Here is a 55,916-nt window from a genome sequence, read left to right as displayed (position 1 = left end):
CCGACGCCCCGACCGCCGGCGCGGCCTCGACGCTGTGCGACGGCACCGTCGGCAGCACCGCATGCACCGGCAGCGCCGCAAAGGCCATCGCCGCGGTCAGAAACCGCGCGCTCAGCCCAAGGAAGTCCAGAAATCCCGCGGAACCGGCTTTGCCGGGCCGCCGGGATTGCCCCCTGAAAGGGGGTGTCCGAGCCACACGAAGTGGGCGAGGCTGGGGGTGAGTCATTGCCGAGCTAGCTTCTGCATGCGCTCGGAGGGCGTGATGATGTCCGTCAGGCGAATGCCGTACTTCTCGTTCACCACCACCACTTCGCCCTGCGCAATCAGGTAGCCGTTGATCAGCACGTCCAGGGGCTGGCCGGCCAGGCCGTCGAGTTCGACCACCGATCCTTGCGACAACTGGAGCAGGCTCTTGATGGTGATGCGCGTGCGGCCGATCTCGGCCGTGAGCTGCACCGGCACGTCCATCACGCGCGCGATATCGACGCCCGAGGCGTCGGCGGCGGCCGCGGCTTTTTCCTGGATCTGCTGGAAGACCTGCATCGTGGCGGGCGCCGGAGCGGGCTCGAATGCCGATGCCGATGCCGATGCCGATGCCGATGCGGGTGGCGAGGAGGCGGTCTGCTCGGCGAGCGCCGCGGCCCAGTCGTCGGTGTCGCTGACGGAAGAAGTGTTGTCAGTCATGGTCGTTCTTCAAATCGCTGTCTTGGTGAGTGATCATGTTTTTCACGCGCAGTGCGTAGCGGTCGTTCGCGATGCCGTAGCCGCACTCCATCACCGGAACGCCATCGACCTTGGCCATGACGGTGGTCGGCAGCTCGATGGGCAGTACGTCGCCGACCTGCAGCTTCAGGACTTCGCCAATGGTCGACGACATCGACACGAAGTCGGCGACGAGTTCGACGTCGGCCTCCTGCATCTGCCGGGACATCTGCTTGACCCAGCGCTTGTCGACTTCGACTTCGTCCTGGATCGGATTCGACAGAAGGTCGCGGATCGGCTCGATCATCGAATAGGGAATGCACACGTGCAGGAAGCCGCCGATGGGGCCGAACTCGATCTGCAAGGTGGTGTTGATCACCACCTCGTTGGGAGCGACGATGTTGGCCAGCTTGCCGTGCATTTCCGCGCGCTGGTAGTCGAAGTCGAGCGGATACACCGGCTTCCACGCCTCGCCGTAGCACTGCAGCGAAAGGTCCAGAAGGCGCTTGATGATGCGCTGCTCGGTGCGCGTGAAGTCGCGGCCTTCCACGCGCACGTGATAGCGGCCGTCGCTGCCGAAGAGGTTGTCCACCACGAGGAACACCAGCTTCGGGTCGAACACGAAAAGCGCCGTGCCGCGTAACGGCTTCATGTGCAGCATGTTGATGTTCGCGGGCACCGGAAGGTGGCGCACGAATTCGCCGTACTGCTGGATCTGCACCGGGCCGACGCTGATGTCGGGGCTGCGGCGCATGAAGTTCAGCAGTGCGGCGCGCAGGCCACGCGCAAAGCGGTCGTTGATGACCTCCAGCGTGTGCATGCGGCTGCGCACCACGCGGTCGGGCGCGCCGAGGTCGTAGGCCGGAAGGCCATCGGCCGGCGGAGGGGGCGATGCAGTCTGGTCGACGCTGCCGCCAGTGACGCCTTGCAGCAGGGCATCGACCTCGTCCTGCGAGAGGACTTGTTCATAGGCCATGTGTCGCTTGCCTGGAGGAGGTCACTGCACCACGAAGGTGTTGAACGAGACGCCGGCGATGCCCTGCTCGGGCAACTTGTCGTTCAGCGGGCGATTCAGCTCGGTGCGGATCTCGTCGGCGAGCTTGGTCTTGTCATCGGTCGTCATCAGTGAATCCGGCGCCCGGTTGGACAGCAGCAAGAGCGCGCGGCTGCGCAGCTCGGGCATGAACTCGGTGACTTGCGCCTTCGACGGTTCGTCGCGCATCTTGAGAGCGATGCCCACGTGCAGGAACTTGCCGCGGCCTTCGCTCTGGAGGTTGACGGTCAGTGGCTCCATGGGCACGAAGATGGGTTTTTCGACGACCACCTTGGCGGATTCCGCGGGTGCGTCCCGGTGGCCGAGGAAGACGTAGGCGGCCGCACAGGCGGCGAGGACGCCGACGCCGACCAGAAGCACGATCAGCAGCTTCGAGGAACGGGGCGCGGCGGGAATTGCGGTTGCGGCAGGAGTGGAGGTAGCCATATGGAGCTGGATTTCTTGTTCGGTCTATTCTTTGCGAACTGCCCGGGAGGCGAACGGCTGATCAAGCGTGGAAAAGCGCTTCAGATCCGTCCATTGCCTGGACGTGCGGCAAGCCGTGGACGGCGCGTTCAGGCGAAGGTGTCGAGGCCCGCACCCGCGCGCACGGCGGTTGCCGGTGCGGGCGCAAGGCGCGTGGCCGTGGCGGCGCTGTCGGCGCGGCTGGCGCCCGAATAGTCGGGCGAGCCCTGCTGGCGCCGGGAGGGGTTCTGGTCCGCGAAGGCGCTGCCCTGGCCGAAGGGTTGGCGGGTCTCGGCGCCGACCGAGGTCTGGCCGAGGCTGATGCCCTGTTCGGCGAGCGTCGTGCGCAACTGCGGCAGGGCCGCTTCCACGGCCTTGCGGACGCTTTCGTGCGCGGACATGAACATCGCCTGCGCCTGGTTGTCACCCATCGTCAGCGTGACCTTGAGCGGGCCGAGGCCGGTCGGATTGAGGTTGAGCTCCGCGACGTGGTGGCCGCTGGCGCTCATGCGGATCATCTGCTGGCCGATGGCCGGACCCCATTGGTCGCTGCCGACGGGCGGTGCCACTGACAGTACAGGCGTCGAGCCTGCCGGCGCGGCGGCGCGGTCGCTGGCGGCGGCGATCGTCTGCATTTGCGGCAGCGGCTGCGGCGCGGCGGTGTCGACGTCGAGGACGCTGCCGTCGGTGGAATCAGTGGTTGCGGGCGACGCGGATGTGGTGGATGCCTTTGTGCTTTCAAGCGCGATGGGCGCCGGCGTGGACGACGTGCTGTTCGAGGCGGCCCCAGCCGCTGCATCCTTGGTGGATGCTGTCTTCGCCGGCGATGCGGCGCTCGCTGCCGCCATGGCGGTCGGCTGCTGCGGCATCAGCGCGTCAGCCGTCTGCGAGACGGCGGCATCGGCGTGCGCACCAGCTCCTGATGTGGATGTGGCCGAAGCCGCGGTTGCTTGAAGCTTGGCGTCGGCGGTGGAGGCCTGTGCGCCGGTGCGTGCCGTCGCGTCAACAGCACCTTCGGGCACGGCATCGTCGCTGGCGTCGGCGTCCTCAGTGACGGCCGGTGTGGTCGACGCGGAGTCAGCGCCGGCTTTCTCTGCCGCTGCTCCAACGATCGAAGCGTCTGCCGGCGCTGCGCGGTGGGCGGCGCCGGCGGCTGTTGCGCCGCTCGCACTTCCAACGGCATCGGACTTCGCACCGGCTGCGGCGCGTGCAATGTGTGCCGGCAGCGGCGCAAGCATCGCCATCACGTCCGCCGCGCTGAGTTCGCTCTTTCTCTCGCCGGCGCGCCCTGGCTTGCGACCCGCGCCGGGCGTGGCTGAGGCGGTGCTGGCTGCATCGTCCGCGGTAGGACGGCTCGCCGCGCGCGAACGATCGAGAACCGCGCCGAAGCTCCGGCCCTCAGGTTGCTCGGTGCTGCGTCCACGTGCGCCTGAAGCGCTCGCCGAAGATGCCGAGGATGCCGATGGGGCCGGCAAATTGATGGATGGCGGTGTGACTGTAGGCATGGCGGGCTCCGGGAGCTTCAAAGGGTCGGATTGGCGGCGCGGTCGAAGTACTTCCGGGCCGATCGTTCATCGCTGTCGCGCTGCTCGCGCTTGGCCTGCGCAAGCAGTTCCTGGCGGCGCACGCGCTCGGCAAGGGTGTCGAAGGAATTGAGTCGGCGCTTCTGGTGCTGCCAGTCGCTGCGGCCGTGGTCGAGGCGCTTGTCGGCCTGCACGACGATGGCGCGCTGCTGTTCGATGGCGCCATCCAGCGTGCCGAGGAAGGCCTGGTAGTTGCGCCACTTCGCGGTGGGCAGCCCCTGGCTCATCAGCGCCTGCAACTGCAGGTCGTAGTCCCTGCGGTATTGCACCAGCATGTCCAGCTTCTGGGCCGCGCTGAGCTGGGCGCTCTGCAATGCGCCGAGCCGCCGCGCGGCGTCGTCAGTCTGTGTGCGTGCGAGATCGGTCAGCGTTTCGAGGGGGAGTCGCTGGGGCATGGTGTTCCTTGCTGTGATTGCACTGGATGCGGTGATTCAAGGCTGTTCAGGCGGTCTCGAAGAGCTTGCTCATGCGCTCGATCGATGCGGTGTAGTCGGTGCGCTCTTCCATGGCCTGCTGCAGGAAGGCTTCGATGCGCGGGTACATCGCGATCGCCTGATCCAGTTGCGCGTCATGGCCGGGCGCATAGGCGCCGACGCTGATCAGGTCGCGATTGCGCTGGTAGCGCGACAGCATCTGCTTGAAGCGCCGCACCACCTCGAACTGGGACGGCGGGATGAGCGCGGTCATCGCACGGCTGATGGACGCCTCGATGTCGATGGCGGGATAGTGCCCCGCCTCCGCCAAGGTGCGCGACAGCACGACGTGGCCATCGAGGATGGCGCGGGCCGAATCGGCGATGGGGTCCTGCTGGTCGTCCCCCTCGGAGAGCACCGTGTAGAAGGCGGTGATCGATCCTCCGCGTCCTTCGGCGTCGCGTGCGCCGTTGCCGGCGCGTTCCACCAGCGCGGGCAGTTTCGCGAACACCGAAGGCGGATAGCCCTTGGTGGCCGGCGGCTCGCCCACTGCCAGCGCGATCTCTCGTTGCGCCATGGCGTAGCGGGTCAGCGAATCCATGATGAGCAGCACGTTCCTGCCCTGGTCGCGGAAATACTCCGCCAGACAGGTGGCATAGGCGGCGCCCTGCAGGCGCAGCAATGGTGAGTTGTCCGCAGGCGCGGCAACGACCACCGCGCGCGCGAGGCCTTCTTCGCCCAGCGTGTTCTCGATGAAGTCCTTGACTTCGCGTCCGCGCTCCCCGATCAGGCCCACCACGATGACGTCGGCGCTGGTGTAGCGCGCCATCATTCCCAGCAGCACGCTCTTGCCCACGCCGGAGCCTGCGAAGAGGCCCATGCGTTGGCCGCGGCCGACGGTGAGCATTGCATTGATGGCGCGCACGCCGACGTCGAGCACCGAGTCGATCGGCGCGCGCGACAGCGGGTTCATCGGCGGCGAAGAGAGCGGCACCTTGCGGCTGATGTCCAGCGGCCCGAGGCCGTCGAGCGGCCGGCCGGCAGCGTCGACCACGCGGCCGAGCATGCCTTCGCCCACGGGCAGGCGCTTGGTATGGGCATCGCCGGTGAGGGGAGAGCCGGCTGTTCCAGGTCGCGCAATGACGCGCGCCCCTGGCAGCAGTCCGGCGACTTCGCTTTGCGGCATCAGGAACAATCGATCGCCCGCGAAGCCGACCACTTCGGCCTCCGCATGGCGCTGCGGATGACCCGGCGGCAATTCGATCAGGCAGTCGCTGCCCACCGGCAGTTGCAGGCCCACGGCTTCGAGCACGAGGCCGACGGCGCGCGTCAGGCGGCCCGATTGGGTGGTCATGGCGCATCGGCTCACGTCGGAGCGCGCCTTGCCTAGCGTCGCCAGCCAGGACTGAAGGTGCGGATTGGCGACGGTCGTCATCGGCTCAGACTCCCTGCGCATCGGCATCGCGTTGCAGCGCGGCCGTCACGCTTTTCCAGCGCATCTCCAGGCTGGCGTCGACTTCGCCGTTCGCTGATTGCACACGGCAGCCGCCGCGCGTGATGGTCTCGTCGGCGCGCACCTGCCAGCCCGCAGCCTGAAGCTCGTTGCCGAGGCTGTTCTTCACCAGTGCGACGTCGTCAGCGTGGAGCAGCAGGCGCGGCTCGCCTTGCAGTGCAGGTTCGGCATGCAGAAGGTCTTGCACCATGGGCAGCACCCATTCGGGCTCGGCGCGGAAGGTGCGGTGCACGACCTGCCGTGCCACGTCCAGGGCGAGCGTCAGCAGCGCATCGGCCATCTCGGATTCGGCGCGGCGAATGGCTTCAGGCAGGCTCGTGGCAAGTGCACGCAACTGTTCGGCGTGCGCGCTGGCGGCGGCGAGCCCGGCGGCCATGCCCTCCGTGCGCCCTTCGGCAAAGCCTTCGGCGCGGCCCTTCACCAAGCCTTCGCGGTGGCCTTCGGCCTCGCCCGCGGTGCGCGCTTCACGGCGAAGCCGTGCAAGCTCGGCGGCATGAATCAGCGCCAGCGAGGGCGGCGCTTCGGCGGACGCAAGTCTCGGCCGCGCCGGCGAGGCGGGCGGCGCGGGATCGTTGAGCGTGTCCATCTCCCATCGTTGCCAAGCCGACAACACGGGCTTGGGATGCTTCGGCGCGGGCGTTGGACTGGCCGCTGCGGCGGGCGCCGCATAGGCCGACGCCAGCCGGCCGCGCGCGCCCGGGGCAAAGTTGTGCTTAGACAAAGTCATCGGTACCTGGCGCGGCAATCACGATTTCGCCCATCTCTGCGAGGCGTCGTGCGACTTGCAGGATGGCCTTCTGTTCGGTCTCGACCTGCGACACACGGACTGGCCCGCGAAGCTCCATGTCTTCGCGAAGCGTTTCGGCTGCGCGTTGCGACATGTTGTTGAGGAACTTGTCGCGCAGCGCTTGCGGCGCAGCCTTGAGCGCGATGATGAGCGAGTCGGACTCGATGTCCTTGAGCAGACGCTGGATGCTCCGGTCTTCCAGGCTGAGCAGGTTCTCGAACACGAACATCTCGTCGACGATGCGCTGGGCGAGGGCCTCGTCGGCCTCCCGCACGTGGGCAATGGCCTCTTCTTCCTGCGCGCTCGTCATGAGGTTGACGATCTCCGCCGCGGTCCTCACGCCGCCCAGCCTGCTGCGCTTGAGCCCTTGGCCCGAGAGCATCTCGGTGAGCACGTCGGTGAGCTCGTTGAGCGCCGACGGCTGCACGCCGCCGAAGGTGGCGATGCGCATGATGACGTCGTGCCGCAGGCGTGTCGGCAGCTTCTCGAGCACTTCCGATGCTTTCATGCGGTCCAGGTGGATGAGCACCGTTGCGAGGATCTGCGGATGCTCGTCGCGGATGAGCTCGGCCACTTCGCCGGCTTCGAGTTGGTTGAGGCGCTCGATGCCGCTGTGCGGCTCTTCGGCCTGCAGGATGTCTTCGAGCAAATTGCTGGCGCGGTCTTCGCCGAGCGCCTTCCTGAGCACCGCCCGGATGTAGCTGCTTGATCCGAGGTGCAGCGCCGACAGCTGCTCGGTCTCGTGCCGGAACTCGGCCAGCACGGTGTTGAGTTCATCCTTGGAGACTGACGCGAGCTTGGCCATGGCGAGGCCCAGCGTCTGCACTTCGGCCGTGGGCAGATGGTGCAGGGCGGCGGCCGCACGGTCTTCGCCCAGTGCCATCAGGAGGATGGCGCTCTTGCGGGTTCCGATTTCACTGATCATTGCTGTTCATCCAGTGCTGGATCAGCGTCGCCACCAGCTTGGGATCCTGGTCGGCGGTCTGATGGGCGTAGTCCATGTCGGCCTTCTGGCGCGCTGCTTCTCGCACGCGAAGGGCGTCTTCCTGCGAGATCGGCGCTTCGAGCTCGACCAGCGGTTCGAGTGCCTGTTCTTGGGTCGCGTCCGTGGTTACCAATGGCAGCGGGGGCGCTGGCGGCGGCGCAAGATGCTTGCGCAGGATTGGCCGCAGCACAGCGAACCAGGCGAAGAGGGCGAGCGCTGCGAGCAGCAGGTACTGGCCGGCGGTCTTGGCGAGTTCGATGTTCTCGGGGTCGCGCCAGACTGGAAGTTCGGGTGCCGGCGGCTCGCGGTCTTCGGCGAATGCGCTGTTGACCACGTTCAGCGAATCGCCGCGATCCTGGCTGAAGCCCATGGCTTCCTTGGTGAGATTCCTGATCTGGTCGATCTCCACCGGCGTCAATGCGCGCGCCGCGGTCTTGCCGCCATTCGCCGCTTCCTTGTAGTTCACGACCACCGCGACGGACAGCCGCTTGATGGCGCCTGCGCCTTGCTGGACGTGGCGGATCGAGCGGTCGAGTTCGTAGTTGGTCGTGACGTCCTTGCGCGAACTTCCGGGTCCTGTGGGCGCAGGAGTCGTGACCGAGGAAGCGGCGGCGGCCGTCGCATTGGGTGCGCCCGGCTTGCCCGGCGCAGCGGGAGCCGGCGGCTTCGGCGTCGTGATCGGCGCTGTCGGATTCACCGGCGGCTGGTTCGTCAGCGCGCCGGGTATGCCTCCTGGCGGAGGGGAGCCGTGCTGGCTCGATTCGCTCGACTGCTGGCTCCGAATCGCAGCGGAGGTCGGGTTCTGGTTCGGCTGGTACTTCTCGTCCGTGTGCTCGACGACCGAGAAATCGATGTCCGCGGCGACTTGCGCGCGAACGTTGCTCGCGCCGACGATCGGCTGCAGGATCGCCTCGATGCGGCGGATGTAGCCTTGCTCGATCTCCTGCACATATTTGAGCTGGCTCACGTCCAGGCCGCGCGCCTCGCTGTTGGCCGCCGAGAGCAGGTTGCCGCGCTGGTCGACCACCGTGACGCTTTTCGCGTCCAGTTCCGGCACGCTGCTGGAGATCATGTGCACGATCGCGCTGACCTGGCCTTCGTCGATGCTGCGTCCGCGGTGGAGCGTCAGCACGACCGAGGCCGAGGGCTTCTTCTGTTCGCGCACGAAGAGCGACGGCTTGGGCAGCGCCAGATGCACGCGCGCCGAATCGACCGTGCCGATCGATTCGATGGACCGGGCAAGTTCGCCTTCGAGCGCGCGCTGGTAGTTGACCTGTTCGGCGAACTGGCTCGTGCCGAACTTCTGGTTGTCCATCAGCTCGAAGCCGACGCCGCCCGCCTTGGGCAGGCCTTGCGCCGCGAGCCGAAGCCGCACTTCGGGCAGCTTGTCCCCGGCCACCAGGATCGCGCCGCCGCCTTCGGCAAACTTGTAGGGCACGTTCATCTGCTGGAGCGACGCGATGATCGCGCCGCCGTCGCGGTCCGACACGTTGGTGTAGAGCACCTTGTAGTCGGGCCCGCGATTCCAGAGCGTGAACGCTGCCGCGGCAGCCACCAGCGCAGCTCCGGCGAGGATCATCGGCAGCTTTGGTTGCGCTCGCATTCTTTCCAGGATCGGAGGGAGCGATGGCGCCGCAGGCACCATGCTGCTCGCCGGGGCCAGGGCGCTCATGCGCGAGCCCTCGCCATGGCCGGGGCGCTGGCGCCGTCCGTCTTCATGTTGAAGGTGGAGATTGGTTGTTCAGGGTTCATGCCGGAGGTCGCTGATCGGGTCAACGGACTTGTCGTTTCGCGATCGATTGTCAGCAGGCGTAACAAATTCGATGGGCTGAACAGCGGTGGTTTTTCCCGTCTGTTGACCGCTTGCATAGGGACCTTCCCTTGTTACGCTGAAAGGACGGGGGAGCGCCAAGGCGCTTCCATATCCAGCTCAAAGCTCTCCAGAGAAAGTCCTTCCATGTCGATCTCCGCCATCGAATCCGTCTTGCAACAGATGCGGGTCACAGCGCTGCAAGCCGGCTTTGCGCCCACCACGCCCGCAGCTCCCGCGGAGGCGGGCGGTTTTGCTGCCGAACTCAAGCGTTCGCTCGACAACATCAGCGGTGCGCAGACGCGGGCCTACGGCCAGGCGGAAGCTTTCGAACTTGGCAAGCCGGGCGTCGCGCTCAATGACGTGATGGTCGACCTGCAGAAGGCGAACGTCGCGTTCCAGACTGGGTTGCAAGTGCGCAATCGCCTCGTGTCTGCCTATCAGGAGGTCATGAACCTCCCCGCGTAGTTGGCTCGTCCAGGGTTTTCTCCGACACGTCCCTAAAGGTTTGGAAACTGCTGCCGATAACAACACCAACGATGGCTTGAGTCTCACGGTGAGTTCAGGTCCAGCGTTACGGCCAGAGGCCGGAAGTAGTCCACAACCTTTGTCAACAGGAGTCGAGCATGGCGCAAGTCATCAACACCAACAGTCTCTCGCTGCTCACGCAGAACAATCTCAACAAGTCGCAGTCGTCGCTGAACACGGCCATCGAGCGTCTGTCTTCCGGCATGCGCATCAACAGCGCCAAGGATGACGCCGCCGGCCAGGCCATCGCAAACCGCTTCACGGCCAACATCAAGGGCCTGACGCAAGCATCGCGCAACGCCAACGACGGCATCTCGATCGCTCAAACGACCGAAGGCGCGCTGACCGAAGTCAACAACAACCTGCAACGCGTTCGCGAACTGTCGGTGCAAGCCGCCACCGGCACGAACTCGCAGAGCGACCTGGATTCGATCCAGGGTGAAATCACGCAGCGCCTGGACGAAATCAACCGCGTCTCGCAACAGACCCAGTTCAACGGCGTGAAGGTCCTCTCGGCCGACGCCGGCAAGCTGACCGTGCAAGTCGGTGCGAACGATGGCGAAACCATCGACATCGACCTGCAAGAAATCAGCGCCAAGACGCTGGGCCTGGAGAGCTTCAACGTCAACGGTATCGGGACGGTGAACAAGGCGACCACCAAGGACGACCTGGTGTTGGCTGGCGCTACCAAGGGTTCTCTCGTCAACGGCACTCAGCAGTGGGATGTGGTTACCCCCAACAAGGCGGCGACCTCGGCCAATGTGATGTCCAAGCTGGCTACGGGCGATTCCGTTGCCTACACCGGTACGGACACGGGTTTCGGCAAGGCAGCTACCGCGAGCTACACCTACAGCGCGGCCAACAGCTCGTTCTCCTTCGATGTTGCCGATGTCTCTACGGCCAACAGCAGCAGCTTCCTGACGCCCGCCGCAGGCGGGAGCAAGGCCGCCACGATCACCATCGGCGGCACGTCGCAGGACGTTTTGATCGACAGCGCCGGCAAACTCACCGCGGCTGACGACGGCACGGCACTGTACCTGGACACAACCGGCAATCTGACCAAGAACGGCGGCGGTACCCTGACGCAAGCCAACGTCAACGGCGCGGGCAGTGCCGACTTGGCCACCGCAGCTGCTGCTGGTGACCTTCTGGCCGCCCTGTCCAACGGTACTGACGGTGTGGGTGGCACGATCAAAGTGGGCAGCACGACTTTGACTGCTGACTCGGCGACTGGCGACGTCTTCGACGTGACCGGCGCGACGATTTCTGCCGCAGCGCTCACGAACCTCGGCAATGCGGCTGGCTATTCCGCCACCGTTGCCGCCGGTGGCCCGACCACCTATGACGTGGCAGCCAACGGTGCTGTCACGGTCGGTGGCGCAGCGGCATTCACCGATGCAGCGGGTGCCTTGACCACCGCAACGACCACCACGACCTCGTACTTCGAGCACGCCAATGGCGCAGTGACGGACGGCGCAGGCAATGCGGTCTACGACGACTCGGCCAAGGCTGGCGCGTTCACCCTGAACGCTCGCAGTGGCAACACGTCGACAGCCGATCCGCTCAAGGCCATCGACGCCGCCCTGTCGAAGGTCGACAAGCTGCGCTCTTCGCTGGGTGCCGTGCAGAACCGTTTCGACTCGACGATCGCCAACCTCGGCACCACGATCACCAACCTGTCGTCGTCGCGCTCGCGCATCGAAGACGCGGACTATGCGGTGGAAGTGTCGAACATGACGCGCGCCCAGATCCTGCAACAAGCCGGTACCTCGGTCCTGGCGCAGGCCAACCAGACCACGCAAGGCGTGCTGTCCCTCCTGCGTTAATCGCGAAAGGGAGAACAGGAGCAAGCCCCGGGTCCTTCCCGCAAGGGAAGGTCCTGGTGGCCGCAGGCCTCGGCCTGCGCTTTCCTCTGTGGCCACACCGGTGGCGAGGCTCCAGAGGAAAGCGAAATTGTTCATAGCAATCCAGGAACAACAACATGACCATCAGCAGCGTCGGCGTCGGCTCCAATCTTGACCTGAGCAGCCTCCTCACCCAACTCCAGACGGCTGAAAGCCAGCCGCTGGTGGCGCTCGATGCGACTGCAAAAAGCTATACGAGCAAGCTGTCGGCCTACGGCACGGTGCAGAGCGCGCTCGGCACGCTTCAAGCCGCGGCAAAGAAGCTGGCCGATCCGGCGTTGTTCCAGACCGTGACCGGTACGCCCACGGTGAGCGGAATCCTGTCCGCTTCGTCCACCGACGCGAGTTCGGCGGGCAACTACAACATCACGGTCTCGCAACTGGCGCAGGCCCAATCGGCAATTGCAGCGGGACAGTCGAGCACCACCACGGCCATCGGCAAGGGCAAGATCACGATCGATTTCGGCACTATCACCGGCGGCACCCTGGACGCGGCGACTGGCAAGTACAGCGGTGCCGGCTTCACTGCGGATGCCACGCGCCCCGCAAAGTCGATCACCATCGATTCGAGCAACAACACGTTGAGCGGCATCCGCGACGCCATCAACGCGGCCGATGCGGGCGTCACTGCCAGCATCATCAATGACGGCAGCGGCACACCCTTTCGGCTGGTGCTGGTCTCCTCGCAGACCGGAGAGTCCTCGAGCATGCGGATTTCAGTCGCCGGCGATGCTCCGCTCCAGAACCTCCTGAACAACGACCCGGCAGGCACCCAGAACCTGCAGCAGACGCTCGCGGCACAGAACGCGAAGCTGAACGTCAATGGCATTGCAATCACCAGCGCCACCAACTCCGTCAAGGAAGCCATTCAAGGCACCACGATCAATCTGGTGCAGACCGGTACGACAGGCCTTTCGATGAAGGCGAACACGACATCGGTGACATCCGCAATCAACGACTTCGTCAAGGCCTACAACAGCCTGCAAAGCACCGCGACCAGTTTGACCAGCTACGACGCGGACACCAAGACCGCCGCCGCGCTCGTCGGCGACTCGACCTTGCGCAATCTCCAGACCCGTATTCGCCAGGCGCTCACCGCCCCCCAGAGTGGTGGCCCCAATGACATGAAGGTGCTGACGGAGATCGGTGTGTCGTTCCAGAAGGATGGAACGCTTGCGGTGGACTCGACCAAGCTCTCGAAGGCACTCGACACCAACCTGGAGGGCGTCTCGAAGCTCTTCGCAAGCGATGCCACCAGCACAGCTGGCTATGGCAAGCAGATCTCGTCGATCGTTGACGACCTCAACAAGACGGGCGGCAGCCTTAAGGTGGCGACCGACGGCGTGACTGCCACGATCAAGCAACTCGATGTGCAATACGCCGCGATGCAGACGCGGGTCGACGCCACGATGGACCGCTACCGCACGCAGTTCACGGCCCTCGACGTTCTGGTCAGCAGCATGAACAGCACCATGAACTACCTGACCCAGCAGTTCAACGCCATGAACAACGTGAGCAAGAAGTAAGCAGATCGCGGAGGCTCGTATGTACACATCACACCAATTCAGGTCCGGCGCTGGCGCGTATGCGCGCCTGGGCGTGGAAACGAGCGCGATGAGCGCTTCGCCGCACCAGCTCATCTGCATGCTGTTCGATGGCGCCAAGACGGCGATCGGCATGGCGCGCCACCACATGGTGGCCGGCGAAATCGTCGCCAAGGGCACTGCGATCTCCAAGGCCATCGGCATCGTCGACAACGGCCTCAAGGCGAGCCTCGATGCGAATGCGGCAGGGCCTGCCGGAGAGGCGCTGGTGGCGAACCTGTCTGCGCTTTACGACTATGTCATCCAGCGGCTCATGTTCGCCAACCTGCGCAACGACGTGCAAGCGCTGGGCGAAGCCGAGCAACTTCTCGAGAGCATCGGCTCGGCATGGCGCGAGATTGACGCCGGTGCTGCACGCGGTTGAAGCGGCTGATGCGGCAATGAAAGACACAAGGGACAACATGTCAATCAGGAGTGAAGTCGTGCATTGCTACGACCAACTGGCTTCGCGCGTCGCGCTCATGGCGGACCTCGCGCGGTCAAAGGAATGGGGCCGGCTTCCCGAACTCGAAGCGCAATGCTCGGCAGTGGTCGACCGGCTCAAGGTGCTGGAGCCGCTCGAGACGCTGGAGCCGGCTCAGCTCGATGAAATCGGGCGGCTCATCGGGCGCATTCGCGCCGACCAGGAAGAAGTGTGCCAACTCGTCAAGCCGCAGATCGTGCAGCTTATCGAACGCATGAGCTTCCTGAGCCAGCAGCGAAGCCTCGGCAAGGCCTACGGCCCTTCGCACTGAATAGCTCGACATCGCCATGATCGGACTGTCCGGATTGATCGACACCCTGCTGACGGCAAAGGCTTTGCCGCGGCTGGATGTGCTCGCGATCAAGGGTGAGGCGGAGATCGGCGCACCCGGCCCGGTGCTCGGTGTGGGCAAAGTCGGCAACGACGTGCGGCTGCCTTCCAATGCCGCGCTCGATCGGCTGATTGCTGCGGGAGCCCCGGGCACGCCGCATCCCGAAGGCGCTCCGCGCTCCGTGCAGGCGGAGCTCTCCGTCACCGCCCGTCTTATCAGCGCGTTGCTGGCGGACCTCCATGGCGACGCAGGTCCTGTGCGCGGCCCGGCGCCGGCATGGCCTTCGGCGCAGAGGCCGTCAGCGGCGGCGGTGGCTGGAGCGCTCTCGCAGACAGTGGCGGAAAGCGGGCTCTTCTACGAATCGCACCTCGCCGAGTTCGCGGCAGGCAGCCGCACGCTGGCGCAAATCGCACGCGAGCCGCAAGCGCAGTGGCCTGGCGCCATGCCGACGAGCACAACGACATCGACGTCGACGGCCCCCGCCGCGGGCGCCTGGAGCGATGTTTCTCAGCAGACCGTCGCATCAACGGGCACTTCGGTGGACACGATCCTCCAGGATGCGTCATCCAGGCAGAGCCCAGCGGACAGTGCCCGCCCCACGCACGCCGATGCGAAGCCGCCGGCCGCCGCGCACTTGCCGAGCGACCATGCGGCTGTTGCGGAGGCGGATGCTGCTCATCCCGACGTTGCTCGCGTGCAGGCGGCTTACCGCTGGAGCGAAGCGGCACCCATCATCGACCGCGATGCCACACCCACAGCCAGAGCGGCCGAAGCGACGGCCTCGCGCCATGTGGCAGTTGCCTCCATCGCTAGCTCGCCGGCTGCGGCCGAGATGATTCATCCTCAGGCAGTGACGCTGGTGCACCAGCAACTCGATTTGCTCGCCACGTCCGTCTTCAGGTGGAACGGCCAGGCTTGGCCCGGTGTGCCGATGGATTGGTCGGTGCATCAAGAGACCGAAGAGCGCGAAGACCGTGGATACAACGAAGGGCGTGGCGCCGGCGAGGAAGAAGCGCCGCGGCCATGGTCGACCACCGTAGCGCTCGACCTGCCGCGCCTCGGCGCCGTGGATCTTCGCTTGAGCCTCAGTGGCGACAGCGTGCAAGCACGACTGAAAGCGCGCGACGCATCGACGGTCGAGCGCATGCGCGCCGATGGCGGCGAACTCTCGCGGCGCATGAAGACCGCGGGACTGCGCCTGCAGGAGCTTCACGTCGAGGCCATGGAGCCGCAGCCATGAACGCATTGGCCGACGATCGCCAGGGCGCCGTGGCGCTGTCTCATGCGGATTCCTCCAAGGCGCCGGTCGTGGTGGCGAAGGGCTACGGGGTGGTTGCGGAATCGATCATGCGAGAGGCCAGGGCGAACGGGCTCTACGTCCATTCCTCACCGGAGCTGGTCAAGCTCTTGATGCAAGTGAACCTCGATCGCCAGATCCCGCCGGCGCTGTACCTCGCCGTCGCCGAGGTCATGGTTTGGATTCACGGTCTCGAAGGTGACGCTCAAGCGTCACGGGCGCGTGCGGCATGAAATATTTCACGGTCCTCATATAAAGCCATGTCGTCCAACATGAATGAAATTTCATTGAGAAGGCCTTTGAATTAAGCCGGCATTCAGGAAAACAAATCTGTGCTTAATACTTTTTTAATACTCTAATTGAACGCGGCCGAATGTTTAGATGTATGCCTTCGTCTTACATTCAGAATACAAAAGGCTTTGCATGCAGTCCGAGGCTGACTGGCTTGTAAGAAAAGTCTCACTTTTCGGGATAGTGTTTGCAGAGTGTTAACGATTGTAAATTTTGTGTTTAGACTAGATACCGAACCAAACGGAGTGCAGAGTGGAATTGGAAAATGACAGCGGCGTGAACAATGGCGAAATCTCGAAAGAGATAGGCGACATTAATCTCGCTTATATGCTGCTTGCACAGAAGCTTGCCAAACAAGATCGTGCCGCGGCGATGTACAGATTGGGTGTTGGTCGTGAATTGGCCGATTTGCTGGCAAATATGTCGCTCACGCAGATCGTCAAATTGGCAGCTTCGAATTTTCTGCTTTGCAGTTTTCGGCTCGACGATCACCCCATGTTCGCCGTCTTTGGCGAAGGCAAGGACTCGACCCTGCAGCAGGCGCACATGGCCATCCTGATGGCGGCCCGGCAAATGCAGGCGCGCGAAACGGGCGCAATGGCATGACCAAGAAAAGCGTTCTCGGCGAAGTTCGCCAGGTTCAATTGGCAATTGAGCTCATCGAGCTCGGGGCCCGTCTTCAATTCCTGGAGGCGGAAGTCGGGCTCAGTCGCGAGCGCTTGATCAGGCTCTACAAGGAATTGAAGGGTGTTTCGCCGCCCAAGGGCCTTTTGCCGTTTTCAACGGACTGGTACATGACCTGGCTGGCGAATATCCACTCGTCGATGTTCTACAACATGTACCGCTTCATGCTGGTGGAAGCCAATGAAAGCGAACTCCAGGCGTTGATCAAGAGCTATCGGCTCTATATGGAGCAAATCGAGGCGCACGGGGGCGAAGTCGTGCTGGATTTCACACGTGCCTACACGATGGTCCGCTTTTTCGACAGCGACATGCTCCAGTTGAGCGCCTGCAGCCGTTGCGGCGGGCAATTCGTCGCGCATGCGCACGACAACAAGCGCGGCTATGTGTGTGTTCTCTGCCGGCCGCCTTCGCGTGCGGGCAAGGCGCGCGGCCCCAAGCGCATCGACCTCGACCTGGAGGCGCAAGCCGCTTCCGACGCCTCGCTTCCGCCGCTGGCGGAACCCGTCCTGTCTGCCACAGGGGACGCCGCCCGCTGAACAGGTCTGGTCGAAATCCAGGCTTTCAGGCTTTTTGAATTGACGCCTCAGGGCGAAGGGGACTCGTGTGCTCGTGCTGGTTGGATATCTGGTGGTCCTCGGGGCCGTGTTCGGGGGTTACGCCATCATGGGCGGGCATTTTGGCGTCCTGTTCCAGCCGGTCGAGTTGCTGATGATCGGCGGCTCCGCACTCGGTGCCTTCATCGCCGGCAACAACGGCAAAGTCATCAAGGCGACGATGAAGGAACTGCCGTTGCTGCTGCGTACGTCCAAGCACAACCGGCAGCTCTATATGGACCTACTCGCGCTGCTGTATGAGTTGCTCGCCAAGGCACGCAAGGAAGGAATGATGCGGCTGGAGAACGACGTCGAGTCGCCGGCCGAAAGCGAGATCTTCAACCGCTACCCGTCGATCATGGCGGACGCGGGCGTGATGGAGTTCCTCTGCGACTACCTGCGCCTGCTCATCAGCGGCAACACCGACGCTTTCGAGATCGAGGCGCTGATGGACCACGAAATCGAGACCATCCGCCACGAGGCCGAAGTGCCTTCGCACAGCCTCGCGCGCGTGGCCGATGCACTGCCTGCGCTGGGCATCGTCGCGGCAGTGCTGGGCGTTGTGCATGCACTGGGTTCGGCCAACCTGCCGCCGTCGGAGATGGGCGCGCTGATTGCGCACGCGATGGTCGGTACCTTTCTCGGCGTGCTGCTGGCCTATGGCTTCGTGACGCCGCTGGCGACCGTGATCGACCAGAAGGTGGAAGAGGGCATGAAGGTCTACCAGTGCGCCAAGGTCACGCTGCTCGCCAGCCTGAATGGCTACGCACCGCAGTTGGCCGTGGAGTTCGGCCGCAAGGTGCTCTTCTCGACAGAGCGCCCGTCATTCACCGAGCTGGACGACCACGTCCGCGAAGTCAAGGCGCGTTGACGTGTCCGCAGACAAGAACCGCATCATCGTCAAGCGGGTTGCCGCGGGCGACGGCGGCGGCCATCACGGCGGCGGCTGGAAGATCGCCTATGCCGACTTCATGACGGCCATGATGGCCTTCTTTCTCGTCATGTGGCTCTTGTCGATTTCGTCGCCCAAGCAGCGCGAGGGCATTGCCGAGCACTTCCGCATGCCATTGAAAGTCGCGCTGGCCGGCGGCGAGAAGAGCAGCCTGAGCACCAGCATGATTCCTGGCGGCGGCGCCGACGTCATGCAGACCGAAGGTGAAGTGAAGCTCTCCGACGCCGAACGCGAGGAGATGGAGGACGCCACACGGTTGGCCGACATGAAGAAGCGGCTGGATTCCCTCATCGAGAACAGCCCCGTCTTCAAGCAATTCCGCTCGCAGATCCTGATCGACATCACCACGGAGGGCCTTCGCCTGCAGATCGTGGACAGCGACAAGCGCCCCATGTTCGATCTCGCCAGCGCGCGCGTGGTGCCGCACATGCGCGCGATCCTGCGCGAACTCGGCCCGACGCTGAACGACCTGCCGAACAAGATCACGCTGTCGGGACACACCGATGCGATCGTCTACTCCAATGGAGACAAGGCCTACGGCAATTGGGAGCTGTCGGCGGACCGCGCGAACGCGTCGCGGCGCGAGCTCGTCACCGGCGGCATGACCGAAGGCAAGGTCCTGCGCGTGGTCGGCCTGGCCGACAGCATGCATCTGGACAACGCGAACCCGCGCAATCCGATCAACCGACGCATCAGCATCATCCTGCTCAACCGGCAGACGCAGGATCGCATCGAACGCGAGAACAGCGGCGAAGTCGCCACCACCAGGGCCGGCACGTCGCTGTCCACCGACGCAGGCGGCGACATCGTGAAGTCGTCGTCTCTCAAGCCTTCAGCAGCGACGCAATAACAGCGGAACATCAAGATGGACCTCAGCCAGTTTTCCCAAGCATTCTTTGTCGAAGCCATCGAGCTTCTGGCGCAGATGGAGCAACTGCTCCTCGAAATCGACGTGGCCTCGCCGGACAGCGAGCAACTCAACGCCATCTTTCGCGCGGCCCATTCGATCAAGGGCGGCGCGGCCACCTTCGGCTTCACTGCGTTGACCGAAACGACGCACCTGCTGGAGAACCTCCTGGACCGGGCACGCCACGGGCAGCTTCGCCTGAGCGGTCCGATGATCGATGCCTTTTTGGAAACGAAGGACGCCTTGCTAGAACAACTCAACGCCTATCAGGCGGGCAAAGAGCCCGAGCCCGCGCGAGTCGCGCAGATCTGCGCGGTGCTTCAGCAACTCGCACTTGAAAACAGCGGCGGGGACAAGCCCGGCGCCGCTCCAGTGGCCGCTCCGGCGCCCGCGCCCGTTGCAGCGCCTGCCGCAGCCCCGGGCACGTTGTGCATCCGCCTGTCGGGCCTGTCGGACAGCGAATGCGATCTGCTGGCGGACGAACTGGGCAACCTCGGCAAGGTCGCATCGCGCACGCGCACCAACGATCAGCTGACCGTGATGCTCGAGACCACCTGCGAGCCGGACGACATCATTGCCGTTTGCTGCTTCGTCATCGATGAATCGCAGATCGACATTGCGCGGGGCGCTGCCGCAGAAGCTGCACCGGCTCCAGCATTGCCAGCGGCTGAACCAGCCGTGGCGCAGCCCGCCGAGAGCGCAAAGCCGCAGGCAGCGGCGGTTGCATCACCGGTCGCATCACCGGTCGCACAGGCAGCACAGCCGGCGGCGCAGGGCGGCAAGGAATCCAGCTCCATCCGCGTGGACGTCGAGAAGGTCGACCAGCTCATCAACCTCGTCGGCGAACTCGTCATCACGCAATCGATGCTGACGCAGGCGGCCACCATGCTCGACCCTGTGGCGTACGAGCGCTTCCTGAGCGGCCTCGGCCATCTGGAGCGCAACGCGCGCGACCTGCAGGAATCGGTCATGTCGATTCGCATGATGCCGATGGACTACGTCTTCAGCCGCTTCCCGCGCGTGATCCGCGACGTCAGCGCCAAGCTGGGCAAGCAGGTCCGGCTGGACACCTTCGGCAAGGAGACGGAGCTCGACAAGGGCTTGATCGAACGCATCGTCGACCCGCTCACGCACCTCGTGCGCAACAGCCTCGACCATGGCATCGAGACGCCAGACGTCCGGCTCGCGAAAGGCAAGGACGCTACAGGCCAACTGCTACTGTCCGCGCAGCATCACGGCGGCAACATCGTGATCGAAGTGAGCGACGACGGCGCCGGGCTCAATCGCGAGAAGATCCTTGCCAAGGCCATTCAACAGGGCCTGCCGGTCAACGAGTCGATGCCCGACGAAGAAGTCTGGCAGCTGATTTTTGCGCCGGGCTTTTCGACGGCCGAGCAGATCACCGACATCTCGGGACGCGGCGTCGGAATGGATGTGGTCAAGCGCAACATCCAGGAGATGGGCGGCCACGTGGAAATCCACTCGCGCGGCGGACACGGCACCACCACGCGCATCGTGCTGCCGCTGACGCTGGCGATCCTCAACGGCATGTCCGTCAAGGTCGGCAATGAAGCCTACATCCTGCCCTTGAGCTACGTCATCGAGTCGCTGCAGCCGCTGCCGGACCATCTGCATTCGATCACGAGCGACGGCCACGTCATCAAGGTGCGCGGCGAATACCTGCCGCTGATCGAACTGCATCGCGTCTTCGACGTCGCCGCCGCGCAGGTGAATCCGACACAGGGCATTCTCGTCATCGTGCAGGCCGACGACACACGCTTTGCGTTGATGGTCGACGAACTCCTCGGTCAGCACCAGGTGGTGGTGAAGAACCTGGAGACCAACTACCGCAAGGTCCCCGGAATTTCCGCGGCAACCATTCTTGGCGACGGCAGCGTGGCTTTCATCATCGACGTCGCAGCCATGCCCCGTATCCAGCGCGCGCAGGCCGCAGGTGCCGCGGCACTGGCCGGTGCTTCGAGGATGACGGCGATCGCTGCCTAATCCTTTCCATGCATTGCCCCGGCCATCCTGTTGAGACGGGGTGCTTGATTCAAGTTTCTGACGGAGACCCCCGCAATGCGCTTTGACTTTTTCCGCCGCCCGGTATCGACGGATGGCACGATTGTTCCCGGGGCCGCGCCGGGCCAGACTGATGAGAACGCCGGCCGGAGTGTCGAAGACGCGCTGCTGTCATCCGAGTCCAACGGCTACATCAGCTATGCGCTGCAGCTCGACGCACAAATGCGCGTCAAGGGCTACCGCTTCGGCTGGCGTGCCGTCGGCGACGATTCGACTTTGCCGGATGCTTCGGCCCAGTTCAGGGCGCTGCTGTCGTGCATCTCCAAACACCTTGTCGCTGCCAACGGTGGCTGGCGGCTTGGGCAGCTTGTCGCGTTTCTGGACGTGACGGTCGACGCGCTCTTTCTCAACGAGTTGCAGAGCCTCCCATCCGGCAACGTGGTCCTCTGCATGGGAATGGAAGACATGGCGGATGCGGACACGCGTTCGATGCTGCTCTTCCTGCGTGAGCAGGGTTTCAGCTTCATGCTGCGGGGCGCCAAGGAACTGCCGCTCGAGCCTGAGTTACTGGAGATCGTCACGCACCTGGACGTCGGCGAGGGCGATCCGGAGCTGATCGCGCAAATCCGGCTCAACGAAGAGCCCGGCCGCCCGCCCATGCAGTTGATCGCAACTCGCATGAAGGCTTGGAGCGACTTCGAGGCACTGGCCGGTCGGCGCGTGGATGTCTTCGTCGACGGAACACAGGGCCGTCCGCTGGTGGAGCTCACCGGCGACTCGCTGCAGCCCGAATCAGTGCTCATCGTGCGGCTGATGCACATGCTCCAGCGTAACGAGAACGTGCGCTCCATCGAATCGGCTCTGAAGCGCGATGCGGCACTGACTTACCGCCTGCTGCGCCACATCAACTCACCGGCCATCGGAGCGGGCGTGGAGATCACCTCCTTGCGCCATGCGGTCGCCATGCTGGGCTATTCGCCGCTTTTTCGCTGGCTGTCGATACTGCTTGCCACCAGCAACAGGGCGAGCTCGCCGTTCATGATGAAGCAGGCGATCTTGCGCGGACGCTTCGTCGAGCTGATGGGGCAGGGCATGCTGCCTCCGAGCGAATCCGACAACCTGTTCGTCGTTGGGATGCTCTCGCTCATCGATCAACTGCTGGGCATTCCGATGGCGGAAGTGCTCGCCAAGGTGCAACTCGCCGATTCGGTGCAACAGGCGATCCTCGAACGCAAGGGCGTCTATGCGCCGTTCCTTGCGCTGGTGGAGGCCTGCGAGACCGACGGCGCGGAAGCCGCGCGCCGCGCAGAGGCGCTCTTCGTGAGTGCCGGCCAGGTGAACGCGGTTCATCTTGCCGCGATGGTCTGGTCGCACGAGGCCAGCGCACTCGACCGCACGGACTGAGCCCCCCGCATGTTGCGATATGCGCCGCAAATGCCCCCTTGATCGACCCATTGCGACGAGAGCCTGCTATGTACATTGAAAGCCATGCACAGACATCGGCCGTGAACACTGAATTCCATTTCACCGACAGCGACTTCTCGAAGATCAGGACGCTCATTCATCGTCGCGCGGGCATCGCGCTCGGCGAGCAGAAGCGGCAGATGGTCTACAGCCGGCTTTCGCGTCGGCTTCGGGAACTGCAGCTCTCGGGCTTCTCGTCATACCTCGACCTGCTTGAATCTCGTCAGGACGGCGAGGAGTGGCAGTCGTTCATCAATTCGCTGACGACCAATCTGACCTCGTTCTTTCGTGAGGCCCATCACTTTCCGGTGTTGGCCGAGCATGCGCGCAAGCTGCAGCAGCCGATCACCATCTGGTGCTCGGCCGCGTCGACCGGCGAGGAGCCCTATTCGATTGCCATCACCCTGATTGAGGCGCTCGGGGAGCGCGCGGCTTCGGCGAAGGTGATCGCGACGGACATCGACACGGCGGTGCTTGCCAAGGCGGCGGCCGGCGTCTTCACGAGCGAGCAGGTCGCGCGGCTCTCGCCGGAACGCCTTCGGCGCTTCTTCAACAAGGGCACAGGTTGCAACGCCGGCAAGGTGCGCATCCGCCCCGAGGTGGCCGCCATGGTGAAGTTCTCGCGGCTCAACCTGCTCGACCCGTCGTGGTCGGTCAAGGACCCGGTGGACGCGATCTTCTGCCGCAACGTGATGATCTATTTCGACAAGCCGACGCAGAAGAAGGTGCTGGACCGCTTCGCGCCGTTGCTGAAGCCCGGCGGCCTGCTGTTTGCCGGCCATTCGGAAAACGCTTCGCTCGTGAACCAGACCTTCAAGCCGCTGGGCCACACGGTGTACGAACTCGCACGAGGCGGGGCCAAGGTGTCCCCATGACCGCCGTGCCGGGCGCGGTCGCGACCCACCACTACTTCGATCGCGACGTCGGCGAGATGGCAGTGAAGCTGTTGCCTTCGGAGTACTACGTGACGACGACCGATACGGTGCTGACGACGGTGCTGGGCTCATGCGTGGCGGCGTGCATTGTGGACATCGACAACGGAGTGGCGGGCATGAACCACTTCATGCTGCCCGAGGAAGGCGATTCGACCGCGCGCGACCAGACCGAATCCATGCGCTATGGCGCCTATGCAATGGACGTGCTCATTCGCGAACTGATCCGCTCGGGTGCGCGCCGCGATCGCCTGCAGGCCAAGGTGTTCGGCGGCGCGGCGGTGCTCGCGAACATGACCACGCTCAACATCGGCGATCGCAATGCGGACTTCGTGCTGCGCTACCTGAACGCCGAGCGAATCAGCGTCGCCGCACAGGATCTGCGGGGGCAGCACGCGCGACGCGTGTGCTTCATGCCGGCCAGTGGAAAGGCCGTGGTGCGAAAGCTCCGCGCAAGCGCCGATGTGCAGTTGATTCAAAAAGAAGAGGGCGAGCTTTTTCGCAAGCTGGCCGCGCCTCGCGCAGGCCTCAGCCCTTACAAGTCCAACAATTCCGCGGCCGAGACGATGTCCGTGGCCAAGAACAAAGGCAACTGGTGAGCGCGAACAAGATCAAGGTGCTGTGCGTCGACGATTCGGCGCTGATACGCAGCGTGATGACCGAAATCATCAACAGCCAGCCCGATATGGTGGTGGTTGGCACCGCGGCCGATCCGCTGGTGGCGCGCGACCTCATCAAGGTTACGAACCCCGACGTGCTGACACTCGACGTCGAGATGCCGCGCATGGACGGGCTCGAATTCCTCGACAAGCTCATGCGCCTGCGGCCGATGCCGGTGGTGATGGTGTCTTCGTTGACCGAACGCGGCTCGGAGATCGCGCTGCGTGCCCTGGAGCTCGGTGCCATCGACTTCGTCACCAAGCCGAGGCTCGGCGTGCGCGACGGCCTGCTCAACTACACGGAGCTGATCACGGGGAAGATCCGTACTGCCTTCAGCGCGCGCCTGCTGCCTTCACGCCATGGCGGACCGGCGAAGTCGACGGGCGATGCTCCGCCGGAAGCGCTGCTGCGCAGCCCTCTGCTGAGTACCGAAAAGCTCATCATCATCGGCGCGTCGACCGGTGGCACCGAAGCCATTCGCGAGGTGCTGCAGCCATTGCCGCCGGATTGTCCGGCGGTGCTCATCGCGCAGCACATGCCGGCGGGATTCACGCGCTCTTTCGCGCAGCGCCTGGACGGGCTCTGCCGCATCACCGTCAAGGAGGCCGAGCACGGCGAGCGTGTGCTGCCTGGCTATGCCTACATCGCGCCCGGCGCATTCCATCTGTCCTTGGGCCGCAGCGGCGCGAACTACGTTGCGCATCTCGATCAGGAGCCGCCGGTGAACCGCCATCGCCCCTCCATCGACGTGCTGTTCGACTCGGCGGCCAAGCACGCCGGCAAGAACGCCATCGGGATGATCCTCACCGGCATGGGCAGGGACGGCGCCGAAGGCTTGCTGCGCATGAAACGGGCCGGAGCCTACACGCTGGCGCAGGACGAGGCGAGCTGCGTCGTCTTCGGCATGCCGAAGGAGGCGATTGCATTGGGTGCGGCTGATGAAGTCGCACCACTGGGAGAAATGAGCCGGCGCGTGCTGGCGCATTTGCGCACTTTCGGTGCGCGTACGAATCGGGTTTGAAACGAACTGTTGGAGTGAGAGAAATCGTGATCGACAAGAGCATCAAAATTTTGGTTGTGGATGACTTCCCCACCATGCGGCGCATCGTGCGCAATCTTCTGAAAGAACTCGACTTCCTCAATGTCGACGAAGCGGAAGACGGCGCCGCCGGCATCGAGAAGCTGCGCGGCGGCAATTTCGGTTTCGTGGTGTCGGACTGGAACATGCCGAACATGGACGGCCTCACGATGCTGCAGACCATTCGTGCCGACCCCGAGTTGGGCAAGCTGCCCGTGCTGATGGTGACCGCCGAAGCCAAGAAGGAAAACATCGTCGCTGCGGCCCAGGCCGGTGCAAACGGCTATGTGGTCAAGCCATTCACGGCCGCAACGCTCGAAGAGAAGATCACCAAGATCTTCGAGAAATTGAACAAGTAAGGGGCAAGCCATGAACCCAAACCCCTCCGAACGAGAACAGGGGAACACCGCCGAGCAACTGCTGGGGCGCATCGGGCAGTTGACGCGCCAATTGCGCGAAGGCATGCGCGAGCTGGGCCTGGACAAGCAGGTGGAAAAGGCCGCTCAGGCCATCCCCGGCGCAAGGGACCGGCTCAACTATGTCGCCGAGACCACCGAGCGCGCGGCGCACCGGGCGCTCAATGCCATCGACGTGGCGCAGCCGCTTCAGGAAGGCCTCGCGACCGATGCAAAGGGATTGAGCAAACGGTGGGACGAATGGTTTGCCAACCCGATCGAGCTTGACCACGCGCGGGAGCTGGTGATGGACACGCGCGGCTACCTGCTGGACGTGCCGCAGAAGGCGAGCGCGATCAACTCCCAGCTGATGGAAATCCTCATGGCGCAGGATTTTCAGGATCTGACCGGCCAGGTCATCAAGAAGATGATGGAAGTGGTCAACGAGGTCGAGACGCAACTGTTGCAGGTGTTGATCGACAATTCGCCCGCCGAGAAGCGACAGGAAATCAGCAGCAACAACCTGATGAACGGGCCGCAGATCGTGCCGGGGAATCCCGACGCGGTGACGGACCAGTCGCAGGTCGACGACCTGCTGGAGAGCCTCGGCTTCTGATCACTTGATTCGCAGAGAAGGAGGGCGATAGCACGCTTGATCGGGCGATTGTTCGGGGCCCACGAATCGAATAATCAGCCATGGCTGAGGAAAGCGATCTCGAAAAAACCGAACCGGCTTCTGCGCGGCGCCTGGAGAAGGCGCGCGAAGAAGGCAACGTGGCCCGCTCGCGGGAACTGACCACGTTCGTGATGCTGGGCACGGCCATCGCAGGCCTGTGGTTCACGGCAGCGTCCCTCGGCGGCACCATGGACGCTGCGCTCCGCAAGGGCTTGCACTTCGAACGCGACGCGGTGTTCGATCCGTCGCAGATGATGCTGCGTACCGGAGCGATGGCACTGCAGACGTTGCTGGCCCTCGCCCCTCTTTTCGCGATGATGGTAGTGGCCGCCGTCGTCGCACCGATGCTGCTTGGCGGTTGGCTGTTCTCGGGCAAGGCGGTCTCGCCCAACTTCGGCAAGCTCAATCCCTTGGCCGGCGTGGCGCGCATGTTCTCCACGCAATCGCTGGTGGAGCTGACCAAGGCACTGGCCAAGTCGATGCTGATCGGCGGCGTGGCGTACCTGGTCATCTCACGCAACATTGCCGGGGTGATCCAGCTGACGGCGCTTCCGGCCAGCGCCGCGCTGCCGCAAACCATGATGTTCGTCGGACGCAACTGCGCGTTGATTGCAGGCGCACTGCTTCTGGTTGCGCTGATCGACGTGCCCTGGCAGCTGTGGACCTACTACCGCAAGCTGCGCATGTCGCGCGAAGACCTTCGCCAGGAGCACAAGGAAAGCGAAGGCGACCCGCACATCAAGGCGCAGATCCGCCGCCAGCAACAGGCGGTTGCCCGGCGCCGGATGATGTCCGAAGTGCCCAAGGCGGACATCATCGTGACGAACCCCACGCACTTTGCCGTGGCACTGAAATACGTCGACAGCGACATGCGCGCCCCTCGCGTGGTGGCCAAGGGCACCGATCAGGTGGCCCTGCGCATCCGTGAGATCGCTGCAGCCAACAAGGTTGCGATCCTCGAAGCGCCGCCTCTTACGCGGGCGCTCTACAAGCACACCAAGCTGGGCGACGAGATCCCGTCGGGCCTCTATACGGCCGTGGCCGAGGTGCTCGCATGGGTCTACCAGCTCAAGCGCTGGAAGGACGAAGGCGGCGAAGCGCCGCGAACGCCGCGCGACCTGCCGATCCCTGAATCACTCGAATACACCGTGAAGGCCGCATGAACTCGATGGCAAACCTGATGCGTCTGCCGACGCAAATGTTCTCCGGCAGCCAATTCAAGGGGCTGGCCGGGCCGATCCTCATCATCATGATCCTGAGCATGATGGTGCTGCCGCTGCCGGCCTTCCTGCTGGACCTGCTGTTCACCTTCAACATCGCGATGTCGGTGATGGTGCTGCTGGTGAGCATGTACACCATGAAGGCGCTGGACTTCGCCGCCTTTCCCGCAGTGCTGCTGTTCTCCACGCTTCTGCGGCTGTCGCTCAACGTGGCGTCGACCCGCGTGGTGCTGATGCACGGGCACACCGGGCCCGACGCGGCAGGCAAGGTGATCGAGGCCTTCGGGCACTTCCTGGTCGGCGGCAACTTCGCTGTGGGCGTGATGGTGTTCATCATCCTGGTGCTTATCAACTTCATGGTGATCACCAAGGGTGCGGGCCGCATCGCGGAAGTCGGCGCGCGCTTCATGCTGGATGCGATGCCGGGCAAGCAGATGGCGATCGACGCCGACCTGAATGCCGGCCTGATCGGCGAAGACGTCGCACGCAAGCGCCGTACCGAAGTCGCGCAGGAAGCGGACTTCTATGGCTCGATGGACGGTGCGAGCAAGTTCGTGCGTGGCGATGCGGTTGCCGGCTTGTTGATCATGGTCATCAACATCATCGGCGGGCTCGTCGTTGGCGTCGTGCAGCATGGCCTCGACTTTTCGACGGCCGGAACGACCTACACGCTGCTCGCGATCGGCGACGGCCTGGTCGCGCAGATTCCGGCGCTGGTGATCTCGACCGCGGCCGGCGTGATCGTGTCGCGCGTCGCGACGGACGAGGACGTGGGCCGGCAACTGACGGGCCAGCTCTTCTCGAACCCGCAAGTGCTGTTTCTGACCGCCGGGATCATCGGCCTGATGGGCATGATCCCGGGCATGCCGAACCTGGCCTTCCTGCTGATCGCGGGCGGCCTGGCCTGGACCGGCCGGCGTGTGTTCCTCCGCAAGCCGGTCGTCACCGCGGAGCAGACGGCTGCGGCGCAGGCTGCGGTGATGCCGTCGCCCGAAGCCGCGGAGGCCACCTGGGACGACGTCGCGTTGGTCGATCCGCTGGGCATGGAAGTCGGCTATCGCCTGATCCCGCTCGTGGACCAGTCGCAGCAAGGCGAACTGCTCGGCCGCATCAAGAGTATCCGCAAGAAGATTGCGCAGGAGATCGGCTTCCTCGTCCCGGTGGTCCACATTCGGGACAACCTGGAGATCAAGCCGAACAGCTACGTCATCAGCCTCAAGGGTGTGGAGATTGGGCGCGGCGAGGCTTTCCCCAACCAGTGGATGGCGATCAACCCCGGTCAGGTCACCGGCACCTTGACGGGAACCGTGACGCAGGACCCGGCCTTCGGCCTGCCGGCAGTGTGGATCGACGGCAACCTGCGCCAGCAAGCACAGATCTACGGCTACACGGTGGTCGATGCCTGTACGGTGATGGCGACGCACCTGAACCACCTGATCCAGACGCATGCTGCCGAACTGCTCGGCCGCCAGGAAGTTCAGCAACTGATCGACCAGATCGCCAAGACAGCGCCCAAGCTCACCGAGGACCTCGTGCCGAAGGTCGTCTCGCTGAGCACGCTGCACAAGGTGCTGCAGAACCTGCTCGACGAGGAAGTCTCGATCCGCGACATGCGCACGATCCTCGACGTGATGGCCGAGCACGCGCCGGCCGTGAAGGACGCGACCGAACTCACGACGCTGGCGCGCCTCGCGCTGGGCCGCGCGATCGTTCAGCACCTGTTCCCCGGCGACACGGAATTGCAGGTCATCGGGCTCGACGGTTCGCTCGACGGCGTGCTGCAGCAGGCAATGACCAGCAGCAGCGGCATCGAGCCCGGACTCGCCGACAACCTGCTGCGCCAGACACAGGCAGCCATCGCACGACAGGAGCAGATGGGCCTTGCACCGGTGCTCGTCGTTCAGCACGGCTTGCGCGTCCTGCTTTCCCGTTTCCTGCGGCGCAGCCTGCCGCAACTCAAGGTGCTCTCCCATGCGGAGATCCCTGACGCTCGCAACATCAAAGTCACCGCCACCATTGGAGGAAGAGGTTGAGTATTTCTACAGACGTGCGGGCCACGGCCCGCAAATTCGTTGCCACGACCAGTCGTGAAGCACTGCGCCTGGTGCGCGAAGCCCTCGGCGCCGAGGCCATCGTGTTGAGCAATCGGGCGCTGCCCGACGGCGTCGAGATCGTGGCGATGGTCGAAGGCGACGTTACGCAGGCGCTTCAAAGCGCAGTGCCGATGGTGTCCGCGAAGGCCGCTGAGCCGATTGCTTCGCCGACGCCGCCGACGCCGCTGGCGCCGGTTGCGCCGATGGCGCCGGTCCGGCCAACTGTGCCGCCGGTTGCAGTGGCGGCAAAGGCCGAGCCAGAGGCCGCGCCTGTTCACGCCGACGTTGTTCTCAACGAACTGCATTCGATGCGCGGCATGCTCGAAGAGCAACTCGCAAGCGTCGTGTGGAACGACAAGCAGCGGCAGGATCCCGTGCGTGGCCGCCTGCTGCGAACGCTGCTCGGTGCCGGCTTCAGCGCGCGCCTGTCGAAGGCCATGCTGGAAAAGCTGCCCACAGGCCAGACCTACGCGCAAGGCATGGCCTTCGCCCGGGCCGAGTTGATTCGCGCCGTGCCCGTGTTTGAAGACGAAGATGCCCTGCTGGCGCAAGGCGGGGTGTATGCGCTGATGGGACCCACTGGTGTCGGCAAGACCACCACGACCGCCAAGCTGGCCGCGCGCTGCGTGATGCGCTTCGGCGCCGACAAGCTGGCGCTGGTGACCACCGACAGCTACCGCATCGGCGCCTACGAGCAATTGCGCATCTACGGACAAATCCTCAATGTGCCGGTATACGGCGTGAAGGACGCTGCCGATCTGCACCTCGTGCTGCAGGACCTGCGTGATAAGCACATGGTGCTCATCGACACCGTCGGCATGAGCCAGCGCGATCGTGCGGTCTCGGATCAGATCGCGATGCTGTGCAACAGCCATCGGCCCGTCAAGCGGCTGCTGCTCTTGAATGCAACGAGCCACGGCGACACGCTCAATGAAGTCGTACACGCCTATCGCCATGGCGGCGGCAACGAGCTGGCCGGCTGTATCTTCACCAAGGTTGACGAGGCCACGCATCCGGGTGCGCTCATCGACACCGTGATCCGCCACCGGCTCCCGGTGCACTACATCTCCAGCGGCCAGAAGGTGCCGGAGAATCTGATGCAGGCCGATCGCGCACAGTTGGTGGACAGTGTGTTCCAGCCTCGCCGGCATAACCCGCTCTTCGTGCCCGCGGAGATCGACATGCAGGACGAGCCTTCGGGCGCGGCGCCTTCGGCGCAAGTCGTCCAGGCACGCGCGGAAGCCGACCGGCTTCGCACGCAATACCAGAACCTCATCCGCGCCATGGCGCACGACGCGCAGGAGCTGGCGACCGCCGCCGGTGCGCTCGCTGGCGCGCCGATCGGCTTCGAGACCGCACGCCGCCTTTGGCGCAATGCGGCTGACGAAAGCATCGGCCAGAAGACCGTGCTGCAGGACCTCATGACGCACGCTCGCGGCGAGATCGCTGGCGGTTGCGACCAGCATGTGTTGGCGTTGAGCGGACAAGTCGGCCTGCGGTCGAACGAAGGCGGCGATGCCTATGAATGCCAGGGCAGCCTTCTGATGTCGGATCGCACCGGCCAACCGCTTTCCGCTCCCAACCAGTGGCTGTCGACAGCGGCTGTGGGTGGCGGCGCCGATGCGCGACGCAAGCCCGGCGCGCGACAGGTGCAATGGCTCCGGCAGCAGGATTTCGGCAAAGCGCTCGTGCATGTGCTGCCGCGCCTGCCCGCCTTCGAGTTCATGGCTGAATGGCAGGCGCAAGGGCAGAAGTGGTTTGCGCGCGCGCCGGGCTCGACGGGCGTGATCGATCCGCAGAACGGCGCATCGAGCAAGCTGTCGCGCCTCGAATATGCATTCGGTGAGGCGAGGGTGGTGATGTTCCGCGGCAAGGCGGCGATGCAGTGCGAAGCCCATGTCGAAGTGCAACTTCGCGGCATCCCTGACCAATGCACTGTGCCGACGTTGCGCTGCGTGGTGACGCGCGTGACCGATGCGCGGGGCAACAAGATCATCGCGCAGACGTATCTGCTGTCGAACATCGGCATGCATGTATCGGCCCGGCAGCTCGCGCAGTGGCAGTCATGGGCTGCTGAAGCGGAGCCGTGCTTCCGGCTGATCCGCCAGGGCGTGCAACTCGTCGGCGGCATCGGTGAACTGGGTGACCCCGACATGATGAAGCGGCTGTTGATCGCCGGACAAGTCGGCACGACCGTCTGGCGTCTGCTGCATGCAGACGGCGAGTGGGCCGAGCGCACGCGAATGCTGCTCAACCAGTTGACGGGGCGTCCTGTGCGGTCGAGCCGGCCTTTGACCGGAAACGCGCTGTATGTCGGCGTGAGCAAGCTCTTCCTGTTGCTGGAGGCGCTCGGGACCGAATCGACCGCGCCTACGCAGCAGCCGAAGCCGATGGAGAAGCAAGATTGAGGAGCGCTGTATGACCAAGCTGGTGACCGACCAGGCGGACGGACTGCGCCGCCTCCTGTCGCACACGCCCACGCGGGTGATTGCCGTTGCGGGCATGCGCCGCGGCGACGGTGCGACGACCGCCGCCATGAACCTGGGTGCGGCCCTCGTGCATCAGGGGAAGGACGTCCTGCTGCTTGACGAGCATCATCCCGCCGCCGATTCCGCGGCCGCGCTGTGGGCGGTCGAGCCGCCAGGCTTGCTCGCCGACGTGGCCGATCGCCGCTTGACGTGCGCTGGTGCGGCAGCCCGCGCCGGTTGCGGTGTCGACGTGCTGCCAGCGCCGATCGGCATGGTGCATGCGAAAGCGGATGTGCGTTCGCTGTGCCGCGGTGGCGTCGTCCTGATCGATGCCGCGCTCGATGCCGAGGGGCGGTTGTCAGTGCTCGCGCAGGGTGCGGACGAACTGGTGCTCGTGCTGCAACCCAATGCCGCTTCAGTGACCACCGCGTACTCGGGCATCAAGAGGCTGCACTACGCACACGGATTGAAGCAGTTGCGCTTCCTGGTAAACAAGGCTTCGAACGCCGAAGAGGCGCACACGGTCATGGGCAACCTCGCCAACACCGGCAGCCGCTACCTCGCTGTCTCGCTGGAGCCCGCCGGCTGGGTTCGCGCAGATGCACACCTTGCGGACGCACGGCGATTGAGCCAGACGATGGTGGAGGCCTTTCCGGCCAGCCCCGTCGCGGTGGACTTCCGCCGCGTCGCCAGCGACATGGGCCAATGGCCGTGGCGCATGCCCGCGCAAGCCACGCGCGAACGCCGCATTGCAACTTCGATTGCTGGTGCGACCCGCGCGTCGCGCGCAGTCGCCGCCTGAACAGCAAAACCTGAACATCGGAACAAGGACCGGACGTGTACACCGCTCAGGGAACCATCGAGAAGTCCCATCTTCTGGAGCAGCATCAGCCGCTCGTGCGGCGCATCGCACTGCAGATGATCGCCAAGCTGCCCGCCAGCGTCGAACTCGACGACCTCATTCAGGCCGGCATGATCGGCCTGCTCGATGCATCGTCGCGCTATCAGGACAACAAGGGCGCGCAGTTCGAGACCTTCGTCAGCCAGCGCATCCGCGGCGCGATGCTCGACGAACTGCGCGCCAGCGACTGGGGGTCGAGAGGCTTGCGCCAATCGGCGCGCGGCGTCGAGAAGGCCATCCAGAAGCTGGAGCACCGCCTTGGACGCTCCCCGACTGAAGGCGAGATCGCCAAGGAGCTGAAGATGGACCTGGAGGGCTATCAGTCGCTGCTGCAGGAGATCCAGGGTTGCCAATTGCTCTACGTCGAAGATTTTGCGAAGGGAGACGCGGAGAATCCGTTCCTCGATTTGCACGCGCAGGATGCACGGCGGGGCCAGCGCGACAGCGACGATCCGCTGGAGCAACTGCTGGAAAGCGGCTTTCGGCATCAGCTCGTCGACGCGATATCAGCGCTGCCGGAGCGCGACCAGTTGCTGCTGAATCTCTACTACGAGGAAGAACTCAACCTGCGCGAGATCGGCGCGATCCTCGAGGTGAGCCAGAGTCGCGTCTGCCAACTGCACAGCCAGGCGATCAGTCGCCTGAGAGCTCGGCTCAAGGAGCTGCTCTGAAGGGGTGCGCTATGTGCGCGAGGGGGACGGAGCCCTGAGGCCTGCGAACTCCGTTCTCGGAAATTCTTCTTCTTGCAGGGATGACGACTGCGCGGGCCGCTCGCCTGGCAGCCCGGAGAATTCCGTTCGAGCGAATAGCTCGGGAGCGTGGAGCGCGGCATCACTGGCGCTTGGTGCTGCCGATGCGTGCGACGGCGCCTCGAGGAAGTTTGGCGGTGCAACGCTGACAGGTGTCGCAGCCTGCCGCATCCGGGCGTTCTCCCGAAGGCGCGCGAGCTCTGCGCGCAGATCATCCATTTGCCGCATTCCGGAGGCGGGCGTTGTCGGCGCGGGCGGCGCTTCGACTGCGGGGGGCTCGAACAGAGTGGCCAGTTCCGGCTCGAGCGGTGTTTCCTCGATGACCGTGATTCCTGCATCGGGCGCTTGCTCCTCGCCATGCGCCTGCTCGGGCTCGCGTGGGGCAGGACGGTGCTCGCTCGGACCTTGCACAGCGGCACGCAATGCAGCCAGCCTGGCCGCGAGCTCCGCCTCCTCATCGTCATCGTCATCGTCGTCATTGACCTGATCGTCAACTTCGCCGCGCTGACGGGGGGCGATCGGCGCGCGCACTGACTCGCGCTTGGCTTCCGGGATCGGAGTGGAGGGAGCATCCGGCAACAGCCGACGAAGCGCTGCCAACTTGCTGAAGCTGAGCATCGCCAGGAACACCGACGCGGTCGCGCCGACAAAGCTGAAGCCGCCCAATAAAGGCGCCCAGCCGACGCAGGCGATGCCGAAAGCGAGAGAGACGAGTCCGAGGATGGCGAAGCGATAGCCGACGCGGTTGTTGTTCATGGAGTTCCAAGCGTTTCAACCGGATTCTCCGAACGGCGAGTGGTTTTCGCTCGCGGGGCGCTGGATTTAGTACTGAAGTATGCCTATTACTTCACGTAGGCGCGGGGGAAAGAGGCGCAGGTTTCAATGCTGAGAGGTGGTCGGGCCGGTCAACAAGCCGGCGACGGGTACAAGCGCGGCCCTGAACGTTCATGGGGCTGCCGAGCCACGAGCAACTGAACACGAACTGGGTCCCGTCACCGGCCAATGCTCAGGACGAAGTCGAAGGTTGGCCAACGGCTGCCTCCTTTTTGGTCCGTAGCCAGTGCTCATAGTCGGCAAGGTACTCCGCAAATGCGCTGCGATCGACTTCAGCGAGTGCTTTGAACATGCGTCGTTGTTCATCGACGCTGGGGAGTGCCTTCAATATGTCTGCGAAGCTGCTGCCGAGAGTATTTCGAACCTCTTCTGACAGGTCCGCTTCAGAGTACGTATATAGCGGTGTATTCAGCCATTTTTCAATCTCTTCCCTCGGATAGGCGAGTGGAACAAGGTGACGATCCAGGATTCGAACAAGAGGTGGATCGTTGTCTTCTCTTTTTCCGAACTGCTCTACGTATTGCGGAAATCTTGAAAGAGCCCCCGAGTAGTTGAAACTCAGCGGCTCCTGTGTTGCTCCAGGTTGTCCGCTTTGCAGGAAGAAGATCCAGGAGCGAGTGCAACGGACTGCTTCCGTCAGCTCCGCACGGATTACCAGCACCGCGGTGAACTCGGTGGGTTCGAGCTTGTCGGAGAAATACGATGTCTGCGCAAGTGTGCGGGTCACTGCCGCTTCGAAGTCTTCGAGCCACCTAATCGCCTCCTTTCGATATTTATCGAATTGATCGATCTGCTGTTTGACCACGGCTCGGGAAAACTTTAGATCCTCCAACTTCGCGATGTCCCATTCGATCGCTTTAGCGTGGGATTTGTGCGCGATCGCAAGCAGAGTGGGGGCGAAGGCGTTGTCTCGTTCCATCGCTTGAAAATTGATCCAGCTCATCAGCAACGGCCTGGCAAGGGCGCGGAAGTCTTCCAACAGCACCGAAAGCGTGACTTGACGAAGGTCTCGCAGCTTGTTTCGGCGTCGGCGTTCGATCAAAGTCGCGGTAAGCGGCGCCACGATAAGGACGCTGACGACGCCCGAAACAAGGCTTGATCCAAACACAAGCTTCAAGAGACTCCAGGTGTCTTCGAGCATGCTGCGTCCTCCGTCCTAGTCGCAGACTGTAGACGATCCGGTTGCCATTCGCTATTGACGCAGGTGTGGTCGCCGGGTTCTGAATTCAAGTTCATGGCGCCAGCAGCCGCCAGACATCGGCCCATCCCCGAGTGCGGAACCAGAGGCCTTTCGCCACTGTGTTCCATAGGCAGGCCCGAAGCTCGTCTTCCAAGACCTCGAGTTGCAGAGCTTTCTGCATCGGCTTGTGTCCCATGCGTTGGAGAAAAGATGCGAGGCGCCCATGCCGCTTGAACTTGCCTGCAGTTGCCTAAGGAAGCCCACAAACAAAAGAAGTCCGCTATCGATTTGATAGCGGACTTTTTTACCTGCGATTGGTGCCGGAGAGATGAATCGAACACCCGACCTTCTCATTACGAATGAGCTGCTCTACCGACTGAGCTACACCGGCTAAGCTCGCGATTATAGCGTCTCGTGATAGCCAGTCACTCGCTCGACTTCATTCTTTGACCCCAACACAACAGCAACGCGTTCGTGCAGTTTCGAAGGCTCCAGATCGAGGATGCGTGTGCGCCCGTTGGTGGCCGCGCCGCCGGCCTGTTCGACGAGCCAGCTCATCGGATTGGCCTCGTACATCAAGCGCAGCTTGCCTGCCTTTTCAGGCTCGCGCTTGTCCCACGGGTACATGAAGATGCCGCCGCGCATCAGGATGCGATGCACGTCGGTCACCATGCTGGCGATCCAGCGCATGTTGAAGTCCTTGCCGCGCGGGCCTTCCTTGCCGGCGAGGCATTCGTCGATGTAGCGCTTCACCGGGGCGTCCCAGTGGCGCATGTTGCTCATGTTGATCGCGAATTCCTTGGTGTCGGCCGGGATCTGGATGTCTTCCTGCGTGAGCATGAAGGAGCCTTGCTCGCGATCGAGCGTGAACATCGCGACGCCCGCGCCGACTGTCAGCACCAGCGTGGTCTGCGGGCCGTAGATGCAGTAGCCCGCAGCAACCTGTTTGCTGCCCGCCTGGAGGAAATCGCTTTCCTGAACACCGGGCGTGTCGTCCGCCTTCTTGAGCACGCTGAAGATGGTGCCGATGCTCACGTTCACATCGATGTTGCTCGATCCGTCGAGGGGATCGAAGAGGAGCAAGTATTCGCCTTGCGGATAGCGGTTGGGCACGACGTAGATGCTGTCCATCTCCTCGCTCGCCATCGCGGCGAGATGGCCGCCCCATTCGTTGGCTTCGATGAGCACTTCGTTGGCGATGATGTCGAGCTTCTTCTGTACTTCGCCTTGCACGTTCTCGCTGCCGGCCGAGCCGAGTACGCCGCCGAGCGCGCCTTTGTTGACGGCTTGGCTGATGCTCTTGCAGGCGCGGGCGACCACTTCGAGAAGCAGGCGCAACTGGCCGGGGATCAACCCGTCGGCGCGCTGTTGTTCGACGAGGTAGCGGGTGAGTGAAATCTTGTGTTGAGCCATGTAGGGAGGTCCTTGATCGGTCAGGCGGCCAATGCGCGTGTGACGACTTCGTGAGTGTCCTTGCTGAGGTCGGGGCGGGCGGCGACGCGGGCGATGGCTTCGCGTGCGGCGCTGCGGTAGGGTTCGGCGAGCTTGCTCCAGCGGTCGAGCGCGCGCGCGAGACGTGCGGCCACTTGCGGGTTGATCGCGTCTAGTTCGATCACTCGGTCGCTCCAGAACACATAGCCCGCGGCGTCTGGACGGTGCAGGCCGCCGGGGTTGCCGCTGCAGTAGCTGAAGATCACGCTGCGTGCGCGATTCGGGTTCTTGATGGAGAAGTCCGGGTGCTTCATCAGTTGCTTGACCAGCGGCAGGATGTCGCCGCCGCGGTCGGGTGCACCTGCTTGCAGCGAGAACCACTTGTCGATCACCAGCGCTTCATCCTTGAAGATCTCGTGGAAGCGCGCCAATGCCTGTGCAGCGAGCGCATGGCCGGAGGAGACCAGCGCGTTCAGGGCGTTGAATCGATCGGTCATGTTGCCCGCGTCCTTGAACCGCTGAAGCGTCTTGCAGGGCCACACGGTGTCGCCGGATGCACGCGCGGCAAGGCACAGGTGCGTGAGCGCGATGCCCGCCAAGGCGCGGCGGCCAGACGAAACCGGGTCTGCCGTATAGGCGCCGGTGTCGCGGTTCTGCTCGTAGACCTGTTCCCAGTCGGCGAAGAGTGCGGTGGCGATTTGCGCCCGCATGGCTTCGCGCACTGCGTGCACGCGCTGGGGGTCGACCACCTCGAGCTGTTCGGCGATATAGGTCTCCGACGGCAGCGTCAGGACGAGTTCCTTGAAGGCCGCATCGAGCTGGGGATGGCGCAGCACACTGCGCATCGCGTCGATGAACGCGTCGTTCAGCGGCAGTTCGCCCGGACTTGCCGGCGACGCAATGGCTCGCAGAGCGGCACGCAGGGCCAGGCGCTGTCCGGCTTCCCAGCGGTTGAACGGATCGGGATCGTTGGCGAGCAGCGTCAGCAGCTGCGCGTCGGCGTAGTCGTAGTCGAGGATCACCGGTGCGCTGAACCCGCGCAGGATCGAAGGCACCGGCTCCGCGTCGACATTGACGAAAGTGATTTGCTCGCCGGCACGCGTGAGCACGAGGGTGCGCGTGCCTTGCGTCGCCTCGGCTTCGCCTTCGAGTTGCAGCGGCAGTTCGCGCCCGTCGGCACTCAGCAAGCCGATGTTCACCGGAATCACGAATGGGTCCTTGACAGGCTGGCCCGGTGTGGGCGGGCAGCTTTGAACAAAGCTCAGCGTGTAGCTGCGGCTGGCTGCGTCATAGACGCCGTGTGCGGCGACGCGCGGCGTGCCTGCCTGGCTGTACCAGCGCTTGAACTGGGGCAGCAGGCGCGCCAGATCGGACTCGGGATTCGCATCGGCGATGGCTTGCGCGAAGTCGTCGCAAGTCACGGCCTGGCCGTCGTGGCGTTCGAAATAGAGCGTGATTCCGCGCTCGAAACCCTTGCGGCCGACCAGCGTCTGCATCATGCGAACGACCTCGGCACCCTTCTCGTAGATGGTGACGGTGTAGAAGTTGCTGATCTCGATATAGCTGTCGGGCCGCACGGGGTGCGCCATCGGGCCGGCGTCTTCGGGAAACTGCGCGGTGCGCAGGACCCGCACATCCTCGATGCGCTTGACCGCGCGAGCCGACGCATCGGCGCACAGGTCCTGGCTGAACTCCTGGTCGCGGAAGACGGTGAGGCCCTCCTTGAGCGACAACTGGAACCAGTCGCGGCAAGTCACGCGGTCGCCGCTCCAGTTATGGAAGTATTCGTGCCCGACGACGCTTTCAATGTTGCTGTAGTCGGCATCGGTCGCGGTGGCCTGGTTGGCGAGAACGTACTTCGTGTTGAAGATGTTCAGGCCCTTGTTCTCCATCGCACCCATGTTGAAGTCGCAGGTCGCGACGATCATGAAGCGGTCGAGGTCCAGCGGCAGGCCGAAGCGGGCTTCGTCCCACATCACCGAATTGATGAGTGAATTCATTGCGTGCTCGGTCTTGTCGAGGTCGCCCGCGCGAACATAGACCTGCAGCAGATGCTCCTTGCCATTGCGCGCCTTGATGCGCTGCTCGCGCGCCACCAGCTTGCCAGCGACCAGCGCGAAGAGGTAGCTCGGCTTGCGGAAGGGATCGACCCATTTCGCGAAGTGGCGGCCTTCGGGCAGTTCGCCTTGCTCGACGAGATTGCCATTGGACAGCAGCACCGGGTAGGCGGCCTTGGCGGCGCGCAGTGTCACGGTATAGCTCGCCATCACATCCGGGCGGTCCAGGAAATAAGTGATGCGGCGGAAGCCCTCGGCTTCGCATTGCGTGAAGAAGGTGTCCTCGCTGACGAAGAGGCCCATGAGCTTGGTGTTCTTGCTCGGGCAGCAGGTGGTGAAGATCTCCAACTCGAAACTTTCTGGCAGGTTGTCGATCACCAGCTGATCGCCCTCCATGCGAAAGGACGCACCCTGGCCGTCGACCAGCACGCGGGCGAGATTGAGCTCGTCGCCGTCGAGGCGCAACGGCTCCGGCGCCATGTCCGGATTGCGGCGCAGCCGCATGCGGTTGAGCACTCGCGTCTTGGCGGGGTCCAGGTCGAAGGTGAGATCGACCGTATCGATCCAGTAGGCAGGCGCGCTGTAGTCCTCGCGGCGAATCGCCACGGGCTGGCCTTGGGCATCACGCAACAGCATCGAATGTCTCCAGAAAGTTTGAGTTTGCGAGTTCGTTGTAGTCACGCACGGCCGCAATCACATGCGGCCCCGCGAGTTCGGAGGCGCTGTGGGTGGTGCAGACCGCCACGGCCATCATGCCGCCACGGCGGGCGGCCTCGATGCCGAAGGGGGCGTCTTCGAAGACGACGCAGCGCTCAGGAGCGACGCCGATGCGGCGCGCCGCTTCGAGAAAAATGGCTGGCTCGGGTTTTCCCGGAAACCCTTCGTCGCCGCCAACAATGGCCAGGGGAGCCCGCTCCAGGCGGAGATTCGACATCGTGAAGGCGATGTTGTGCTTGTCCCCGGCGGTGCCAACAGCGATCTTGAGGCCTCGTGCTGCCGCTGCGCTTGCGAAAGCCCGAAAACCGTCGACCTCGCGAAATGCCGCACCGAACAGCTCGCGGTAGATTGATTCCTTGGCGTGCGTGATCTCAGCGCTTTCTGCCGGCGTGACTTCGCGGCCCATGAGCTCGCAGGCGCATTCGAACGCCGTACGGCCGGTGGTGCGCCGCATGAAATGAGGCACGTCGATATCGAGGCCGTTGCGGCGCCCGTACTCGACCCAGGCCTTGGCGTGCCAGGGCATGGAGTCGATCATGGTGCCGTCCATGTCGAAGATCAGGGCTTCGGGCTTTTCCATCGCGCCCTGCATCAGACGCCTTGCTTCAACGAGGCTTCGATGAAAGCATCGAGGTCGCCATCCAGCACCTTTTGCGTGGCCGAGATTTCGACGTTGGTGCGAAGGTCCTTGATGCGGCTGTTGTCCAGCACGTAGCTGCGGATCTGATGACCCCAGCCCACGTCGGTCTTGCTGTCCTCGAGCTTTTGCTGCTCTTCCTGGCGCTTGCGCATCTCGTGGTCATACAGGCGCGAGCGCAGGCGTTTCCAGGCGACGTCACGGTTGCTGTGCTGGCTTCGGCCGTCCTGGCACTGCACGACGATGCCCGTCGGAATGTGCGTGAGCCGCACGGCAGAGTCAGTCTTGTTGATGTGCTGGCCGCCAGCGCCGCTGGCGCGGAAGGTGTCGGTGCGCACGTCCGCCGGGTTGATCTCGATCTCGATGGAATCGTCGATTTCCGGGTAGACGAAGATGCTCGCAAAGCTGGTGTGCCGCCCGCCCGAGGAGTCGAAGGGCGACTTGCGCACCAGCCGATGCACGCCTGTTTCGGTACGCAGCAAGCCGAAAGCGTAGTCACCTTCGACCTTGATAGTTGCGCCCTTGATGCCGGCGGTATCGCCCGGCGTCTCGTCTTCGATCTGGGTCTTGAAACCCTTGCGCTCGGCGTACTTGAGGTACTGGCGCAGCAGCATGCTGGCCCAATCGCAAGCTTCGGTACCGCCGGCGCCAGCCTGGATATCGACGAATGCGTTCAGCGGATCTGCCGGGTTGTTGAACATCCGGCGGAATTCGAGCTGCTTGATGTCCGCTTCGAGCTTGGCGGCGTCATCGGCGATGGCTTGCAGGCCATCCATGTCGCCTTCGTCCTTCGACATTTCGAAGAGCTCGGTGTTGTCCGACAGGCCACTGGTGAGGCGGTCGAGCGTGACGACCACGTCGTCGAGCGACTTCTTTTCCTTGCCCAGCTCCTGGGCCTTCTTGGGATCGTTCCAGACGTTGGGATCTTCGAGCGATGCGTTGACCGTCCTCAGGCGTTCGGCTTTGGCATCGTAGTCAAAGATACCTCCGTAAATCGACGGTCCGGGCGGTCAGGTCCGCGAGGGTTGCGCCGATTTGGTTGATTTGCTCTGCATCCATGGGGTGTCCTGACTGTGTTCGGGGAAAACCGGGCATTTTCTCATGCCCGCCATGGCCGGGTCCGGGGGAGGGCGGCCTGCCCGGAACCGCTTTCAAGAGCTCAGAAATTCCTCGATCAACGATGCCAGGCGTGCAGGCTGGTCGTGGTGCAGCATGTGGCCGGCGTCCTCGATCCGGGCGATGCGAGCGTTCGGCACTTTCTTCAGGCGCTCGTGGAATTCCGCCAGCGTGTAGCGTCCCTTCCACCATTGGCTGAGGCTGTCGTCCGAGGCCTCCACGGCCAGCAGCGGAGCGGTGATGGCGGCATAGAGGGCCAACGTCTCGTCGACCCGGAAGATATGGGCGTTGATGATCTTGTGCGCCGGGTCGCCGAGGATTTCCCACCGATCACCGCCGTCCGGGTGCGGTTTGCCGACCGACCAGTGAGCAGCGAGCCAGTCGGCCTTGTCCTGGGTGAGACGCGGATTGGTCTTCATGAGCCGGCGGGCGACGCCGTCCGCCTGCGAGTAGCCGGCCAGCGCCATTTCACCGCGGTGCAGACGCTTGAGTTCGTCGATCCACTTGCCATAGCGCTCCGGCGCCTGCTCGGGGACAAACGCAGGCATGCCGAAGCCTTCGAGGTTGACCAGCCGGCGGACCCGTTGCGGGCGCACGCCGGCATATTGCATGGCCACGTTGCCACCCATGCTGTGCCCAACCAGATCGACGGGGGATTCACCCGCATAGTGGTCCAGCAGCCAGTCCAGGTCTGCGAGGTAGTCGGGCATCCAGTAGTTGTCGACGTTGCCGCCACTGGTGAGGCCGAACCCTCGCCAATCCGGCGCAATGATCCAGCGATCGTCCGCCATTGCGTCGACCGCGAATTGCCAGGACGCTGCAACGTCCATCCAGCCGTGAAGCAGCACCAGCGGCGGTCGCGCAGTCGAAGGCGAGCCCCACAGGCGCACGTGGTAATTCAGATTGCGCACAGGAACGAATTCGCTGCGCGAGACGCGGAGAGCTTGGTACATCGGGCTCGAATGATACGGATGCCGCCAGCGCCGCGCAGTCCGGTGCAAGACATGCGGAGGCGGCAGCAGGTAGCATTTCGCCCATGCAAAAAATCCAACTCGGTCAGAGCGACCTCCACGTCACCCCGGTCTGCCTCGGCACCATGACTTTCGGTGAGCAAGTCAATGAGCCGACCGCTCACGCGATCCTCGATCGTGCATTCGAGCGCGGCATCGATTTCATCGACACTGCGGAGATGTACGCCGTGCCGGCCCGCAAGGAAACCTTCGGGGCTACGGAAACCATCATCGGCAACTGGTTCGACAAGAACCCCGGCATGCGCCAGAAGATCGTGCTGGCGACCAAAGTTGCCGGACCGTCGCGCGGCATGCCGTGGGTGCGAGAAGGCGAGGGCATGACGCCCGCCGACATCGCCGCGTCATGTGACGCAAGCCTGAAGCGACTGAAGACGGACGTGATCGATCTCTATCAGATCCATTGGCCGGAGCGCCATGTGCCGGCCTTTGGTTCGATCTACTACGACCCGACGAAGGAGAGGTCGGCCACGTCGATTCATGAGCAGCTCGAAGCCTTGGGCAAGCTCGTCAAGGCGGGCAAGGTGCGCGCCATTGGGCTTTCGAACGAAACGCCCTACGGGGTCCACGAATTCGTGCGGCTTTCCGAGCAGCACGGCCTGCCACGGGTTGCGACCGTACAGAACGTCTATTGCCTGATCAGCCGTGCGCTGGAAAACGGCCTCGACGAGACGATGCATCGGCTTGGTGTTTCGCTTCTGGCCTACTCGCCGTTGGCTTTCGGCCTGCTGACCGGCAAGTACGACGAGAGCGGCACCGAAGGCCCTTCGGCACCCAAGGGTGCGCGCATTTCGGGATATGAATCGGTGCGCAAGCAGCGCTGGGGCCGTCCCGACGCGCTCGCGGCAGCGCGGCGCTACAACGCGCTGGCAAAGGCGCACGGTCTCACCCCGACAAAGCTCGCCTTGGCTTTCTGCTACACCAAATGGCAGGTTGCGAGCACGATCATCGGTGTGACTTCGCTTGCCCAACTTGAAGAGGACCTCGACGCCTGGGGCACCAAGCTCTCGCCCCAGGTGTTGGCCGAGATCGACAAGATCCGCTGGGAAATGCGCGATCCCGCAGCCTGATGACGGCGACGTGAGCAAGAAAACGCACGTTTCCGAAACGCCCGCAACCCAGTTGCTGCGGGCGAACGGCATCGCGTTTACCGAACATCCGTACGAATATCTCGAACACGGCGGCGCGCAACACAGCGCCGAAGTGCTCGGCTTCGATCCCTTCACGGTGGTCAAGACACTCGTGATGCAAGACCAGGACGCCAAGCCGCTGATCGTGCTCATGCACGGCAATCGCACCGTTTCGACCAAGAATCTCGCGCGACAGATCGGCGCGAAATCGGTCGAACCTTGCAAACCCGAAGTGGCGAACCGGCACAGTGGGTATCTTGTCGGCGGCACGTCGCCGTTCGGCACGCGGCGCGAGATGCCGGTCTACGTGGAGTCGACCATCCTTGAACTGCTTCGCATCGCCATCAATGGCGGACGGCGGGGCTATCTGATCGGGATCGACCCGCAGGTCTGCGTGAAGCTGCTGGGCGCAAAGCCGGTGCAGTGCGCGCTGGCAGAATAGCCGGCTGCCTCATTCGGAGGCGTGCCGCCGGGTTTGCCGGCCCGGAGACACTGTGAGTTCTTACTTTCCTTCGCTCATCGCGATCGTTCTTTCGTACCTGCTCGGATCCTTGTCATTTGCGGTGATCGTCAGCAAATCGCTCGGCATGGCGGACCCTCGCAGCTATGGCAGCAAGAATCCGGGCGCCACGAACGTGCTGCGTTCGGGCAACAAAGGCGCGGCGCTGGCGACACTTCTGCTCGATGCACTCAAGGGCTGGATCCCCGTGTTCCTGATCCAGCACTTCGGCGCGGGTTTCGGCATGGGGCAGGGTGTTGCAGCGCTCGCCGGCTTGGCGGCATTTCTCGGACACCTCTACCCCGTCTTCTTCGGCTTCGAGGGCGGCAAGGGCGTCGCCACTGCGGCGGGGGTACTCGTCGGCATCGCGTGGCTGCTCGGGCTGGCGACCGGCGCCACATGGCTGATCATTGCCATTTTCTTTCGCTATTCGTCGCTGGCTTCGATCGTGGCCGCTTTCTTTGCGCCGGCTTACTACCTGATCGGCGGCGACATCGCGTGGCCGCTGGACCTCACGGTGTTGTTGTCGCTGGTTTCCGTGAGCCTGCTCCTGATCTGGCGGCATCGCGAGAACATCCGGCGCCTTGCCGCTGGCACCGAATCCAGGCTCGGTTCCAAAGCTCGTAAATAAACAGAAGGACAAAACATGCCAACCATTCAACGCTTCCACGTCGGTCCGCGCCTGAGCGAGACGGCGGTGCACAACGGCACTATCTATCTTGCCGGTCAGGTGGCGGACAACACCACCGAGGACATCCGCGGCCAGACCGCACAGGTTCTCGCCATGGTGGACCGCTTGCTTGCCGAGGCCGGCAGCGATAAATCGCGCATCCTGATGACGCAGATCTTTTTGGCCGACATCGCTGAAATCGGCGCGATGAACGAAGTGTGGGACGCCTGGATTCCCGCCGACAACACGCCGCCACGCGCGACGGTGCAGGCCGCAATGGCTAACCCCGGCTACAAGATCGAAATCGTTGTGACGGCCGCGGCTGCTTGAGCCTCAGAACCGCTTTTCGAGAACCATCTGGTCGGCATCGCGCCGCATTGAAAAGCGGCTGATGAAGCTGTTGCCGAGCAGGACGTAGGGCATCGGCTGCTGCGAGACGATCGCATCGACGTCGTAGATTTCCACGTCGCCGACCCGCACTGAATCGAGGCGTAGGCGATAGCCCTGCGCAGGGCCATTGGCGGTGTTCATGCGCACGGGTTGCCCCTTGCTGAAGTCGAGCCCGATGCGTTGCGCGTCGGCAGCCGACATCGAGACATTCGTCGCGCCTGTGTCCAGCATGAACGTCACGGCCCGCTCGTTGATGGCTCCCTGCGTCATGAAATGGCCGCCGCTCGACACAGGCAGCACGATCCGCGTCCCACCTGCGACGCTGGATGCTCCGCCGATGCTCGCCGGCGTGTCCATACGCAGCGCCATGCGCTTGCCGCCGGCTTCGACAGTCGCCTGCTCACCTTGCAGCGCCAGCAACTTGACCCCCTTGAACGTCTCGCCCACCGCCACGGTCTTCGGCGAACCGCCGTCTACCATCAGTATCGCCCGGCTCCCAATAGTCCCCGTCAGCATCACCGACTGAGCCTGAGCCAAAGTACAGCCCGCCACCAGTAACGCCAGCGCGCCCACCCGCCAAGACCAGGAACACCGCGGAACCGACTTAGCCGGGCCGCTCGAAAAATAGGAACACCGCGGAACTGGCTTTGCCAGGCCGCCGGTGTTGCCCCCGGTAGGGCGTGGAGAGCGACACGAAGTGCGCGAGCCTGGGGGCGAGCCGGTGTTTCCACTGGCGAGGGGGTGGGCGGCCACACGAAGTGGGCAAGCCTGGGGGTGTGCCACTCAATCCCTGAAGTTGTTGAACGTCAGTGGCATGTCGGGCACGTCCTTTTTGATCAGTGCCATCGCTGCCTGGAGATCGTCGCGCTTGGCGCCAGTGACCCGTACCGCATCTCCCTGGATGGCGGCCTGCACTTTGAGCTTGCTGTCCTTGATCAGGCGCTGAATCTTCTTGGCCGTCTCGGATTCGATCCCGTTCTTGACCTTGATGACCTGCTTGACCTTGTCGCCGCCGATCTTTTGGACGTCACCCTTGTCGAGAAAGCGGACGTCGACGCTGCGCTTGGTGAGCTTTGCGCGCAGGATGTCCTCGACCTGCACGAGTTGGAATTCGGCGTCACCGATCATGGTGATTTCCTTGTCCTTGAGCTCGACAGCGGCCGCTGTGCCCTTGAAATCGAAGCGCGTTCCGATTTCCTTTGCGGTGTTCTCCACTGCGTTCTTGACCTCGGGCAAGTTGGGTTCACAAACGGTGTCAAAAGACGGCATGAAGGCTCCGGGCGGCAACAAATTGAAAGGGCCACGCGCAGTGCCGCGCGGCGGTGCGAATGCGACAATTCTCCCATGATCGTGGAGCACAACGTACCGCTGCAACAGCACAACAGTTTTGGCATCGTGGCCCGTGCGCAGCATCTGGCACGCGTCGCCGGCGATGCAGACGTGGCGGCGCTGCTGGCTGATGCGCAATGGCACTCGATGTCCAAGTTCGTGCTCGGCGGCGGCAGCAACATCGTGCTGACCGGCGACGTCAAGCCGCTCGTGCTGAAGGTCGAGATCAAGGGGCTCAGGATGCTCGAAGAGACGTCGCACGCCTGGGTCGTCGAAGCCGGCGCGGGCGAAGTCTGGCACGACACGGTCTTGTGGACACTCGAGCAAGGCTTCCCGGGGCTTGAAAACCTGGCGCTCATTCCCGGGACCGTGGGCGGGTCGCCGGTGCAGAACATCGGCGCCTATGGTGTCGAACTGCAAGATCGATTTGATTCGCTGGATGCCATCGACCTCGACACAGGCCGCGCTTTCTCGCTGGACGCGGCGCAGTGTGCGTTCGGCTACCGCGATTCGGTGTTCAAGCATGTTGCTACGCGCGAAAACGATTTCGGCCTCGCCGGGCGTGCGCTCATCACCCGAGTGCGTTTCCGCCTGCCAAAGCCCTGGAAGCCAGTGCTCGGGTATCTGGACCTTGAACGCAAGATGGCCGAAACCGGCAACTTCACGCCCAGCGCAATGGAAATCTTCGACTGGATCTGCGCGATCCGCCGCGCCAAGCTGCCCGATTGGCGCGTGCTCGGCAATGCCGGCAGCTTCTTCAAGAACCCGACCGTCACGCCCGAACAGTGCGCTGACATCATTGCGCGCGACCCGAAGATCGTTCACTACCCGATGGCGGACGGCACCATCAAGCTCGCGGCCGGTTGGCTGATCGACGCCTGCGGCTGGAAAGGCAAGTCGGTCGGCAATGCCGGCGTCTATGAGCGGCAAGCGCTGGTGCTGGTCAATCGCGGTGGCAAGACGGACCCGGTGACCGGCGGCGAGGTGATGACACTTGCCAAGGCCATCCAGACCAGCGTCTACGAACGGTTCGGAATCCGTCTCGAGCCCGAGCCAGTGGTCATTTAGCTCGCCCCCAAGCTGCGCGCACTTCGTGTCGCTTCGCCTACCCCCTGCCGGGGGCAACACCAGCAGCCCGGCGGAGCCGGTTCTGCGGTGTTTCTGGGTTTGCGCGGGGTTACTTGGGGTCGTCGTTTTTTAGCTGGGGGAGGGCGGCGCCTTGGGTGGAGGAGAGGAGCCCGGCGCGGGTGTAGATGGCGAGTTTGTCGCGGGTGTCGACGATGTCGAGGTTGCGCATGGTGAGTTGGCCGATGCGGTCGGCGGGCGAGAAGCTGGATTCGCCCTTTTCCATGGTCAGGCGCTCAGGCTGATAGGTGAGGTTGGGCGATACGGTGTTCAGGATCGAATAGTCGTTGCCGCGGCGCAGTTCGATGGTCACTTCGCCGGTGATGGCGCGGGCGATCCAGCGCTGAGCGGTCTCCCGCAGCATGATGGCTTGTGGATCGAACCAGCGGCCCTGATAGAGGAGGCGGCCGAGCCGTCGTCCCTGGTCCCTGTACTGCTCGATGGTGTCTTCGTTGTGGATGCCGGTCACCAGGCGTTCGTAGGCGATGAAGAGGAGCGCGAGACCGGGAGCCTCATAGATGCCGCGGCTCTTCGCCTCGATGATCCGGTTCTCGATCTGATCGCTCATGCCCAGGCCATGGCGGCCGCCCACGCGGTTGGCTTCGAGAATCAGGTCGACCAGGCTCGCGTATTCGACGCCATTGATGGCGACCGGCCGCCCTTCGACGAAGCTCACGATGACTTCTTCGCGCTTGACTTCGACTTCGTCCTTCCAGAAGGCGACGCCCATGATGGGCTGGACGATCTTCATGCCGCTGTTCAGGTGCTCGAGGTCCTTGGCTTCGTGCGTTGCACCCAGCATGTTGGAGTCGGTCGAGTAGGCCTTCTCTGCAGACATCTTGTAGGCGAAGCCGGCCTTCTGCATGAATTCCGACATCTCGGCGCGGCCGCCCAGCTCGTCGATGAAGGTCTGGTCGAGCCAGGGTTTGTAGATCTTCAGCGCCGGATTGGTGAGCAAGCCGTATCGGTAGAAGCGCTCGATGTCGTTGCCCTTGTAGGTGCTGCCGTCGCCCCAGATGTTGACATCGTCTTCCTTCATGGCCGAAACGAGCATGGTGCCGGTCACCGCACGCCCGAGCGGCGTGGTGTTGAAGTAGGTCACTCCGGCCGTGGTGACGTGGAAGGCGCCGGCCTGCAGCGCTGCAAGGCCTTCGGCGGCGAGTTGGGTGCGGCAGTCGATCAGGCGGGCGTTCTCGGCGCCGTAGAGCATCGCCTTGCGGGGAATCTCGTCGTAATCCGGTTCATCCGGCTGGCCGAGATTCGCGGTGTAGGCATAGGGAATGGCGCCCTTGTTGCGCATCCAATGCAGCGCGGCGCTGGTGTCGAGGCCGCCCGAAAAGGCGATGCCGACTTTCTGGCCGGCGGGAACGTTCTGGAGAATGGTGGACATGCTCTGATTACCAGTTCAGCCGAAATGGCAGATGTAGCTGTAGGGCTCGCCGCTCACGCGGATCTGGAAGCTGGAGTTGCCTGGCACGCTGAACTTCTGGCCAAGGCCCGACGCCACCCATTCGCTGCTACCTGGAAGCATGTATTCGCAGCTGCCGCCGGTTCCTTCCATGATCTCCGGCGCGCCGGTGCTGAAGGTGAGGGTGGACGGCAGGATCACGCCGACCGATTTCTTGGTGCCGTCAGCGAGCGTGAGGCTGTGGCTCACGCATTTGCCGTCGAAGTACACGTTGGCCTTGGTCGATACCGAGGCGCTCTGGAGGAATTCGGTTGTGCTCATGAAATTGGAGGGGCGTGGCACCGGACGCGGTCGGCGCCGGTTGGAAAAGCCGGTGATTTTAGGCTTCCCGGCCGCCCCTCCGGGCCTGCGGCGCGATGCCGGACTCAGCGCCAGCGGCCGCCCCACCCGCGCGAGTAGCCGAAGCCCAGCGAAATGCCGATTGGCGGATAGGCGTAAGCCGGCGCGTAGTAAGCGGGCGCCGGGTAGTAGACAGGCGCCGGCTGTACGTACACGGGGGCCGGCTGTGCGTAGACGGGCGCTGGCGCCGGAGCCCCGCCGCCGGAGACCACCAGACCTTGTTCCGGAACGACGTTGTCCCAGTTCTGAGGCGCCGGTGCCTGTCCGATCTGGGACTGCGGCGCCACCGGCGTCGTGGTCACGCCATAGTTGCCGACGTCCACCGAAATGCTCGCCCCCGGAGGCGTGTCTGTTCGGGTGGTGTATTGGCGCCCTGCATATTCGTAAGTGACATTGAAGCTGATGTGCCCGTTCGACTCGGTCACCGGCGAGGTGGAAATCACTCTCGCCAACACCTGTTCTGCCTGAGCCATGGTGGCGCCGCCTGCCAGCGCGGCGGCCAATACCGAAAGTGCCGAAATCTTGCGAAGGGTGTTCGTGTTCATGTCATAACTCCTGAAAATGGGCCGCATGCCCCGATGATCGGATTTGACGCGCTGGCCTGGATTGGGTTCAACCGTTTACACGACATGGCTTTTCCATTGGTCGGCATCAAATCCGGTCGTCACGCCCGCGGAGGGCCCCCACTCGACCACCGGCCTTTTGATCAGGCTTGGATTGGCGAGCAAGGCGGCGCGAGCGGACGGTGCATCGATCACCGTCGCGCGAGCCGCGTCGTCGAGGCGGCGCCATGTGGTTCCGCGGCGATTGACCAGCGCTTCCCAACCTGGCGCGAGCAGCCATTGGTCCAGGCGGGCTTCGGGGACGCCTTCCTTCTTGAAGTCGTGAAATCGGTACGCGACACCGTGTTCGTCAAGCCAGGCGCGGGCGCGCTTGACCGTGTCGCAGTTCGGAATGCCATAAAGGGTTGTCATGCCTCGATGATGCCCCGGGCCCGCGTCGGCGACAATTCCGGGCTCCATGAAAACCCTCGCCGAATGGCTGGCGCACGCTGAGCGCCTGCACCCCAAGAACATCGAACTCGGGCTCGACCGGGTCCGCGCAGTCGCCGAGCGGCTGGGCCTTTCCTTCGACTGCCCCGTCATCACAGTAGCCGGCACCAACGGCAAGGGCTCGACCTGCGCCATGCTGGAGTCGATCCTCACGCATGCCGGCTACAGAACTGCCGTCTTCACCTCTCCGCATCTCGTGCATTTCGAGGAGCGGCTCAGGTTGCGCGGCGAAGCAGTCGACGGCGCCGAACTGGCGAAGCATTTCGAAGCCGTCGAGCGCGGCCGCGGCGATGTCGCGCTCACCTATTTCGAATTCACGACGCTCGCCATTTTGTTGTGCATTGCGGAAAACAAGCCTGACGTCGCCATCCTCGAAGTCGGGCTAGGCGGCCGGCTCGATGCGGTCAACATCATCGACGCGGATTGCGCCGTGATCACGAGCATCGATCTTGACCACATGGAGTTCCTCGGTCCCAACCGAGAGAGCATCGGCTTCGAGAAGGCCGGCATCCTGCGAGCCGGGCGTCCGGCGATCGTCAGCGATCCGGTTCCACCCCAGAGCGTGATCGATCATGCCAATGCCATCGGCGCCGATCTATGGCTCGTCGGCCGCGACTTCAATGTTTCGGGCGACAAGCAGCAGTGGGGCTGGAGCGGCCGGGGCCGCCGCTATAGTGGCTTGGCCTACCCGGCATTGCGTGGTGCCAACCAGTTGATCAATGCCGCAGGGGTGCTCGCGGCGCTCGAATCACTGCGGCAGCGCCTTCCGGTGACCGCACAGGCCGTGCGCAACGGGCTGGCGATGGTCGAACTGCCAGGGCGTTTCCAGATCATCCCCGGCGAGCCGACGCTGGTGCTCGATGTTGCGCACAACCCGCACGCAGTTGCCGCGCTCGCCGAAAACCTCGACGCGATGGGCTTCTACCCGACCACCCATGGCGTCTTCGGCGTCATGGCCGACAAGGATCTGGCGCCCATCCTGTCCCGGGTCGGGCCGATGATCGATCGCTGGTACTTCACTGATTTGCCAACGGAGCGCGCAGCCAAGGCGGACGGTTTGCTGGCTCGCTGGCAAGCTCAAAACAAGCGTTCGGACGTCAGCGGAAGCGCGCACCACACACCCGTGGAAGCGCTGCAGGCGGCCATCGAGCACGCGGACCCCACTGATAGAATCGTCGTCTTCGGATCGTTCTTCACCGTGGGTGGCGTGCTCGAGCACGGAACCCCTCGTCTGGGGGCCAGGCACTTGTCGCCGGGCTCCTGAAACAGCCTGATCTCCGGCGCTTTTTCCACCTCACGCTGCACTCCATCAGGAAAACGAATTTCATGGCGTTCTTCAAGTTCCGCGCACGCGGTCCTCAGGGCAACGAAGGGCGAAACACCGCCGCCTCGGCACCACCGGCGGAGAGCGTCGAGGCAATGCGCCGGCGCGCACGCCATCGCCTTGTCGGCGCTGCCGTTTTGGTGTTGATCGGCGTCATCGGTTTCCCCCTGTTGTTCGACACGCAGCCGCGTCCCGTCCCTGTCGACATCCCCATCGAAGTGCCGGATCGAGCCAAGGCCAAGCCACTGACGCTTCCGTCCACGCCGGCACCCGCACCCGCTGCCTCCGGCAAGCCCGGTGCAAGCGCATCGGCCAACGACAGCATCATCACTGAGGCAGCGGACGGCAGCGAGATTCCGCAGGGCAAGGCCACTGCCGCAGCGCCGCCGGCAAACGCCAATTCCGAGCCTGTGCCTGAATCCAAACCTGAGCCGAAGCCAAAGGCGGAGGCCAGAGCCGAGCCAAAACCCGAGCCTAAGCCCGAGCCCAAAGCCGAAGCCAAACCCGAGCCGAAATCCGCGCCGCCGAAGCCAGCGGTTGCATCGGATGACGGCGGCCGTGCGCGCGCCTTGCTCGAGGGCAAGTCCACTGCCTCCACTGCAACGACCACAAAGTCCGCCGCCGCCACATCCGACGAAAACGGCCGTTTCGTGGTGCAGGTCGGCGCGTTCGCCGATGCAGACAAGGCGAAGGAAGTGCGCCAGAAACTCGAAAAGGCAGGACTCAAGACCTACATGCACGTCGCGAAGACTGCCGATGGCGAACGCACGCGTGTGCGTGTCGGCCCCTTTGCTTCGCGCGCGGAGGCAGATCGCGCTGCAAGCAAGGTCAAGGGCTTGTCTTTGCCGGCAGCCATCCTCAGCTTGTAGCCTGCACCCAACCAAGTGGCCCTCCTCGACTGGATCGCCGTCGCCCTGGTGGTGGTTTCGATGTTGCTGGGGCTGATGCGCGGCCTGGTCTTCGAGGTGATGTTGCTCGCCGGATGGGTGGCTGCCTTCCTGTGCGCGCAATGGCTTGCGGAAGACGTCGGCAGGTGGTTGCCTTTTGGCGATCCGGCCGCGACCTGGCGCTATGCGGCAGGCTTCGTGCTGGTGTTCGTGGCGGTGGTCTTCGGAGTGGGGCTGGTTGCTTCGCTCACGCGCAAGCTGGTGACCGCGATTGGATTGCGGCCCGTCGATCGAATACTGGGCGGCGTCTTCGGCGTGGCTCGCGGCGCGACGGCTTTGTTGGCCGTTGCGGTGGTTGTTCATTTGCTGGCGTTGAGCGACAGTGCCTGGTGGCACGAATCGCGAAGCGCCATTGTTCTCGATGCGGCATTGCAGGGCCTGAAACCCGCTTTGCCTGAAAAGTTGGCAAGCTACCTGCCCTGAGAGGATTGCTTCATGTGTGGAATCGTCGGCGTTGTCAGTAGCGCTCCCGTCAATCAGCTGCTCTATGACGCACTGCTGCTCCTGCAGCACCGCGGCCAGGACGCGGCCGGCATCGTCACACTGCTGGAACGCAAGTTCTTCATGCACAAGGCCAAGGGCATGGTTCGCGACGTGTTCCGCACGCGCAACATGCGCGCACTGCCCGGCGACGTCGGGCTGGGCCAGGTGCGCTACCCCACGGCCGGCAACGCCTACAGCGAGGAAGAGGCGCAGCCGTTTTACGTGAATGCGCCCTTTGGCATCGTGCTGGTGCATAACGGCAACCTCACCAACGCACATGCGCTGCGCGCGGAACTGTTCTCGACCGACCACCGTCACACCAACACCGAGAGCGACTCCGAAGTGTTGCTCAACGTGCTGGCTCACGAGATCGATCGCTCGACGCGAGGCGGGGCGCTCAACTCGGCAACGCTGTTCGAAGCAGTGCGCAACGTGCACCGTCGTCTGCGCGGCTCCTATGCCGTCGTGGCACTGATCGCCGGGCATGGCTTGCTGGCGTTTCGCGATCCCTATGGCATCCGCCCGCTCGCCCTGGGTCGCGGCGCAGACGGCACCGTGATGGTCGCAAGCGAATCGGTTGCACTCGAAGGTTCCGGCCACGTCTTCGAACGGAACATCGGCGCGGGCGAAGCGGTGTTCGTCGATCTGCAGGGGCAAGTGCATGCCCAGCAATGTGCCGATTCGCCGACGCTCAACCCGTGCATCTTCGAGTTCGTCTATCTGGCGCGGCCCGATTCCGTGCTCGATGGCATCTCGGTTTACCAGGCGCGACTGAACCTCGGCGAGACCTTGGCCAAGCGTGTGGTTTCGACGGTCCCTCCAAGCGAGATCGACGTCATCATTCCCATTCCGGAATCCAGCCGGCCGAGCGCGACGCAGCTTGCGCATCTGCTCGGCGTGCCCTATCGCGAAGGCTTCGTGAAGAACCGCTATGTCGGCCGCACCTTCATCATGCCGGGCCAGGGGGTCCGCAAGAAGTCTGTGCGCCAGAAGCTCAACGTGATCGCCAGCGAGTTCAAGGGACGCAACGTGCTGCTGGTCGACGACTCCATCGTTCGTGGCACCACCAGCCGCGAGATCGTGCAAATGGCGCGTGACGCGGGCGCACGCAAGGTGTACCTTGCCAGCGCTGCCCCGCCGGTGCGCTTTCCCAACGTCTACGGCATCGACATGCCGACCAAGGACGAACTGGTGGCGCACGACCGCACCATCGAACAGATCCGCGAATTGATCGGCTGCGATGCGCTGATCTACCAGGATGTGGACGCGATGAAGCGCGCAATCGGTTCGTTGAACGCGAAGCTCGATGGGTTCGATGCGTCCTGTTTCGACGGCGTCTACGTGACCGGCGACATCGACACGGAAGCCATCTCGAGGATGAACGGAAATCGTCCTCGCATCGAAGAGACGGAAGAAGATTCGTCCCGCCTGGCCCTTCCTAACCTGAGCTGAAACAACGTGACCGATCGACCCCTGCCACCCGGACTTCACCGCGACACGCTGGCGGTGCGCACTGCGCTCGAAAGAAGTCAGTACGGCGAGAATTCCGAAGCGCTCTTCTTGACCAGCAGCTTCGTGCAGCCGGACGCGGAGACCTCGGCACGCCGATTTGCCGGCACCGAAGACGGCTTCACGTACACGCGCACGTCCAACCCGACAGTCGCCAGCTTCGAGCGGCGGCTGGCGGCCCTCGAAGGCACCGAAGCAGCTATTGGCGCATCCAGCGGCATGGGCGCGATCCTCATGATGTGCATGGGCTTGCTCAAAGCGGGGGACCACGTCGTGTGCTCGCGCTCGGTGTTCGGTTCGACGCTCAATCTCATCGGGCGCGAGTTCGGCAAGTTCGGCGTTGAAACCACCTTCGTTTCGCAGACGGACGTCGCCGAATGGCAGATCGCCATCCGACCGACGACCAAGCTGCTGTTCGCCGAAACGCCGACCAATCCGCTGACCGACATCTGCGACATTCGCGCTCTCGCCGATCTTGCGCACGACGCAGGCGCACTATTGGTCGTAGACAACTGCTTCTGTTCGCCGGCCTTGCAGCGGCCCAGTGAACTCGGCGCCGATCTCGTCATTCATTCGGGCACCAAGTACCTCGAAGGGCAGGGGCGTGTCCTGGCGGGTGCGATCTGCGGCTCCGCAAAGTTGATCAACGAGGTGTTCGGTCCCGTCGTGCGCACTGCGGGCATGGCGCTGTCGCCATTCAACGCGTGGGTCGTGCTCAAGGGGCTCGAAACGCTCGGCATCCGCGTGAAAGCGCATTGCGAAGGCGCTTTGGCGCTCGCGCAGTGGCTCGAGACACAAACCGGTGTGGCGCGGGTCTACTACCCAGGACTGCCTTCGCATCCACAGCATGAACTGGCAATGCGCCAGCAGTCGGGGCAGGGCGGGGCGGTCGTGTCATTCGACGTGCGTGGCGACGGTCCCGAGGCGGCGCGCGCCAATGCTTTCCAGGTCATCGACAGCACGCGCGTACTGAGCATCACGGCCAACCTCGGCGACACCAAGACCACCATCACCCATCCAGCCACCACCTCGCACGGGCGCCTCAGCGAAGCGCAACGCCAGGCGGCCGGCATCAGCCAAGGCCTGATCCGCATCGCGGTCGGGCTCGACCACATCGACGACATCAAGGCCGACCTGCTGCGCGGCCT

General features: G+C 63.9%; 56 protein-coding genes and 1 tRNA gene (2 of these 57 only partly in view). 33 read left to right on the top strand and 24 right to left on the bottom strand.

The window, feature by feature from the left end; all coding sequences use genetic code 11:
- From fliO to fliF, 10 genes are all read right to left on the bottom strand, one after another.
- Positions 1-226 carry the start of a flagellar biosynthetic protein FliO gene (fliO, locus tag AC1DMA_RS24400; protein ID WP_478145742.1) on the bottom strand. 365 nt of this gene lie to the left of the window's left edge, so the window shows 226 of its 591 coding nt (coding positions 1-226); the start codon lies at positions 224-226; its stop codon lies off the left edge, out of view.
- Positions 223-684: a flagellar motor switch protein FliN gene (gene fliN, locus AC1DMA_RS24395; protein ID WP_478145741.1), complete on the bottom strand. Its 462-nt coding sequence runs from the start codon at positions 682-684 to the stop codon at positions 223-225. Before fliN ends, fliO begins: the two co-directional genes overlap by 4 nt.
- Positions 677-1,678, bottom strand: a complete 1,002-nt coding sequence (fliM, locus tag AC1DMA_RS24390) for a flagellar motor switch protein FliM (protein ID WP_478127069.1) — start codon at positions 1,676-1,678, stop codon at positions 677-679. The genes fliN and fliM overlap by 8 nt, the downstream gene beginning before the upstream one ends.
- 21 nt (positions 1,679-1,699) lie before the next feature.
- Positions 1,700-2,182 (bottom strand): flagellar basal body-associated FliL family protein, encoded by a 483-nt coding sequence (locus AC1DMA_RS24385; RefSeq protein ID WP_478127068.1) that lies wholly within the window; start codon positions 2,180-2,182, stop codon positions 1,700-1,702.
- A 128-nt stretch (positions 2,183-2,310) separates the two neighbouring features.
- Positions 2,311-3,705: a flagellar hook-length control protein FliK gene (locus AC1DMA_RS24380; RefSeq protein WP_478145740.1), complete on the bottom strand. Its 1,395-nt coding sequence runs from the start codon at positions 3,703-3,705 to the stop codon at positions 2,311-2,313.
- 17 nt (positions 3,706-3,722) lie between these two features.
- On the bottom strand, positions 3,723-4,178 hold the full coding sequence (fliJ, locus tag AC1DMA_RS24375) for a flagellar export protein FliJ (RefSeq protein WP_478145739.1): 456 nt from the start codon (positions 4,176-4,178) through the stop codon (positions 3,723-3,725).
- Positions 4,179-4,224: 46 nt separating this feature from the next.
- Entirely contained in the window at positions 4,225-5,658 is a 1,434-nt protein-coding gene (gene fliI, locus AC1DMA_RS24370; protein ID WP_478145738.1) for a flagellar protein export ATPase FliI, read from the bottom strand.
- Entirely contained in the window at positions 5,636-6,436 is an 801-nt protein-coding gene (gene fliH / locus AC1DMA_RS24365; RefSeq protein WP_478145737.1) for a flagellar assembly protein FliH, read from the bottom strand. The genes fliI and fliH overlap by 23 nt, the downstream gene beginning before the upstream one ends.
- Positions 6,423-7,421: a flagellar motor switch protein FliG gene (fliG, locus tag AC1DMA_RS24360; protein WP_478127063.1), complete on the bottom strand. Its 999-nt coding sequence runs from the start codon at positions 7,419-7,421 to the stop codon at positions 6,423-6,425. The genes fliH and fliG overlap by 14 nt, the downstream gene beginning before the upstream one ends.
- A complete protein-coding gene (gene fliF, locus AC1DMA_RS24355) occupies positions 7,411-9,153 on the bottom strand; it encodes a flagellar basal-body MS-ring/collar protein FliF (protein WP_478145736.1) in 1,743 nt (580 codons plus the stop codon). The genes fliG and fliF overlap by 11 nt, the downstream gene beginning before the upstream one ends.
- A gap of 285 nt (positions 9,154-9,438) precedes the next feature.
- Between fliF and fliE the strand changes: the two genes are divergently transcribed.
- From fliE to AC1DMA_RS24240, 23 genes are all read left to right on the top strand, one after another.
- Complete coding sequence (gene fliE, locus AC1DMA_RS24350; protein WP_478127061.1) at positions 9,439-9,759, top strand: flagellar hook-basal body complex protein FliE; 321 nt, start codon at positions 9,439-9,441, stop codon at positions 9,757-9,759.
- A 158-nt stretch (positions 9,760-9,917) separates the two neighbouring features.
- Entirely contained in the window at positions 9,918-11,645 is a 1,728-nt protein-coding gene (locus tag AC1DMA_RS24345) for a FliC/FljB family flagellin (protein WP_478145735.1), read from the top strand.
- Between the two features lie 155 nt (positions 11,646-11,800).
- Entirely contained in the window at positions 11,801-13,249 is a 1,449-nt protein-coding gene (fliD, locus tag AC1DMA_RS24340; protein WP_478145733.1) for a flagellar filament capping protein FliD, read from the top strand.
- A 19-nt stretch (positions 13,250-13,268) separates the two neighbouring features.
- On the top strand, positions 13,269-13,691 hold the full coding sequence (gene fliS, locus AC1DMA_RS24335; protein WP_478145732.1) for a flagellar export chaperone FliS: 423 nt from the start codon (positions 13,269-13,271) through the stop codon (positions 13,689-13,691).
- A 37-nt stretch (positions 13,692-13,728) separates the two neighbouring features.
- Positions 13,729-14,061: a flagellar protein FliT gene (locus AC1DMA_RS24330; protein WP_478127057.1), complete on the top strand. Its 333-nt coding sequence runs from the start codon at positions 13,729-13,731 to the stop codon at positions 14,059-14,061.
- A 16-nt stretch (positions 14,062-14,077) separates the two neighbouring features.
- Positions 14,078-15,361, top strand: coding sequence for a flagellar hook-length control protein FliK (gene fliK / locus AC1DMA_RS24325; protein WP_478145731.1), 1,284 nt, complete (start codon positions 14,078-14,080; stop codon positions 15,359-15,361).
- Complete coding sequence (locus tag AC1DMA_RS24320) at positions 15,358-15,651, top strand: EscU/YscU/HrcU family type III secretion system export apparatus switch protein (protein ID WP_478145730.1); 294 nt, start codon at positions 15,358-15,360, stop codon at positions 15,649-15,651. The genes fliK and AC1DMA_RS24320 overlap by 4 nt, the downstream gene beginning before the upstream one ends.
- 310 nt (positions 15,652-15,961) lie before the next feature.
- Positions 15,962-16,315, top strand: coding sequence for a flagellar transcriptional regulator FlhD (gene flhD, locus AC1DMA_RS24315; protein ID WP_478145729.1), 354 nt, complete (start codon positions 15,962-15,964; stop codon positions 16,313-16,315).
- On the top strand, positions 16,312-16,929 hold the full coding sequence (flhC, locus tag AC1DMA_RS24310; protein WP_478145728.1) for a flagellar transcriptional regulator FlhC: 618 nt from the start codon (positions 16,312-16,314) through the stop codon (positions 16,927-16,929). Before flhD ends, flhC begins: the two co-directional genes overlap by 4 nt.
- Positions 16,930-16,996: 67 nt before the next feature.
- A complete protein-coding gene (motA, locus tag AC1DMA_RS24305) occupies positions 16,997-17,857 on the top strand; it encodes a flagellar motor stator protein MotA (protein WP_478127052.1) in 861 nt (286 codons plus the stop codon).
- A 1-nt stretch (position 17,858) separates the two neighbouring features.
- A complete protein-coding gene (motB, locus tag AC1DMA_RS24300; RefSeq protein ID WP_478127051.1) occupies positions 17,859-18,788 on the top strand; it encodes a flagellar motor protein MotB in 930 nt (309 codons plus the stop codon).
- Between the two features lie 15 nt (positions 18,789-18,803).
- Entirely contained in the window at positions 18,804-20,849 is a 2,046-nt protein-coding gene (gene cheA / locus AC1DMA_RS24295) for a chemotaxis protein CheA (RefSeq protein WP_478127050.1), read from the top strand.
- Positions 20,850-20,924: 75 nt separating this feature from the next.
- A complete protein-coding gene (locus AC1DMA_RS24290; protein WP_478145727.1) occupies positions 20,925-22,271 on the top strand; it encodes an EAL and HDOD domain-containing protein in 1,347 nt (448 codons plus the stop codon).
- Positions 22,272-22,339: 68 nt separating this feature from the next.
- On the top strand, positions 22,340-23,206 hold the full coding sequence (locus tag AC1DMA_RS24285; protein WP_478127048.1) for a CheR family methyltransferase: 867 nt from the start codon (positions 22,340-22,342) through the stop codon (positions 23,204-23,206).
- Positions 23,203-23,862, top strand: a complete 660-nt coding sequence (gene cheD, locus AC1DMA_RS24280; protein WP_478127047.1) for a chemoreceptor glutamine deamidase CheD — start codon at positions 23,203-23,205, stop codon at positions 23,860-23,862. The genes AC1DMA_RS24285 and cheD overlap by 4 nt, the downstream gene beginning before the upstream one ends.
- 56 nt (positions 23,863-23,918) lie before the next feature.
- Positions 23,919-24,944, top strand: a complete 1,026-nt coding sequence (locus tag AC1DMA_RS24275) for a protein-glutamate methylesterase/protein-glutamine glutaminase (RefSeq protein ID WP_478127094.1) — start codon at positions 23,919-23,921, stop codon at positions 24,942-24,944.
- A gap of 29 nt (positions 24,945-24,973) precedes the next feature.
- Complete coding sequence (gene cheY / locus AC1DMA_RS24270; RefSeq protein ID WP_478127093.1) at positions 24,974-25,360, top strand: chemotaxis response regulator CheY; 387 nt, start codon at positions 24,974-24,976, stop codon at positions 25,358-25,360.
- Between the two features lie 10 nt (positions 25,361-25,370).
- Positions 25,371-26,012, top strand: a complete 642-nt coding sequence (gene cheZ, locus AC1DMA_RS24265) for a protein phosphatase CheZ (RefSeq protein ID WP_478145726.1) — start codon at positions 25,371-25,373, stop codon at positions 26,010-26,012.
- Positions 26,013-26,092: 80 nt separating this feature from the next.
- Positions 26,093-27,235, top strand: a complete 1,143-nt coding sequence (gene flhB, locus AC1DMA_RS24260; protein WP_478145724.1) for a flagellar biosynthesis protein FlhB — start codon at positions 26,093-26,095, stop codon at positions 27,233-27,235.
- Positions 27,232-29,325: a flagellar biosynthesis protein FlhA gene (flhA, locus tag AC1DMA_RS24255; RefSeq protein ID WP_478145723.1), complete on the top strand. Its 2,094-nt coding sequence runs from the start codon at positions 27,232-27,234 to the stop codon at positions 29,323-29,325. The genes flhB and flhA overlap by 4 nt, the downstream gene beginning before the upstream one ends.
- A complete protein-coding gene (flhF, locus tag AC1DMA_RS24250) occupies positions 29,322-31,793 on the top strand; it encodes a flagellar biosynthesis protein FlhF (RefSeq protein ID WP_478145722.1) in 2,472 nt (823 codons plus the stop codon). Before flhA ends, flhF begins: the two co-directional genes overlap by 4 nt.
- 10 nt (positions 31,794-31,803) lie before the next feature.
- The gene (locus AC1DMA_RS24245; RefSeq protein WP_478127042.1) at positions 31,804-32,655 is read left to right on the top strand and encodes a MinD/ParA family ATP-binding protein; all 852 of its coding nucleotides are present in this window, start codon (positions 31,804-31,806) and stop codon (positions 32,653-32,655) included.
- Positions 32,656-32,690: 35 nt separating this feature from the next.
- The gene (locus tag AC1DMA_RS24240) at positions 32,691-33,425 is read left to right on the top strand and encodes an RNA polymerase sigma factor FliA (protein WP_478127041.1); all 735 of its coding nucleotides are present in this window, start codon (positions 32,691-32,693) and stop codon (positions 33,423-33,425) included.
- Positions 33,426-33,434: 9 nt separating this feature from the next.
- Here AC1DMA_RS24240 and AC1DMA_RS24235 read toward each other — a convergent pair whose 3' ends face one another.
- The 8 genes from AC1DMA_RS24235 to AC1DMA_RS24200 form a co-directional block, all read right to left on the bottom strand.
- Positions 33,435-34,259, bottom strand: a complete 825-nt coding sequence (locus AC1DMA_RS24235) for a hypothetical protein (protein WP_478145721.1) — start codon at positions 34,257-34,259, stop codon at positions 33,435-33,437.
- 250 nt (positions 34,260-34,509) lie between these two features.
- Positions 34,510-35,478: a hypothetical protein gene (locus AC1DMA_RS24230; RefSeq protein ID WP_478127039.1), complete on the bottom strand. Its 969-nt coding sequence runs from the start codon at positions 35,476-35,478 to the stop codon at positions 34,510-34,512.
- A gap of 354 nt (positions 35,479-35,832) precedes the next feature.
- Positions 35,833-35,908, bottom strand: a tRNA-Thr gene (locus AC1DMA_RS24225).
- A gap of 11 nt (positions 35,909-35,919) precedes the next feature.
- The gene (locus AC1DMA_RS24220) at positions 35,920-36,930 is read right to left on the bottom strand and encodes a class 1 fructose-bisphosphatase (protein ID WP_478127038.1); all 1,011 of its coding nucleotides are present in this window, start codon (positions 36,928-36,930) and stop codon (positions 35,920-35,922) included.
- 20 nt (positions 36,931-36,950) lie between these two features.
- Positions 36,951-39,641, bottom strand: coding sequence for an aminopeptidase N (pepN, locus tag AC1DMA_RS24215; protein ID WP_478145720.1), 2,691 nt, complete (start codon positions 39,639-39,641; stop codon positions 36,951-36,953).
- The gene (locus AC1DMA_RS24210) at positions 39,628-40,302 is read right to left on the bottom strand and encodes an HAD family hydrolase (protein ID WP_478127036.1); all 675 of its coding nucleotides are present in this window, start codon (positions 40,300-40,302) and stop codon (positions 39,628-39,630) included. The genes pepN and AC1DMA_RS24210 overlap by 14 nt, the downstream gene beginning before the upstream one ends.
- A gap of 11 nt (positions 40,303-40,313) precedes the next feature.
- Positions 40,314-41,418, bottom strand: a protein-coding gene (gene prfB, locus AC1DMA_RS24205; protein WP_478127035.1) for a peptide chain release factor 2 whose coding sequence is annotated in 2 segments (ribosomal slippage) — positions 40,314-41,336 and positions 41,338-41,418 — 1,104 coding nt in all. Because the reading frame shifts where the segments join, the coding sequence is not laid out codon by codon here.
- Between the two features lie 92 nt (positions 41,419-41,510).
- On the bottom strand, positions 41,511-42,428 hold the full coding sequence (locus AC1DMA_RS24200; RefSeq protein WP_478145719.1) for an alpha/beta fold hydrolase: 918 nt from the start codon (positions 42,426-42,428) through the stop codon (positions 41,511-41,513).
- 83 nt (positions 42,429-42,511) lie between these two features.
- Between AC1DMA_RS24200 and AC1DMA_RS24195 the strand changes: the two genes are divergently transcribed.
- Genes AC1DMA_RS24195 through AC1DMA_RS24180 form a run of 4 tightly spaced genes read left to right on the top strand, consistent with a single transcriptional unit; the run spans position 42,512 to position 45,132 of the window.
- Positions 42,512-43,573: an aldo/keto reductase gene (locus AC1DMA_RS24195; protein WP_478127033.1), complete on the top strand. Its 1,062-nt coding sequence runs from the start codon at positions 42,512-42,514 to the stop codon at positions 43,571-43,573.
- A gap of 10 nt (positions 43,574-43,583) precedes the next feature.
- A complete protein-coding gene (locus AC1DMA_RS24190; RefSeq protein ID WP_478127032.1) occupies positions 43,584-44,075 on the top strand; it encodes an aminoacyl-tRNA deacylase in 492 nt (163 codons plus the stop codon).
- 52 nt (positions 44,076-44,127) lie between these two features.
- Positions 44,128-44,763, top strand: coding sequence for a glycerol-3-phosphate 1-O-acyltransferase PlsY (plsY, locus tag AC1DMA_RS24185; RefSeq protein ID WP_478127031.1), 636 nt, complete (start codon positions 44,128-44,130; stop codon positions 44,761-44,763).
- A 15-nt stretch (positions 44,764-44,778) separates the two neighbouring features.
- The gene (locus AC1DMA_RS24180) at positions 44,779-45,132 is read left to right on the top strand and encodes a RidA family protein (protein WP_478127030.1); all 354 of its coding nucleotides are present in this window, start codon (positions 44,779-44,781) and stop codon (positions 45,130-45,132) included.
- Positions 45,133-45,135: 3 nt separating this feature from the next.
- Here AC1DMA_RS24180 and AC1DMA_RS24175 read toward each other — a convergent pair whose 3' ends face one another.
- Positions 45,136-45,708 carry a retropepsin-like aspartic protease family protein gene (locus AC1DMA_RS24175; RefSeq protein WP_478145754.1) on the bottom strand — a complete coding sequence of 191 codons (573 nt, stop codon included), beginning with the start codon at positions 45,706-45,708 and terminating at the stop codon, positions 45,136-45,138.
- 267 nt (positions 45,709-45,975) lie between these two features.
- Positions 45,976-46,461 carry a YajQ family cyclic di-GMP-binding protein gene (locus AC1DMA_RS24170; RefSeq protein ID WP_478127029.1) on the bottom strand — a complete coding sequence of 162 codons (486 nt, stop codon included), beginning with the start codon at positions 46,459-46,461 and terminating at the stop codon, positions 45,976-45,978.
- Positions 46,462-46,536: 75 nt separating this feature from the next.
- Between AC1DMA_RS24170 and murB the strand changes: the two genes are divergently transcribed.
- The gene (gene murB, locus AC1DMA_RS24165) at positions 46,537-47,589 is read left to right on the top strand and encodes a UDP-N-acetylmuramate dehydrogenase (RefSeq protein ID WP_478145718.1); all 1,053 of its coding nucleotides are present in this window, start codon (positions 46,537-46,539) and stop codon (positions 47,587-47,589) included.
- A 109-nt stretch (positions 47,590-47,698) separates the two neighbouring features.
- On the opposite strand, the gene argG is transcribed toward murB, so the two are convergent.
- From argG to AC1DMA_RS24145, 4 genes are all read right to left on the bottom strand, one after another.
- Positions 47,699-49,036, bottom strand: a complete 1,338-nt coding sequence (gene argG, locus AC1DMA_RS24160) for an argininosuccinate synthase (protein WP_478127027.1) — start codon at positions 49,034-49,036, stop codon at positions 47,699-47,701.
- A gap of 15 nt (positions 49,037-49,051) precedes the next feature.
- Positions 49,052-49,375, bottom strand: coding sequence for a pyrimidine/purine nucleoside phosphorylase (gene ppnP, locus AC1DMA_RS24155; protein ID WP_478145717.1), 324 nt, complete (start codon positions 49,373-49,375; stop codon positions 49,052-49,054).
- Between the two features lie 104 nt (positions 49,376-49,479).
- Entirely contained in the window at positions 49,480-49,998 is a 519-nt protein-coding gene (locus tag AC1DMA_RS24150; RefSeq protein ID WP_478145716.1) for a hypothetical protein, read from the bottom strand.
- A gap of 75 nt (positions 49,999-50,073) precedes the next feature.
- Positions 50,074-50,427 carry an ArsC family reductase gene (locus tag AC1DMA_RS24145; protein ID WP_478127024.1) on the bottom strand — a complete coding sequence of 118 codons (354 nt, stop codon included), beginning with the start codon at positions 50,425-50,427 and terminating at the stop codon, positions 50,074-50,076.
- Between the two features lie 34 nt (positions 50,428-50,461).
- On the opposite strand from AC1DMA_RS24145, the gene folC reads away from it, so the two are divergent.
- The 5 genes from folC to AC1DMA_RS24120 all read left to right on the top strand — a co-directional run.
- Complete coding sequence (folC, locus tag AC1DMA_RS24140; RefSeq protein ID WP_478145753.1) at positions 50,462-51,769, top strand: bifunctional tetrahydrofolate synthase/dihydrofolate synthase; 1,308 nt, start codon at positions 50,462-50,464, stop codon at positions 51,767-51,769.
- 62 nt (positions 51,770-51,831) lie between these two features.
- Positions 51,832-52,698 (top strand): SPOR domain-containing protein, encoded by an 867-nt coding sequence (locus AC1DMA_RS24135; protein WP_478127023.1) that lies wholly within the window; start codon positions 51,832-51,834, stop codon positions 52,696-52,698.
- A 15-nt stretch (positions 52,699-52,713) separates the two neighbouring features.
- The gene (locus AC1DMA_RS24130) at positions 52,714-53,199 is read left to right on the top strand and encodes a CvpA family protein (protein WP_478127022.1); all 486 of its coding nucleotides are present in this window, start codon (positions 52,714-52,716) and stop codon (positions 53,197-53,199) included.
- A 12-nt stretch (positions 53,200-53,211) separates the two neighbouring features.
- A complete protein-coding gene (gene purF / locus AC1DMA_RS24125) occupies positions 53,212-54,711 on the top strand; it encodes an amidophosphoribosyltransferase (RefSeq protein ID WP_478127021.1) in 1,500 nt (499 codons plus the stop codon).
- A 6-nt stretch (positions 54,712-54,717) separates the two neighbouring features.
- Positions 54,718-55,916 carry the 5' portion of an O-succinylhomoserine sulfhydrylase gene (locus AC1DMA_RS24120; RefSeq protein ID WP_478145715.1) on the top strand. Its footprint extends 16 nt past the window's final position, so only the first 1,199 of its 1,215 coding nucleotides appear in the window; the start codon lies at positions 54,718-54,720; its stop codon lies off the right edge, out of view.

The organism is Variovorax sp. 05N34, assembly GCF_056397405.1.
The sequence above is the reverse complement of the archived record's forward strand: the minus strand, read 5'-3'. Positions and strand labels throughout refer to the sequence as shown.

What these genes read in the sequence shown, in the direction of transcription:
- fliN (WP_478145741.1), bottom strand. Translation starts at nt 684, where the DNA reads ATGACTGACAACACTTCTTCCGTCAGCGACACCGACGACTGGGCCGCG.
- fliM (WP_478127069.1), bottom strand. Translation starts at nt 1,678, where the DNA reads ATGGCCTATGAACAAGTCCTCTCGCAGGACGAGGTCGATGCCCTGCTG.
- AC1DMA_RS24385 (WP_478127068.1), bottom strand. Translation starts at nt 2,182, where the DNA reads ATGGCTACCTCCACTCCTGCCGCAACCGCAATTCCCGCCGCGCCCCGT.
- AC1DMA_RS24380 (WP_478145740.1), bottom strand. Translation starts at nt 3,705, where the DNA reads ATGCCTACAGTCACACCGCCATCCATCAATTTGCCGGCCCCATCGGCA.
- fliJ (WP_478145739.1), bottom strand. Translation starts at nt 4,178, where the DNA reads ATGCCCCAGCGACTCCCCCTCGAAACGCTGACCGATCTCGCACGCACA.
- fliI (WP_478145738.1), bottom strand. Translation starts at nt 5,658, where the DNA reads ATGCCGATGCGCAGGGAGTCTGAGCCGATGACGACCGTCGCCAATCCG.
- fliH (WP_478145737.1), bottom strand. Translation starts at nt 6,436, where the DNA reads ATGACTTTGTCTAAGCACAACTTTGCCCCGGGCGCGCGCGGCCGGCTG.
- fliG (WP_478127063.1), bottom strand. Translation starts at nt 7,421, where the DNA reads ATGATCAGTGAAATCGGAACCCGCAAGAGCGCCATCCTCCTGATGGCA.
- fliF (WP_478145736.1), bottom strand. Translation starts at nt 9,153, where the DNA reads ATGAGCGCCCTGGCCCCGGCGAGCAGCATGGTGCCTGCGGCGCCATCG.
- fliE (WP_478127061.1), top strand. Translation starts at nt 9,439, where the DNA reads ATGTCGATCTCCGCCATCGAATCCGTCTTGCAACAGATGCGGGTCACA.
- AC1DMA_RS24345 (WP_478145735.1), top strand. Translation starts at nt 9,918, where the DNA reads ATGGCGCAAGTCATCAACACCAACAGTCTCTCGCTGCTCACGCAGAAC.
- fliD (WP_478145733.1), top strand. Translation starts at nt 11,801, where the DNA reads ATGACCATCAGCAGCGTCGGCGTCGGCTCCAATCTTGACCTGAGCAGC.
- fliS (WP_478145732.1), top strand. Translation starts at nt 13,269, where the DNA reads ATGTACACATCACACCAATTCAGGTCCGGCGCTGGCGCGTATGCGCGC.
- AC1DMA_RS24330 (WP_478127057.1), top strand. Translation starts at nt 13,729, where the DNA reads ATGTCAATCAGGAGTGAAGTCGTGCATTGCTACGACCAACTGGCTTCG.
- fliK (WP_478145731.1), top strand. Translation starts at nt 14,078, where the DNA reads ATGATCGGACTGTCCGGATTGATCGACACCCTGCTGACGGCAAAGGCT.
- AC1DMA_RS24320 (WP_478145730.1), top strand. Translation starts at nt 15,358, where the DNA reads ATGAACGCATTGGCCGACGATCGCCAGGGCGCCGTGGCGCTGTCTCAT.
- flhC (WP_478145728.1), top strand. Translation starts at nt 16,312, where the DNA reads ATGACCAAGAAAAGCGTTCTCGGCGAAGTTCGCCAGGTTCAATTGGCA.
- cheA (WP_478127050.1), top strand. Translation starts at nt 18,804, where the DNA reads ATGGACCTCAGCCAGTTTTCCCAAGCATTCTTTGTCGAAGCCATCGAG.
- AC1DMA_RS24290 (WP_478145727.1), top strand. Translation starts at nt 20,925, where the DNA reads ATGCGCTTTGACTTTTTCCGCCGCCCGGTATCGACGGATGGCACGATT.
- AC1DMA_RS24285 (WP_478127048.1), top strand. Translation starts at nt 22,340, where the DNA reads ATGTACATTGAAAGCCATGCACAGACATCGGCCGTGAACACTGAATTC.
- cheD (WP_478127047.1), top strand. Translation starts at nt 23,203, where the DNA reads ATGACCGCCGTGCCGGGCGCGGTCGCGACCCACCACTACTTCGATCGC.
- AC1DMA_RS24275 (WP_478127094.1), top strand. Translation starts at nt 23,919, where the DNA reads ATGACCGAAATCATCAACAGCCAGCCCGATATGGTGGTGGTTGGCACC.
- cheZ (WP_478145726.1), top strand. Translation starts at nt 25,371, where the DNA reads ATGAACCCAAACCCCTCCGAACGAGAACAGGGGAACACCGCCGAGCAA.
- flhB (WP_478145724.1), top strand. Translation starts at nt 26,093, where the DNA reads ATGGCTGAGGAAAGCGATCTCGAAAAAACCGAACCGGCTTCTGCGCGG.
- flhA (WP_478145723.1), top strand. Translation starts at nt 27,232, where the DNA reads ATGAACTCGATGGCAAACCTGATGCGTCTGCCGACGCAAATGTTCTCC.
- AC1DMA_RS24245 (WP_478127042.1), top strand. Translation starts at nt 31,804, where the DNA reads ATGACCAAGCTGGTGACCGACCAGGCGGACGGACTGCGCCGCCTCCTG.
- AC1DMA_RS24235 (WP_478145721.1), bottom strand. Translation starts at nt 34,259, where the DNA reads ATGAACAACAACCGCGTCGGCTATCGCTTCGCCATCCTCGGACTCGTC.
- AC1DMA_RS24230 (WP_478127039.1), bottom strand. Translation starts at nt 35,478, where the DNA reads ATGCTCGAAGACACCTGGAGTCTCTTGAAGCTTGTGTTTGGATCAAGC.
- AC1DMA_RS24220 (WP_478127038.1), bottom strand. Translation starts at nt 36,930, where the DNA reads ATGGCTCAACACAAGATTTCACTCACCCGCTACCTCGTCGAACAACAG.
- pepN (WP_478145720.1), bottom strand. Translation starts at nt 39,641, where the DNA reads ATGCTGTTGCGTGATGCCCAAGGCCAGCCCGTGGCGATTCGCCGCGAG.
- AC1DMA_RS24210 (WP_478127036.1), bottom strand. Translation starts at nt 40,302, where the DNA reads ATGGAAAAGCCCGAAGCCCTGATCTTCGACATGGACGGCACCATGATC.
- AC1DMA_RS24200 (WP_478145719.1), bottom strand. Translation starts at nt 42,428, where the DNA reads ATGTACCAAGCTCTCCGCGTCTCGCGCAGCGAATTCGTTCCTGTGCGC.
- AC1DMA_RS24195 (WP_478127033.1), top strand. Translation starts at nt 42,512, where the DNA reads ATGCAAAAAATCCAACTCGGTCAGAGCGACCTCCACGTCACCCCGGTC.
- AC1DMA_RS24180 (WP_478127030.1), top strand. Translation starts at nt 44,779, where the DNA reads ATGCCAACCATTCAACGCTTCCACGTCGGTCCGCGCCTGAGCGAGACG.
- AC1DMA_RS24175 (WP_478145754.1), bottom strand. Translation starts at nt 45,708, where the DNA reads ATGCTGACGGGGACTATTGGGAGCCGGGCGATACTGATGGTAGACGGC.
- AC1DMA_RS24170 (WP_478127029.1), bottom strand. Translation starts at nt 46,461, where the DNA reads ATGCCGTCTTTTGACACCGTTTGTGAACCCAACTTGCCCGAGGTCAAG.
- murB (WP_478145718.1), top strand. Translation starts at nt 46,537, where the DNA reads ATGATCGTGGAGCACAACGTACCGCTGCAACAGCACAACAGTTTTGGC.
- argG (WP_478127027.1), bottom strand. Translation starts at nt 49,036, where the DNA reads ATGTCCACCATTCTCCAGAACGTTCCCGCCGGCCAGAAAGTCGGCATC.
- ppnP (WP_478145717.1), bottom strand. Translation starts at nt 49,375, where the DNA reads ATGAGCACAACCGAATTCCTCCAGAGCGCCTCGGTATCGACCAAGGCC.
- AC1DMA_RS24150 (WP_478145716.1), bottom strand. Translation starts at nt 49,998, where the DNA reads ATGAACACGAACACCCTTCGCAAGATTTCGGCACTTTCGGTATTGGCC.
- AC1DMA_RS24145 (WP_478127024.1), bottom strand. Translation starts at nt 50,427, where the DNA reads ATGACAACCCTTTATGGCATTCCGAACTGCGACACGGTCAAGCGCGCC.
- AC1DMA_RS24135 (WP_478127023.1), top strand. Translation starts at nt 51,832, where the DNA reads ATGGCGTTCTTCAAGTTCCGCGCACGCGGTCCTCAGGGCAACGAAGGG.
- purF (WP_478127021.1), top strand. Translation starts at nt 53,212, where the DNA reads ATGTGTGGAATCGTCGGCGTTGTCAGTAGCGCTCCCGTCAATCAGCTG.